Annotated in this window: 55 protein-coding genes and 2 tRNA genes (2 of these 57 cut by a window edge); 14 read left to right on the top strand and 43 right to left on the bottom strand. The window is 47.0% G+C overall.

What is annotated here, in order from left to right; translation table 11 throughout:
• The 3 genes in view from OCV68_RS02760 to OCV68_RS02750 are tightly spaced (at most 18 nt apart) and all read left to right on the top strand, a layout consistent with a single transcriptional unit that may run on beyond the window.
• On the top strand, window positions 1–469 hold the 3' portion of the coding sequence (locus OCV68_RS02760) for a DnaJ domain-containing protein (protein WP_262570532.1). Its footprint begins 254 nt before the window's first position; only the last 469 of its 723 coding nucleotides appear in the window; its start codon lies beyond the left edge, outside the window; it ends in the stop codon at window positions 467–469.
• A gap of 18 nt (window positions 470–487) precedes the next feature.
• Window positions 488–892 (top strand): hypothetical protein, encoded by a 405-nt coding sequence (locus OCV68_RS02755; RefSeq protein WP_262570529.1) that lies wholly within the window; start codon window positions 488–490, stop codon window positions 890–892.
• A gap of 13 nt (window positions 893–905) precedes the next feature.
• The gene (locus OCV68_RS02750; protein WP_262570527.1) at window positions 906–1,685 is read left to right on the top strand and encodes a sulfite exporter TauE/SafE family protein; all 780 of its coding nucleotides are present in this window, start codon (window positions 906–908) and stop codon (window positions 1,683–1,685) included.
• A 59-nt stretch (window positions 1,686–1,744) separates the two neighbouring features.
• Here OCV68_RS02750 and OCV68_RS02745 read toward each other — a convergent pair whose 3' ends face one another.
• The 10 genes from OCV68_RS02745 to OCV68_RS02700 form a co-directional block, all read right to left on the bottom strand.
• Window positions 1,745–2,104 (bottom strand): type II toxin-antitoxin system PemK/MazF family toxin, encoded by a 360-nt coding sequence (locus tag OCV68_RS02745; protein ID WP_022475783.1) that lies wholly within the window; start codon window positions 2,102–2,104, stop codon window positions 1,745–1,747.
• Between the two features lie 252 nt (window positions 2,105–2,356).
• Window positions 2,357–3,439 (bottom strand): CPBP family intramembrane glutamic endopeptidase, encoded by a 1,083-nt coding sequence (locus OCV68_RS02740; protein WP_022475782.1) that lies wholly within the window; start codon window positions 3,437–3,439, stop codon window positions 2,357–2,359.
• Window positions 3,440–3,490: 51 nt separating this feature from the next.
• Complete coding sequence (locus OCV68_RS02735; RefSeq protein ID WP_262570524.1) at window positions 3,491–4,801, bottom strand: thymidine phosphorylase; 1,311 nt, start codon at window positions 4,799–4,801, stop codon at window positions 3,491–3,493.
• Between the two features lie 23 nt (window positions 4,802–4,824).
• Window positions 4,825–6,375 (bottom strand): SpoIID/LytB domain-containing protein, encoded by a 1,551-nt coding sequence (locus OCV68_RS02730; RefSeq protein ID WP_262570523.1) that lies wholly within the window; start codon window positions 6,373–6,375, stop codon window positions 4,825–4,827.
• A 73-nt stretch (window positions 6,376–6,448) separates the two neighbouring features.
• Window positions 6,449–7,486 (bottom strand): class B sortase, encoded by a 1,038-nt coding sequence (locus OCV68_RS02725; RefSeq protein WP_022475779.1) that lies wholly within the window; start codon window positions 7,484–7,486, stop codon window positions 6,449–6,451.
• 33 nt (window positions 7,487–7,519) lie between these two features.
• Window positions 7,520–9,532: a class B sortase gene (locus OCV68_RS02720; protein ID WP_262570520.1), complete on the bottom strand. Its 2,013-nt coding sequence runs from the start codon at window positions 9,530–9,532 to the stop codon at window positions 7,520–7,522.
• A gap of 32 nt (window positions 9,533–9,564) precedes the next feature.
• Window positions 9,565–10,524, bottom strand: coding sequence for a class B sortase (locus OCV68_RS02715; protein WP_262570518.1), 960 nt, complete (start codon window positions 10,522–10,524; stop codon window positions 9,565–9,567).
• Window positions 10,525–10,544: 20 nt separating this feature from the next.
• Window positions 10,545–11,492 (bottom strand): class B sortase, encoded by a 948-nt coding sequence (gene srtB / locus OCV68_RS02710; protein ID WP_262570516.1) that lies wholly within the window; start codon window positions 11,490–11,492, stop codon window positions 10,545–10,547.
• A gap of 252 nt (window positions 11,493–11,744) precedes the next feature.
• Window positions 11,745–12,920: a tRNA uracil 4-sulfurtransferase ThiI gene (gene thiI / locus OCV68_RS02705; RefSeq protein WP_022475774.1), complete on the bottom strand. Its 1,176-nt coding sequence runs from the start codon at window positions 12,918–12,920 to the stop codon at window positions 11,745–11,747.
• 22 nt (window positions 12,921–12,942) lie between these two features.
• Complete coding sequence (locus tag OCV68_RS02700; RefSeq protein ID WP_022475773.1) at window positions 12,943–14,079, bottom strand: cysteine desulfurase family protein; 1,137 nt, start codon at window positions 14,077–14,079, stop codon at window positions 12,943–12,945.
• 327 nt (window positions 14,080–14,406) lie between these two features.
• Between OCV68_RS02700 and OCV68_RS02695 the strand changes: the two genes are divergently transcribed.
• On the top strand, window positions 14,407–15,567 hold the full coding sequence (locus tag OCV68_RS02695) for a CPBP family intramembrane glutamic endopeptidase (protein WP_262570512.1): 1,161 nt from the start codon (window positions 14,407–14,409) through the stop codon (window positions 15,565–15,567).
• Window positions 15,568–15,742: 175 nt separating this feature from the next.
• Here OCV68_RS02695 and OCV68_RS02690 read toward each other — a convergent pair whose 3' ends face one another.
• The 5 genes from OCV68_RS02690 to OCV68_RS02670 all read right to left on the bottom strand — a co-directional run bounded on the left by OCV68_RS02690 (window position 15,743) and on the right by OCV68_RS02670 (window position 24,170).
• Window positions 15,743–16,366 (bottom strand): putative ABC transporter permease, encoded by a 624-nt coding sequence (locus OCV68_RS02690; RefSeq protein WP_262570510.1) that lies wholly within the window; start codon window positions 16,364–16,366, stop codon window positions 15,743–15,745.
• A gap of 358 nt (window positions 16,367–16,724) precedes the next feature.
• Window positions 16,725–18,497, bottom strand: a complete 1,773-nt coding sequence (locus OCV68_RS02685; RefSeq protein WP_262570508.1) for an ABC transporter ATP-binding protein — start codon at window positions 18,495–18,497, stop codon at window positions 16,725–16,727.
• 13 nt (window positions 18,498–18,510) lie between these two features.
• Window positions 18,511–20,256 (bottom strand): ABC transporter ATP-binding protein, encoded by a 1,746-nt coding sequence (locus tag OCV68_RS02680; protein ID WP_262570506.1) that lies wholly within the window; start codon window positions 20,254–20,256, stop codon window positions 18,511–18,513.
• 342 nt (window positions 20,257–20,598) lie between these two features.
• Window positions 20,599–22,698, bottom strand: coding sequence for a polyphosphate kinase 1 (gene ppk1, locus OCV68_RS02675; protein WP_262570504.1), 2,100 nt, complete (start codon window positions 22,696–22,698; stop codon window positions 20,599–20,601).
• A 104-nt stretch (window positions 22,699–22,802) separates the two neighbouring features.
• Window positions 22,803–24,170 carry a family 4 glycosyl hydrolase gene (locus OCV68_RS02670; RefSeq protein WP_262570502.1) on the bottom strand — a complete coding sequence of 456 codons (1,368 nt, stop codon included), beginning with the start codon at window positions 24,168–24,170 and terminating at the stop codon, window positions 22,803–22,805.
• 434 nt (window positions 24,171–24,604) lie between these two features.
• Between OCV68_RS02670 and OCV68_RS02665 the strand changes: the two genes are divergently transcribed.
• From OCV68_RS02665 to OCV68_RS02655, 3 genes are read left to right on the top strand one after another with little or no spacing between them, the layout of a single operon-like run.
• A complete protein-coding gene (locus OCV68_RS02665) occupies window positions 24,605–25,528 on the top strand; it encodes an alpha/beta hydrolase (RefSeq protein WP_262570499.1) in 924 nt (307 codons plus the stop codon).
• 14 nt (window positions 25,529–25,542) lie between these two features.
• On the top strand, window positions 25,543–26,865 hold the full coding sequence (locus tag OCV68_RS02660; protein WP_262570497.1) for a transferase family protein: 1,323 nt from the start codon (window positions 25,543–25,545) through the stop codon (window positions 26,863–26,865).
• The gene (locus OCV68_RS02655) at window positions 26,838–27,497 is read left to right on the top strand and encodes a DUF6320 domain-containing protein (RefSeq protein ID WP_147621459.1); all 660 of its coding nucleotides are present in this window, start codon (window positions 26,838–26,840) and stop codon (window positions 27,495–27,497) included. The genes OCV68_RS02660 and OCV68_RS02655 overlap by 28 nt, the downstream gene beginning before the upstream one ends.
• Before the next feature lie 52 nt (window positions 27,498–27,549).
• Here OCV68_RS02655 and OCV68_RS02650 read toward each other — a convergent pair whose 3' ends face one another.
• The 19 genes from OCV68_RS02650 to speD form a co-directional block, all read right to left on the bottom strand.
• The gene (locus OCV68_RS02650; protein ID WP_262570493.1) at window positions 27,550–29,094 is read right to left on the bottom strand and encodes a DUF4153 domain-containing protein; all 1,545 of its coding nucleotides are present in this window, start codon (window positions 29,092–29,094) and stop codon (window positions 27,550–27,552) included.
• Window positions 29,091–29,342, bottom strand: a complete 252-nt coding sequence (locus OCV68_RS02645) for a helix-turn-helix domain-containing protein (RefSeq protein WP_262570491.1) — start codon at window positions 29,340–29,342, stop codon at window positions 29,091–29,093. The genes OCV68_RS02650 and OCV68_RS02645 overlap by 4 nt, the downstream gene beginning before the upstream one ends.
• Before the next feature lie 14 nt (window positions 29,343–29,356).
• A complete protein-coding gene (locus OCV68_RS02640; RefSeq protein WP_262570490.1) occupies window positions 29,357–29,803 on the bottom strand; it encodes a DUF2975 domain-containing protein in 447 nt (148 codons plus the stop codon).
• A 170-nt stretch (window positions 29,804–29,973) separates the two neighbouring features.
• Window positions 29,974–30,756 carry an MBL fold metallo-hydrolase gene (locus tag OCV68_RS02635; RefSeq protein WP_262570488.1) on the bottom strand — a complete coding sequence of 261 codons (783 nt, stop codon included), beginning with the start codon at window positions 30,754–30,756 and terminating at the stop codon, window positions 29,974–29,976.
• A 20-nt stretch (window positions 30,757–30,776) separates the two neighbouring features.
• A complete protein-coding gene (locus OCV68_RS02630) occupies window positions 30,777–31,586 on the bottom strand; it encodes a hypothetical protein (protein WP_262570486.1) in 810 nt (269 codons plus the stop codon).
• Window positions 31,587–31,596: 10 nt separating this feature from the next.
• A complete protein-coding gene (locus OCV68_RS02625) occupies window positions 31,597–32,844 on the bottom strand; it encodes a glutamate-5-semialdehyde dehydrogenase (protein ID WP_022475757.1) in 1,248 nt (415 codons plus the stop codon).
• 17 nt (window positions 32,845–32,861) lie between these two features.
• Entirely contained in the window at window positions 32,862–33,659 is a 798-nt protein-coding gene (gene proB, locus OCV68_RS02620) for a glutamate 5-kinase (protein ID WP_022475756.1), read from the bottom strand.
• Window positions 33,660–33,677: 18 nt separating this feature from the next.
• Entirely contained in the window at window positions 33,678–34,625 is a 948-nt protein-coding gene (locus OCV68_RS02615; RefSeq protein ID WP_147621465.1) for a D-2-hydroxyacid dehydrogenase, read from the bottom strand.
• 22 nt (window positions 34,626–34,647) lie between these two features.
• Entirely contained in the window at window positions 34,648–35,037 is a 390-nt protein-coding gene (locus OCV68_RS02610) for a hypothetical protein (protein ID WP_262570482.1), read from the bottom strand.
• A gap of 128 nt (window positions 35,038–35,165) precedes the next feature.
• Window positions 35,166–36,293 carry a peptide chain release factor 2 gene (prfB, locus tag OCV68_RS02605; protein ID WP_262570480.1) on the bottom strand — a complete coding sequence of 376 codons (1,128 nt, stop codon included), beginning with the start codon at window positions 36,291–36,293 and terminating at the stop codon, window positions 35,166–35,168.
• Window positions 36,294–36,345: 52 nt separating this feature from the next.
• A complete protein-coding gene (locus OCV68_RS02600) occupies window positions 36,346–36,813 on the bottom strand; it encodes an NUDIX hydrolase (RefSeq protein WP_262570478.1) in 468 nt (155 codons plus the stop codon).
• A gap of 14 nt (window positions 36,814–36,827) precedes the next feature.
• Window positions 36,828–37,370 carry a nitroreductase family protein gene (locus OCV68_RS02595; RefSeq protein WP_262570476.1) on the bottom strand — a complete coding sequence of 181 codons (543 nt, stop codon included), beginning with the start codon at window positions 37,368–37,370 and terminating at the stop codon, window positions 36,828–36,830.
• 5 nt (window positions 37,371–37,375) lie between these two features.
• Window positions 37,376–38,704, bottom strand: a complete 1,329-nt coding sequence (locus OCV68_RS02590) for a chloride channel protein (protein ID WP_262570475.1) — start codon at window positions 38,702–38,704, stop codon at window positions 37,376–37,378.
• Between the two features lie 13 nt (window positions 38,705–38,717).
• On the bottom strand, window positions 38,718–39,587 hold the full coding sequence (gene speB, locus OCV68_RS02585; RefSeq protein WP_262570473.1) for an agmatinase: 870 nt from the start codon (window positions 39,585–39,587) through the stop codon (window positions 38,718–38,720).
• Window positions 39,577–40,425: a polyamine aminopropyltransferase gene (gene speE, locus OCV68_RS02580; RefSeq protein ID WP_147621469.1), complete on the bottom strand. Its 849-nt coding sequence runs from the start codon at window positions 40,423–40,425 to the stop codon at window positions 39,577–39,579. Before speE ends, speB begins: the two co-directional genes overlap by 11 nt.
• An 18-nt stretch (window positions 40,426–40,443) precedes the next feature.
• Window positions 40,444–40,767, bottom strand: a complete 324-nt coding sequence (locus OCV68_RS02575) for a TfoX/Sxy family protein (RefSeq protein WP_022475747.1) — start codon at window positions 40,765–40,767, stop codon at window positions 40,444–40,446.
• A 3-nt stretch (window positions 40,768–40,770) separates the two neighbouring features.
• Entirely contained in the window at window positions 40,771–42,225 is a 1,455-nt protein-coding gene (locus OCV68_RS02570) for an aminotransferase class I/II-fold pyridoxal phosphate-dependent enzyme (RefSeq protein ID WP_147621471.1), read from the bottom strand.
• 3 nt (window positions 42,226–42,228) lie between these two features.
• Window positions 42,229–42,921, bottom strand: a complete 693-nt coding sequence (locus OCV68_RS02565; protein ID WP_262570469.1) for a hypothetical protein — start codon at window positions 42,919–42,921, stop codon at window positions 42,229–42,231.
• Window positions 42,922–42,945: 24 nt separating this feature from the next.
• Window positions 42,946–43,755: an adenosylmethionine decarboxylase gene (gene speD, locus OCV68_RS02560; protein ID WP_178086016.1), complete on the bottom strand. Its 810-nt coding sequence runs from the start codon at window positions 43,753–43,755 to the stop codon at window positions 42,946–42,948.
• Between the two features lie 413 nt (window positions 43,756–44,168).
• Between speD and OCV68_RS02555 the strand changes: the two genes are divergently transcribed.
• Window positions 44,169–46,010, top strand: a complete 1,842-nt coding sequence (locus OCV68_RS02555) for a GH25 family lysozyme (protein WP_147621473.1) — start codon at window positions 44,169–44,171, stop codon at window positions 46,008–46,010.
• Between the two features lie 101 nt (window positions 46,011–46,111).
• Here the strand turns inward: OCV68_RS02555 and OCV68_RS02550 are convergent.
• The 3 genes from OCV68_RS02550 to OCV68_RS02540 all read right to left on the bottom strand — a co-directional run bounded on the left by OCV68_RS02550 (window position 46,112) and on the right by OCV68_RS02540 (window position 47,510).
• Window positions 46,112–46,189 (bottom strand) — tRNA-Pro (locus OCV68_RS02550).
• A gap of 78 nt (window positions 46,190–46,267) precedes the next feature.
• A tRNA-Pro gene (locus OCV68_RS02545) sits at window positions 46,268–46,345 on the bottom strand.
• 223 nt (window positions 46,346–46,568) lie between these two features.
• A complete protein-coding gene (locus OCV68_RS02540; protein WP_262570466.1) occupies window positions 46,569–47,510 on the bottom strand; it encodes a mechanosensitive ion channel family protein in 942 nt (313 codons plus the stop codon).
• 287 nt (window positions 47,511–47,797) lie between these two features.
• Here OCV68_RS02540 and OCV68_RS02535 point away from each other — a divergent pair, with 287 nt between their 5' ends.
• The 4 genes from OCV68_RS02535 to OCV68_RS02520 all read left to right on the top strand — a co-directional run bounded on the left by OCV68_RS02535 (window position 47,798) and on the right by OCV68_RS02520 (window position 50,518).
• Window positions 47,798–48,586, top strand: coding sequence for a transporter substrate-binding domain-containing protein (locus tag OCV68_RS02535; protein WP_022475741.1), 789 nt, complete (start codon window positions 47,798–47,800; stop codon window positions 48,584–48,586).
• A 69-nt stretch (window positions 48,587–48,655) separates the two neighbouring features.
• A complete protein-coding gene (locus OCV68_RS02530) occupies window positions 48,656–49,384 on the top strand; it encodes an amino acid ABC transporter permease (RefSeq protein WP_262570464.1) in 729 nt (242 codons plus the stop codon).
• Window positions 49,371–50,096 carry an amino acid ABC transporter ATP-binding protein gene (locus OCV68_RS02525; RefSeq protein WP_022475739.1) on the top strand — a complete coding sequence of 242 codons (726 nt, stop codon included), beginning with the start codon at window positions 49,371–49,373 and terminating at the stop codon, window positions 50,094–50,096. The genes OCV68_RS02530 and OCV68_RS02525 overlap by 14 nt, the downstream gene beginning before the upstream one ends.
• The gene (locus OCV68_RS02520) at window positions 50,096–50,518 is read left to right on the top strand and encodes a GNAT family N-acetyltransferase (RefSeq protein ID WP_262570462.1); all 423 of its coding nucleotides are present in this window, start codon (window positions 50,096–50,098) and stop codon (window positions 50,516–50,518) included. The genes OCV68_RS02525 and OCV68_RS02520 overlap by 1 nt, the downstream gene beginning before the upstream one ends.
• Before the next feature lie 40 nt (window positions 50,519–50,558).
• On the opposite strand, the gene OCV68_RS02515 is transcribed toward OCV68_RS02520, so the two are convergent.
• The 6 genes from OCV68_RS02515 to OCV68_RS02490 all read right to left on the bottom strand — a co-directional run bounded on the left by OCV68_RS02515 (window position 50,559) and on the right by OCV68_RS02490 (window position 56,567).
• Window positions 50,559–51,002, bottom strand: a complete 444-nt coding sequence (locus OCV68_RS02515) for a hypothetical protein (RefSeq protein ID WP_262570461.1) — start codon at window positions 51,000–51,002, stop codon at window positions 50,559–50,561.
• Between the two features lie 21 nt (window positions 51,003–51,023).
• Complete coding sequence (gene ilvD, locus OCV68_RS02510) at window positions 51,024–52,694, bottom strand: dihydroxy-acid dehydratase (RefSeq protein WP_262570459.1); 1,671 nt, start codon at window positions 52,692–52,694, stop codon at window positions 51,024–51,026.
• A 265-nt stretch (window positions 52,695–52,959) separates the two neighbouring features.
• Window positions 52,960–53,163 carry a hypothetical protein gene (locus OCV68_RS02505; protein WP_262570457.1) on the bottom strand — a complete coding sequence of 68 codons (204 nt, stop codon included), beginning with the start codon at window positions 53,161–53,163 and terminating at the stop codon, window positions 52,960–52,962.
• A gap of 47 nt (window positions 53,164–53,210) precedes the next feature.
• Complete coding sequence (locus OCV68_RS02500) at window positions 53,211–54,164, bottom strand: ROK family protein (RefSeq protein WP_022475734.1); 954 nt, start codon at window positions 54,162–54,164, stop codon at window positions 53,211–53,213.
• A gap of 22 nt (window positions 54,165–54,186) precedes the next feature.
• Window positions 54,187–55,575 (bottom strand): MATE family efflux transporter, encoded by a 1,389-nt coding sequence (locus OCV68_RS02495; protein ID WP_262570455.1) that lies wholly within the window; start codon window positions 55,573–55,575, stop codon window positions 54,187–54,189.
• Between the two features lie 29 nt (window positions 55,576–55,604).
• The gene (locus tag OCV68_RS02490) at window positions 55,605–56,567 is read right to left on the bottom strand and encodes a type I phosphomannose isomerase catalytic subunit (protein WP_147621482.1); all 963 of its coding nucleotides are present in this window, start codon (window positions 56,565–56,567) and stop codon (window positions 55,605–55,607) included.
• Between the two features lie 383 nt (window positions 56,568–56,950).
• Here OCV68_RS02490 and OCV68_RS02485 point away from each other — a divergent pair, with 383 nt between their 5' ends.
• Together OCV68_RS02485 and nusA are read left to right on the top strand one after the other, a co-directional pair.
• A complete protein-coding gene (locus tag OCV68_RS02485) occupies window positions 56,951–57,472 on the top strand; it encodes a ribosome maturation factor RimP (RefSeq protein ID WP_262570452.1) in 522 nt (173 codons plus the stop codon).
• A 30-nt stretch (window positions 57,473–57,502) separates the two neighbouring features.
• A protein-coding gene (gene nusA, locus OCV68_RS02480) for a transcription termination factor NusA (protein ID WP_022475730.1) crosses the window boundary here: on the top strand, window positions 57,503–57,671 show its start. Its footprint extends 875 nt past the window's final position; the window shows 169 of its 1,044 coding nt (coding positions 1–169); its start codon is at window positions 57,503–57,505; its stop codon lies off the right edge, out of view.

Genomic DNA, 57,671 nt, shown 5'->3' with positions numbered 1-57,671 from the left:
AAATTATTATTACCGGTATGCCGATATCAATGATTTTGATGATATCTTTAAGGCGTTTTTCGGCGGATTTGGCTTTAATATGCACACTTCCGATACCATGAGCGCCGAGGAAGCCTTTGAACGTATCGACAACTACCTCAGAAGCGGCGATTATCGGAACGCTGCCGCTGTGCTGAACCGTTTTTCTGTCTCCGCAAGAGATGCCAGGTGGTATTTCTACGCAGCCGAATGCAGCGAAGGCATGGAGAATTTCTCCGATGCGGTGCAGTATGCAGAGCAGGCGGCACGTATGGACAGCACCAACAGGGTGTATGCTGATTATGCGGCACAGCTCAATAAAAAGCATGGCTTTAAGCTGAAGATACACAGGTTTATCCCAAGACTTTTGTCAGGTATTGCAATGGTGCTGGCGATAATGTTTATTGTAAGAATGTTTGGTTTTCTTTTCTTTCCCTTTTTAACTTTTTAATGAAAGGCAGCGTTTAAAATGGACAAGCTCAGGAATAAATTTATAAACTTTATGTATGGCAGAAGCGGCCCAGACAGCCTTTATAAGGCGACTATGATAGCCTGTATCGTGCTGATGATAATCAACCTTTTTGCCCGCTCGATCATACTCAATCTGCTTATATGGGCATTGCTCATATGGGGAATGTTCAGGGCGTTTTCCAAGAATATCTACAAGCGCCAGCAGGAAAATATCAAATTCATGCAGCTTACCGACAAGGCAAAACGCAAATTTAATATGACAAAGACCATGCTGACAGATAAGGAACACTGCTATAAAAAGTGCTCCAAGTGCAAGACAGTTCTGCGGCTCCCCAAGCAAAAGGGTGAGCATACCGTTCAGTGCCCTAAGTGCAGGGAGAGCTTCAAAGTTAAAATAAGGTAAGGGATAATTAAAAATGTCAGGCTGGATAATAACAATAATCGTCTGCTTTCTGGCAGGAATGGGCGCAGGTCTGGGAACAGGCTTTGCGGGAATGAGTGCGGCTGCGGTAATAACCCCAATGCTGGTAACGTTCCTCGGAATGCCCGCATATGAGGCTGTGGGAATTGCCCTTGCCTCAGATGTGCTTGCCAGCGCAGTTTCGGCATATACATACGGCAAAAACAAAAATCTTGACATTAAAAACGGACTTATAATGATGGCTTCCGTGCTGGTATTCACAGTTGTGGGAAGCTATGTTTCAAAGCTTGTGCCAAACTCGGCAATGGGTGGATTTTCCGTCTGCATGACGTTCCTGCTGGGTATCAAGTTCATAGTAAAGCCGGTTATGACCACCAAGGAGAAGATGGAGAGCGTTTCTCCCAGGAAGAGAGTTATCCAGTCTATTGTCTGCGGCGTGCTTATAGGCTTTATCTGCGGATTTATCGGTGCAGGCGGCGGAATGATGATGCTCCTTATCCTTACAAGCGTTCTGGGCTATGAGCTTAAAACAGCCGTTGGAACCAGTGTTTTCATCATGACCTTTACGGCGCTCACCGGTGCTGTTTCGCATATGGTAATGGGCGGAATGCCTGATATCCCCGTGCTTATCCTCTGCGTTGTGTTCACGCTTATCTGGGCGAGAGTCGCTGCAGTGTTTGCTAACAAGGCGTCGCCAAAGACACTTAACCGTGCCACAGGCGTTGTGCTTGCGGTGCTGGGTCTGGGAATAATGATAGTTAATTTTGTAAAATAATGCAAAGCAAAAGGCTGTATCTTTTTTCGTGATACAGCCTTTTATATTATGGCGGAACGTTATGTAGCTCCGCCTGAACCTAATCCGAAGCTGATGGATAAAGCGTTGTCAACACGGTTCATTGACGGCGTATCCAGTTCGCCCATGCGTTCTTTCAGACGCTTTTTGTCAATGGTCCGTATCTGCTCCAGAAGCACAACACTGTCCTTTGAGAGGCCGCATTTATCAGCGTGTACCTCGATATGGGTGGGCAGCTTTGCCTTTTCACGCTGACTTGTGATGGCAGCCGCTATAACAGTGGGACTGTGACGGTTACCCACATCGTTCTGAACGATAAGTACAGGACGTATGCCGCCCTGCTCGGAGCCTACCACGGGGCTGAGATCGGCGTAATATATTTCTCCTCTTTTAACAGACATTTTTGCTATCATCCTTTCCTGATATCGGAATTTATCGTCTGTTTATATTTTTACCGCTTATCTTGAAAATAAACAGCGGCGGAGAAATTTTTCTAAAAAGAAGCGGGGGACGGATAATGATACTAATCCCCAATAAAACTATAGACAAAAAATCATCGCATAATCCATATACGCAAGATTATGCTCGATTTTTTGTATAGTTTTTAATTGGTTCTTAGTATGATATCCGATGCCCCCGTTGATATTATATGTTTATATGCTGATAGTTGTTACAGTGCCGTAAAGCATATAGGCGATTACCACAAGCCATGGTACCGATGTGAAGAAATACTTCCATGTGCGCTGTTTTGAGTAGAGCGATGTGCGGAACAGCTTTCCGCCCGATGAATAAAACCTGATAATGATAACTATTGAAGCGATTATGCAGGCAAGGCGCAGAGCCACATTCAGCAGGGAAGCTATTACCAGCGGCATATATCCCATGATGGTGGCTTGGAGGTTGCTGATGTCTATGCTGCTGTTTTGTATCAGCACCATAAGCACCGCCGACATACTGTTGTTGATTATATGCAGTATCATTGAGGGGACAAGCGAGTTGTATTTTACCGCAATGTACGCCCATACCAGACCCATGCAGACCGCCGGGAGACACTGTGAGAAGTTCTGGTGCATAAGTCCGAACAGCACTGCGGACATTATTATTCCAAATGTGTTGCCGTATTTGCGCAGTCCGTCAAGAAGCACTCCACGGAAGATAAGCTCCTCCATAATAGGCCCCAGCAGGCAGATGTAAAGGTAGATAAGTATTTCAAGCCATAGGGGATTGTTTTGCGGCGCAATGTTAAGTGCGCTGGTGTTGTTTACGGAAAAGTCCGACAGCTTTCCGCTGAGAGCCGCCGCAATGGCTGAAATTATTACATTTATGACCGAGCCGACTGTTACAACTCCGAAAGACAGCGCCGTGAATTTCAGGAAGCTTCCGCCTGTGATACCCTTGACTGTGAATTTCTTCCTGATATCCGTCTTTGTCACCAGCAGACCCACGCCGAAAGCTGCAATATCCGCAATAAACGGGAAGACGTAGGAATATATGGCTTTCATCAGGGGAGTGCTCCTGATGATTTCCTTGCCTGCGTCTATCTGCTCCTTGGAATATCCGCCGCCCAGCATTGCCGCACATAGCTGCAATATCAGTGTGTTAAGTATGCTGAAAACGAATATCAGCGTTACAACTATCCATGCTATCCTGAAATAGTACCGCCGCAGCTGCTTTTTTTCGTCCTTGTCAGGCGGCGGACACATCATATTCGACTGCTGATAAATATATCCGTTCATATTATGTCCTTTCTTTTTTATTGTATAAAAAATGCCCCGAAAAAGGGGCATTTATTCGTTTCTGATAATTTTCAGCACGGCAGTTCTTTCGGGAACAGGCTCGTCGCTGAACGAAAATACATCGTGGAAATCACGCTTTATTTCTTCAAGGTCGCATTCTGAGGAGGTCATCACCGTTCCCAGAACATCGCCCTTATTTACGCAGCTGCCAACATTGCAGCTGAAAATAATGCCTGCGGTGCTGTCAATGTCGCCGCCCTTGACCTTTCGTCCTGCGCCCAGAGCCAGCGATATAAGACCTGTCTTTTCGCAGGATATCTTTGAGATATATCCGCTCCTGTCAGCTCTTACCTCTGCTGTGCGCTTCGGCTTTCCGAAAAGGGAGTAATCGTCAAATGCTCTTACATCTGCGCCCTGCATCTGAGCCATTGTCCTGAATGCTTCAAGTGCCTTGCCCGAATGTACTGCATCTTCCGCCAGCCTGCGACAGCAGTTTTCATCGCCCTTGCCTGCAAGCATGAGCATTTCTGCGGAAAGGGTAATGCTGACTTCATAAAGGTCAGCGGGAGCATTGCCCTTCAGCGCTTCTATTGCTTCAATGACCTCCACTGAATTGCCCACCGCATGACCCAGGGGCTTATCCATATCGGTAAGGACAGCTGTGCATTTTCTGCCTGACAGCTTTCCCACAGATGTCATTGCCGAAGCAAGCTTCATGGCATCATCGTAATTTTTCATGAAAGCACCATCGCCCACCTTTACATCGAGGACGATACCGTCAGCGCCAGTTGCAAGCTTCTTGCTCATAATGCTGGAGCATATGAGGGGAATGCTGTCAACCGTGGCAGTGGCGTTTCTCAGCGCATATATTTTCTTGTCCGCAGGAACCAGCGTGCCTGACTGCCCTGCAATGGAAAAGCCTGTTTTTCTGATTATCTCAATAAACCTTTCATGGCTTATTGAGGTGCTGAAGCCCGGAATTGATTCAAGCTTATCGATCGTTCCGCCTGTATGACCGAGACCACGTCCCGACATCTTTGGAACATAAATCCCACAGGCAGCGCATATAGGCGCAGCGATCAATGTAGTCTTGTCTCCGACTCCGCCTGTGCTGTGCTTGTCGATGCAAATGGCTCCAAGCTCCTCAGACGGGTGGAATGTGTCGCCTGAGTGCATCATTGCCATTGTGAGGGCTGCCGTCTCCTCAGCTGTCATTGACTGAAAGCATATCGCCATCAGCAGTGCCGACATCTGATAATCGGGGATCTCGTCCCTCACATATCCGTTAACAAACCATCTTATCTCATCGTCGGAGAGGATACCTCCACGGCGTTTTTTCATTATGATATCATAAGCGGTCATATAACGGCGTCCTTTCTGTAAGCTTACTCTATTGTGATACCGGGGAAGTAGTAAGCAAGTATCTGATCGTATGTATAACCCTGTTTGCCGAGAATATTTGCACCGTTCTGGCTCATACCTACGCCGTGGCCGTAGCCATATGTAATAAAGGTGAATTCACCGTCAGCATAGCTTACGTCGAAGCACCAGCTCTTGATGCTGTATTTGAGCACCTTCTCACGAAGTCTCATGCCGGAAATTGTGAGCTGATTATCAACATTAAGTCCGCTTACGTAATTTCCGTCAACTCTGGAGGTTACTGTGAGCCAGTTTGCGGGATCCTCGGATAAGGTGATGCCTAAGCTGCTTTCAAGCGCTGTGCGGATCTGATCCTCGGTAAATACGGTGATAACACCATAGTTGGGGTCGGACTGAGCATCAAAGGGAGTGGCAACGCTTGCGAGATAGGGAACATCTGCACCGCCCCATACATTTACGGCAGAAGCTGTAGTGCCTGCGGAGGAAGCTGTGTAAACTGTCTGGGCAACCTTGCCGTTATAGTAGCAGCATTTGCCCCATACAGCGTTTACTGCGTCGGTCACTTCCTGGGGAATATCTCTCTTTACCAGAACGGTAGGTACAAGTCCGTTTACGTTGTGGTATTTAACATATGAATATGCTGCAACAGCCTGAGCCTTGAGAGCTTCGGGGCTGAACGAGGGCGACATTTCAGTGGAAACTATCATTGATACCAGCTGATATGCGTCAAACTGCTGAACGGTTCCGTCAACTCTTGCGGTGAATATCTCGCCTGCTTCGGGGTCGAAGGTGGTAAGAGCTGTATCGGAGGGGGCAGTTTCAGACCATGCGGGAGTAGTCTCAAAATAGTCCGAATAGTCGTAAACGGAGTCATCGGTAGGCTGTGTGGAAGCGTCTATGTCCTCCTGCATCTGCTCCAGTCTGCGCTCGATATCATCGGTGGAGTCGGTGACAGCCTCATCTGTAACAGGAGTTGTTTCTCTGTCCAGCTCGGAAAGCAGGTCTGCCTCGCTTTCGGCAGCGTCTGCAAATGCCTCGGGAGCCTCAACAGTTACCTCCGCAACGATATGGTCGGTGAACTCTTCCTCGGCAGCAGTGGTTTCGGAAGCGGTCGTTTCATCTGCCTCCTCAGGCTGAGCCTCTGTGACTTCCTCCTCGGTCATTGCCTCGGGTACTGCTGTCACAACAGCTTCAGTTTCTGCCTCGGTAACATAAAGGGGAGTTATGACCACCTCGTCGGGAGCTGTGGTCACAGCCTCATATTCGGGGTTAAGGTCAAATCTCTTGTTTACCTGTGCTTCTTCGGCGCTTTCGGGGATATCGGCTTTCTCCTTCAGTACCTTATTATGTGCGGCATCAGAAAAAATATCTATTGATGCTTTTTCTGTCTGAACAGTGTCAGTCTGCTCTGTCTGCTGTGTTTCGGCGGAAGTTTCGTAAAACTTTCCCGAAATACTGTCGGTGTTTACCTCGTCCTTCATGCAGAAGGCAAAGGTGTAGAGACCACCGACAACAGCAAGCGCAGCTATGCCGTTGAGTACAGTTCTCAGTTTCATAATAATATCCTTTCTCGTAGCTTTTATCTCTTTTTTTCAGGGAACAAAGTGCAGAAATTCCCTCTGACGGTCGTTATTCGTCTATATATGTTCCGCCGTTATATTTATAGTAGATGGCGGGCCATTTCGGATTGGGGTTCTTGCTGAATTTTGTGGTGTCGATAGTGTCTGTGGATTCATCAGCTCGAAGCTTTCTTGCCACGATAACATGGCGGGATTCGTCCCACTCGGTGGAGCAGGTGGAAAGTGTGAGGTACTCATCGTCCTCAGTGCAGTCAATACCGGTAATGATAGTGCTGCGCTTTGTTATCTCGTCCATGAACTTGTCATAAGGATAATCGTCATTGAAATCAATATAATTCTGGTAATCGAAAACGGGATTTCCATTGTCATGCTCAGGGAGAGTGTTTATTACAAAGGAAGCGATTATAACATAAACGTCTTCCGAGTAATTGGTGTTAAAATAAACAAAAGGATTTTTCAGCCAGTAAGCGGGATCCCAGCGGTAGTAGTCCAGATTTCCGAACATAGTGCCGTCCTTCTGGTTGTGAGCGTAAAGGATAATGTTGTCCGAGCGCTCATATCCGCCCACCTTGTTGCGGTAATCCGCAAAGCAGGTTCCGCACTGGCGCTGATTGTTGTAGAAGTTGTGCTTGAGGTAATACTCATTGTCCGTGCCCTTGACAACAGGCTCGTCAACGCAGTCAGGGATACGTACATATCCCACTGTGTCGGGGTTGATTGCCAGCAGCTCTTTTGCCGCAGCCAGCTCTTCAAGGGGAGGAAGCTCCTCGGGAGGAGTGTTTTCATCGGTCTCGGCAGGAACGTCATCGGTCTTGTCCTGAGAGGACTGTGACTGCTGGAGCTGCGCCTGCTGATAGATGACTTTCAGAGTATTGTGGTTCTGCTTTGCCTCATACATCTGGTAAAAGTAATCGCCCAGAAGAACGGCGCAGACTATCAGGACAACAATGGAGATAAGTACGATTATCTTATTGATGATCTCTGATGAAGAGTCGCCCTTCTGCGGAAAAAAGGATTGCGCAAAGGTTTTCTTGGGACCTTTTTTCGCAGGCTTTCTTTCAAATCTTACTTCATCGCTCATGGACATAGCAAAAACCTCGTAAACTTCAGAATATCAATATTATTTCTTGGATTTTCTTGTGGTCGTGACCTGTGTTGCAAGAGAAGGAGCAGTGTTGCGGGAGCTTGACTGTTCAGTCTCGGATTCGGGTACGGTGGTCTCCTCTCCGTCGGAAACATCGGAATCGGGAACTTCCGTTTCGCTTTCAGGCTCGCTGTAAACAGAAGCGGTGGTTCCATTCTCAATTTTCGGAGCAAGGCTCAGCTTTGAAACAACAGCATCGCTCTGCCTGGTCTTGACGGTGGTGGTCACGGTGGTAGGTTCTGTCGTTACCGTTGTGGTCATTTCGGGAGGTGCGGTTATGATCGAAGTAGTGATAGCAGTCTCGGAAGTGGTGGTTTCCGTTGTGGTCTCCTCAGAGGTGCTGTTCCTTGAAAGGATAGCGTCCCAGTCGATCTGCTTTGCGTTGGGATTGAGCCTTGCGGTGGAGAAATCAAAGCTGTCAGCAGTTTCTCCCTCTCTCAGCTTTCGTGCCAGCACAACAAATCTGGAGTCCGAATACTCAGTGCTGCAGGTGGAAAGCAGCATGAGCTTGTCGCCGAAAGCAACGTCAACAGGGGAGATTATCTGATTTCTCTTGCCTATCTCACCCATGTACCAGTTAAAGGTAGCTTCGTCATTCAGCGTTTCGATATAATCGTGATAGTGGAAAACCTCGCCGTTGGAATCCTGCTTCTCGTACACATTTGTAACAAAGTAGCCGTAAATAACATAATCGCCTACTTCGTAATCGGTGTTGAACGAGAATATGGGATTTTCACGGTAAAACTCCACGTTGTTTTTGTAAAGCTTCAGGTTTCCGAACATGGTGCCGTCTTCCTGATTGTGACCGTAAAGCACCACATTGGGAGAAGTGTAATCCTCCGAAACGGTGCAGCGGTAGTCAATGAAAATGGAGCCTGCCTTGTTTTTCCTGTCGTCATAGGTGTGGGTCAGATAATAGATGTTATCATCGCCCTGAACAACGGGAGCATATATGTCGCAGGCAGGGATCTCAAGGAAGCCCTTAACATTGTCGGAGATATTCACAAAGTCGTTCATAACGCTCTCGGCGTGGGACTCACGTTCTTCCTGAGAGGGGAGAATGGTAACGACCTCGCCGTCATCAAGAATAGAAGTGGCAACAGTGGTAGTTACCTTTTCCTCTATTTCCTTTGCGTCCTCGACCATTTCACGGGACTGTATGAGCGTGCTGATGAGCATTATGGCAGCTGCCACAAAAACGCCTGTTGAAGCTATAAATACTATCTTTCTTATAACCTCGCCTGCGCTGTCGCCCTTCCATGGGATTATCCCCTGGATAAAAGGCTTTTTCCCGGCAGGTGCGCTTTCCTCAGGCTTTTCTTCCTGAGGGCTGTCCTCATCGGAAATATTGCTGTCGGGAGAAAAGTTATCCTCAATGATAATGCTGTTTTCATCATTGTCATTGTCCTTTTCGTCCGACTGAACGATCCGGTCAAGCTGATCTCCGCCGTCAGCGGAAATATTTATCTCGTCGCTTTCTACCTTGTTTTCCGTAATGTTGCTGTCCTTTTCGGAGCTTGCTTCATCGGAAACAGCGGTGGACGCAGTAGCGTCAATGCCTGCTTCCTCATCGAAAATGACTATCATGCCGTTTTCGTCGGTGACAGGCTCGGTTATCTTAGCCTTGCCGTCAGCATTGCTTTCAGGCTCGGGCTTATCTGTAACAGGGGAGAAGCTTACGGTCTTTGCCTCGGAAACATCAGCCATATCCGATATTTTCTCAGCCTCGGGAGCTTCCACGCCTGCGGGTTCGCTTTCAGTATCTGCAGTATTGTCTATGGTGCTTTCAAATCCGCTGCCCGAAGCGGCTGCGTCATTGAAGAACTTGGAAAAATCACGCATAGTTCTGGGCGGATCATTTTCCTTCGTAGGAGTGCTGCTCTCCGAAGGATCGCCCGACTGTTCAGCAGTGAAATCTTCTATCAGACTGTCGAAGAAACCGTCAACGTCTTTCTTTTCACCGCCTGAGGTCTTATTTTCATCTGACATAGTAATAACATTCCTTTTTGTTTTTAGCCTGATTATCTGCTGTAGATGTAATTCCAGTCAGGCTCCTTTGCGTCGGGATTGAGCTTTGCGAGAGATGTGTCCACCTCCGGGCTTTCGCCGTCACGGACACGTCTGCCGATAACGACAAAGCGTGAAGGCTCAAATTCGTTGCTGCAGGTGGAAAGGGTCATAAACTTGTCCCCCTCCTGAACATCAACGCCCGTGATTATTTCGGAGCGCTCCTCCACATTGGAAATGAACTCTTCATAAGTCCTTTCCTTTGAGCCGAAGCGTATGTAGTTGTGATAATCAAACACATTGCCGTCTGTTGTCTGCTCAGGCTCGACCTCGCAGACAAAAAGGGCGATTATCTTATATGTGTATTCCTCGTAAAGGTTTGAGAATGTGAATGTGGGGTGCTGGAGATAGAAGTCAAACTTCTTTGTGTTCTGCTTGGTTATCTTGTATTTCTGGAGAGTTCCGAACATAGCGCCGTTTGCCTGATTATGGCCGTACAGCACGATGTTGTCGCTCTGGTTGAAATCGTAATCATTTACCACGCAGCGGAAATCGGCAAACACGGTTCCCGGCTGGGAATAGTTGCCGTAAAAGTCATGGTCAAGGTAATACTCATTGTTATCGGTCTGCATAACAACGTTGTCGATGGTTGTGCCGCCAACGGTTATCCAGCCTGCAGTGTCTGCGTTGTCATTTACAAAGCTCTGCATGGAATCGAGCATAACAAGAGGCTCGGGAGCAGGAGTTGTGGCTTCTGTGGTAGCTTCGGTAGTCGCCTCAGTCTCGGCTGTGGTAGTCTCCTGAGTGATTATCACCGTTTCCGAGTGGCGCTTTGCCAGCTCGTCCTCAAGCTTTGCCGCTTTCTGTTCCTGAATAATATAATATGCAAGATATGCAAGTGATAATGCCAGTATTACTGACGCTATCACCACAATTATTTTTCTTGGAGAGAATGTTTTTTTATTGCTGCTCATCTTTTAACCATCTTTCCGGATTATTTGAATATCACTTTCCAGTCAGGCTCTTTTGCCTGGGGGTTAAGGTATGCTGCCGACGTATCCACCTCGGTATCCTCGCCCTTTCGTGTCTTTCGTGCAAATATTACGAACCTTGATGGCTCAAACTCGTTGCTGCACGTTGAAAGTGTGAGAAACTCATCGCCGTACCTTACATCTACCGATGTTACGATCTGGGAACGCTCGTTTATGTTCGAGATAAAGTCCTCATAGACCGCCTTGTCGGAAAGGTCAAGGTAATTGTGATAGTCGAAAACATATCCGTCCGAAGTCTGATAAGGCTCGACCTCGGTAACGAAGTAAGCGAAAATTTTGTAAACATCGCTCTGATAGTTTGAGTTGAATGTAATTGTCGGGTGAGCCTTGTAATGCTCAAGATTTTTCTTGTAGTCCTTAAGGCTGCCGAACATTGAACGGTCCTTCTGGTTGTGACCGTAAAGGACAAGATTGTCCGACCTTTTATTTGATGTGAGTACGTCACGGTAATCAAGAAATACCGTACCTGCCTTGTTGCTGCTACCGTCGAATGCTTTTTTCAGATAAGTGGAGTTATCTGTAGTCTGAACCACAGGGAAATCCACCTCTGTGCCTTCGATGCTGACATATCCCACAGTATCGGGATTTATTTTCAGCAGCTGAGCAGCTCCGGGGAGAACATCTCCTCCCGAATCGTGAGCTATATATGACTGATAAAGGCTTTTCAGCGAATCGTTCAGCTGACGGGCGCTGAATGAAAGTCGGAATTCATTTGCAAGGATAACTCCGCAGCCTATGAGCACCAGCACGGCAAACTGAGTGAAGAGCTTTGAAAAGACTTCCTTCACGCTGTCGCCCTTTTGTATAAGCAGCCAGTGACCTCGCTTGGCTTTCTTCTTAGCCTTTACCGCTTTTTTGTACGCCCTTTCGGCGCTTTTTGACATTGCCATTTAATTTGACCGCCTTCTCTGAGAGCTTATTTCATTTCAATTTCAGGCTTTTCTCTCTTTGTGGTGTCATAATTAAAATATAGATAAACCCCATTTGGCGACACCTATATAACTTAATAATACACTCAAAACGCCCAAAAGTCAATAAAACAGATCAAAGTTTGTGAGATATATCAAATACAGCAGAACTATTTCTACAAAAGACGGGCTTATTTCACCTTGACAACACAAAACTGCCATTCAGGCATCAAGTCAGCAGATATTAAATCTCTTGACCTCGGTCTCTTCCACAGCCTTTTGGATAAGCGGCTCGAAATCGAAGGAGTTCTGTGCTGCGATGACCTCTTCAAGTATGGGCTTTGTCTTGGGGTGCTTGGGAGTGAACACGGTGCAGCAGTCCTCGTAAGGCTCGATGGATATATCAAATGTATCTATCTTTCGTGCTATTTCAACTATCTCGCTCTTGTCCATGCCGATAACGGGACGGAATACCGGCATACGGCAGGCATTGTCGGTGCATACGATAGCACCCATGGTCTGGCTTGCAACCTGACCAACGCTCTCTCCTGTAATGAGGGCGGTTATGCCGTTTTTCTCGCAAATTCTCTGGGCAATTTCCATCATAAGGCGGCGCATGATGATGGTGAACAGCTCTTCGGGGCAGTTGTCTCTCAGAGCTTCCTGTATCTCGGTAAAGGGAACGCAGTAGAATGTGGTATCGCCGCACCATGGAGTTATCTTCTCGCAAAGGCGCTCTACCTTCATTCTTGCTCTGTCAGAGGTGTATGGAGGAGAAACGTAGTGGATAGCGGAAATGTCTATTCCACGCTTTGCCATCATATAGCCTGCAACGGGGCTGTCGATACCGCCCGAAAGCAGCAGCATAGCTCTGCCTGAGGTGCCTACGGGGATTCCTCCCGCAGCGGGGCGGTTGCCTGTGTGGATATATGCGTTGGTGTCTCTTATTTCAACGTTTACGGTAACATCGGGGTTCTTTACATCAACATCAAGCTTGGGGAACTTTTCAAGGATACGTCCGCCCAGCTCAGCGCAGATCTCGGGAGACTTCATAGGAAAACGCTTGTCGGAGCGCTTTGCCTGAACCTTGAATGTGCGTGCGCAGGAAAGCTCCTCGCCGCAGTATTCCAGTGCGTCACGGCAGATAGTCTCAAAATCCTTTTCGGTTATCATCGCACGGCATATGGCAGCAGCGCCGAAAACTCTCGATGCCCTGAGAACAGCCTCGTCCATGTCGATAGTGTCCTCCAGAGGCTCGCAGTAGATCATGGACTGGGAACGGGTGTAGTCAAACTTGCCCAGAGGCTTCAGGCGGTGTCTCAGGTTCTTGATGAATGATTCTTCAAAAGTTCTCTTGTTAAGACCCTTGAGAGCGATCTCGCCCTCTTTGAGCAGGATAATTTCTTTCATATTATAATTCCTTTCAGATTTCTTATCTCTTGGCAAGGCTCATGTAGCCTTCCTGCAATGCAGTCGCCAGTGCTTCTACCTCTCCGCATGATGACATTCTGGAGAATGATACTCTTATGGCAGAATCAGCCACCTTGTCGGGAATGCCCATAGCAGTAAGCACACTGCTGTGACCGCCCTTTGAGCAGGCAGAACCGCTGGAAACGTAAATATTCTTGCTTTCAAGGAAGTGGAGCATTATCTCGGAACGTATGCCCTTTACGGAGAAATTCAGTATAAATGGGCACTGATCCTCAGCGTTGGAGTTTATGGTGATGTAGTCAAGAGCCGCAAGCTTCTTTCTCAGCCTGTTGTTAAGCTCTTCAGCATTTGACCATGCAGTGGGGATTGTCTGGAGCTGTGCCCTTACCGCAGCGCCGAATGCGCTTATAAGTGGAACTGACTCTGTTCCCGAGCGCATACCCTTTTCCTGACCGCCGCCCAGCATTCTGGGATTTACCCTGATGCCCTTTTTGATGTACATAGCGCCTACGCCCTTGGGAGCGTGTACCTTGTGACCGCTTACGGTGATAAGGTCAGCGTTAAGGTCTGCTGTCTTGATGGGTATTTTCAGGAAGCCCTGAACAGCGTCGCAGTGAGTGATGCAGTCGGGATAGGAGCGTTTTATCTGTGTAAATATCTTCTTTACGGGCATTATAGCTCCCGTTTCGTTGTTTACCAGCATGCAGGAGGCAAGCACGGTGTTATAATCAACGGCAGCGATGAACTCGTCAGCGTCGATCTCGCCTGTTTTCTGGGGCTTTATCCTTACGACCTCAAAGCCGTTCTTTTCCAGATACTTCATGCTTTCCTCAACGGATGGGTGCTCAATGGCGGAAACGACTATCTTTTTTTTGCGTTTGCCGTAATGCTCGGCAGCGCCTATGATAAGCGTGTTGTTGGATTCGGTAGCGCCCGATGTGAATGTGATGCACTCAGGCAGGCAGACAAGAGCAGCGGCAATGGACTTGCGGGCTTCCGTAACGGCAAGCTCGGCGTTCAGACCCACTCTGTGGAGAGAGGAGGGATTGCCGTAATTGTCGGTCATAGCGGCGAGAGCGGCAGCAACGGCTTCCTCGCAGGGCTTTGTGGTAGCGGCATTATCGAGATATGCAGGCATATATGACCTTTCCTTTCTATTCATATAATACTAATCTTCAATCAACCTAATGAACGATTAAAGACTGGTATAACATCTAAAAATGCTTTATTTTCACATACTTATTTTCATTATACTACATTCCAATAAAGATTTCCAGTACAAATATAAAAAAATGTGTATATTGTTACGATGCACAAAACAAGAGGAAAATCATTGCCGTAAATGGTAAATCAGCCAAAACTCTTGGTCTGCTTGACTTTTTGTCATTTAACTGATATAATAATCCCATACCAAGCAGTTTAATAAAGCAGCTCAGTAAAGCATATTACAAAAGGAGATATGAAAATGTCCGACAATATCAACAAGAACGGGGAATTTGATATTCCCGAAACAGCACAGCCCGCTCAGTACAGCTGGAATAATACCCCTCAGCCAGAAAGCTCAAATGAAGAAAGCCCCGTAATGATACGCCGCAGAGTTAAAAGCGGATATAACTGGGCTGGTTCCCTTATCCTTTGGCAGCAGCTTTTTGCCATGATAGGCATGGTTATTTTCCAGATGATATATTCAGCAATGGTGATGCCCTCAATAATTGCCGATAACCCGGAGCTTACCGCAGAAACGATTACGGCAGAGCTTACTGCACGCATGTCGGAAGGCTCGGCAATGATACTGATGAACTCGGTATGTATGCTTGCGGCAAATATTCTTGCAATCATAATAGTATATTTTGCTTCAAAGAAGTTCAAATTCAATGAGATGTTCTCAAAGTCTGACTTTCCTTCATCGGGTATCGTTCTGGCGGCGCTGGGCATTTTCGGAATACAGGGCTTTTCCATTTTGGTTCAGACCCTTGTTACAACCCTGACAGGCTATACAGGCATGAGCGAGACCACGTCCTCCGCCCTCAGCTTCACTGACAATATTGTGACAAATATCGTGCTTCTGCTGTATGTGGTGGTGGCAGCCCCCATTCTGGAAGAGATAATGTTCAGAGGTCTTGCCATGAATCTGCTTGCACCTGTCAACAGAACATTTGCCCTTATCGCTTCTTCACTGCTTTTCGGACTTATGCACGCAAACTTCAACCAGATATTCAACGGCTTCCTGCTGGGAATGCTGCTGGGATATATCGCCCTTAAAAGCGGCTCAATAATCTCGTCCATGATATGCCACGTAGTTGCAAATGCCAATGCAATGCTCCTGTCCTACATTTTTGAGCATAAGCTTGCCGACACTATCGGCGACAAGGCATATACATATGAGTTCATTGCTTTTGCAGCCGAGCTTGTGATAGGCGGCGTTGCACTGTTCTTTATGCTGAAAAAGTACGGCAAGGTAAATCAGTCGGATATCATCACTACCTCCTACACATACGAGTTTGAGCAGGCAGAGGAGAAAAAGCTCACATGGAGCGCACTTCTTAAATCGCCCACATTCTGGGTATCGGCAGTTATCTGCCTCGGAAGCGCCTGCCTGATGCTCACACAGGTTACGGTTTCATAAATCACACAAATTAAATTGTACAGCGCTCGGAAAGGCATTTCTTACCGAGCGCTGTTTTTATGTATTTGCCTAGTGTTTTTTCAGTTCATTGGCAGGTGAGCAAACAAAAAAAGCGGCAGCCTCCTGAAAGGAAAGCTGCCGTAAAATATATCAGCCGCACATGATGCTGTAAGCGTCATGTTGTTTTGAGGTGACTGCGGCGGGTCTGTATCTGCCACTTTGTGTTGAGACTTCTTGTTCTGTGCATCTTTGAGAAGCTTGCAACAAGGTCGGTGGACATTATCAGCATAAGGATAATGCTGGCGGATTTTGCTTCCTGTGCGGGTATCATTGTGATAACGCTCATTATGGGGTCGAAGCAGGCGCCCATAAAGGAAGTGATGATGGCTGCAAAGCCGATGCTTGTGGGTATTGATGTGTATTGTGTGATATGCAAGGGGATCCAGTTGTAGTTCCAGTACTGAATGCCGCATATCTTTTCCATCAGATGACCCAGAATAAGTTCTCCCACGGTGACAACTGCGAAAGCGCAGAGGAAATATACAAAGAATTTTTCGCCCTTTGATCTGTCAACGGGAACCATCTCTGCGAGTGCCATATTTTCAGGCGTGCCCAGCAGCAGGTACATTCCAACGACCAGCAGACCGTATCCCATAAGGAACGGCGCATTCATATTGCGGTTGTCAATGAACCCCTTTGTCAGTGATAGCCACAGATTTTCCAGTGAAAATCCGAGGAATGAGATGACAGCTACCATTATACCCAGTGAATAAATGTCATACTTCATAATCATAATCATGACCGTCCTTTCGTTTTATATTTATCGGTGTGTTCCGATATTTCTTTCAACAATACCAATATAATATAGTTTCCGCAACTGAATCTCAACTAAACCTCAACTACAGTTGAGATTTGACTGTTGGTCATTCTTTTCTGCTTTTTGAATAATTTTTACATATATTGACTGTATATTTTGTTGAATATTTTGGGCAAAATCGGCGAATATATTTAAAATATTAAGGCAGTATTGATAAAAATAAAGTGAAGATGCGCAGAAAAATAATATCATTTCGGAATTTGCAAGATGAAATTGAGCTTATTTTTCTCCCAAAAAATAAAAAACCACAGCCGGATAAAATACCCGACTGTGGTCATATTCATATCGCCTGAGCCATGCAGAGCTTGTAATAAAGCCCCTTCTTAGCCATAAGCTCATCGTGTGTACCCGACTCGGCAATGCCCTTGTCGGAGATGTACATTATCTTGTCGCAGCTCTTGATGGTGGAAAGACGGTGGGCAATGATGAACGATGTTCTGCCCTTCAGCAGATGGTCAATGCCGTGCTGGATATACCGCTCTGTCTTTGCGTCAATGGAGGAGGTAGCCTCGTCAAGCACAAGTATCTTGGGGTCTGCAAGAATAGTTCTTGCAAAGGCTATCATCTGCCGTTGACCCTGAGAAAGGGAAGAGCCTCTTTCCTTAACAAAGGTGTCGTATCCGTCGGGCATCTCGTTTATAAACTCGTCCGCTCCCACGACCTTGCAGGCAGCTTCTATCTCTTCATTGGTGGCATCGAGTCTGCCGTATCTGATATTGTCACGAATGCTGCCGCTGAAAATAACGCTGTCCTGGAGCATTATGCCCATTTGTGAGCGAAGTGATTTCAGCGTAACATCGGAGATGTCAATGCCGTCAATAAGCAGCCGTCCGCCGTTCAGATTGTAAAATCTTGAAATAAGATTTACTATAGTGGTCTTTCCCGCTCCCGTAGGGCCTACCAGCGCAATGCTCTGACCTGCCTTTACAGCAAAGCTCAGGTTTTCAAGGATATTGATGCCCTCTTCATAGCCGAATGTAACATGGTCAAAGGTAACATCGCCCTTTATCTCGGGCATTTCTGTGGCATTTTCCTTGTCGGTGACGGTAACGGGTTCGTCCATTGTCTCGAAAATTCTTTCAAGGTATGCAATGGTGTTGATGAAGGTGTTGTACAGATTGGAAAGGTTCATGATAGGCTGCCAGAATCTGCCTGAGTAGCCTGTCATAGCAACGATAGTTCCCACCGTGATTCCTGCCTTGGGACCAAGCACCAGCAGACCTACCAGATATATCGCACCTGTTACCCAGATGGAAATGTTATCAGCCACTGGCCATACCGCATTTGAGAAGTATATAGCTTTCATCCAGCTCTTGCGGTATTCCTTGGAAAGGCGGTCGAATATCTGCTCATTTTCCTCTTCACGGGTAAAGCTCTGGGTGATGCTTACGCCTACCAGACCCTCGTGAAGATATGCGTTAAGGTTGGAAGACTTGTTTGAAACGCTCTGCCAAGCCCTTCTTTGCATTTTTTTGATAGCGAACATAAAGAACAGGAACAGGGGAAGTCCCGCCAGAACTACCAGAGCCAGCTGCCAGCTTACCACGAACATGAACACGATGATGAAAATGATATTGAACATTTCCAGCACAAAAGTGATAAGTCCGTTGGTGAGCAGGTCGGAAACGCTGTTTACGTAGTTGATAACTCTTGTAAGTATCTTTCCGTGAGGTCTTGTGTCGTAGTATTCAAAGGGAAGCTTCTGCAAATGTTCGTACAGGTCTTTTCTGATGTCGTATATCATGTCCTGACCTGCAACAGTCATTATCTTTGCACGTATTGTGGAAAAGATAACGCTTATAACAATGGTGAGCAGCAGCAGAACTGCAAGTATAATAAGCTCGGCCTTATTTTCTTCGGGAATGGTAATGTCCAGCGCCCTTTGTGTGATAAGGGGAGCCAGCAGTGAGATGACCGCTGCCGCAACGCTCAGCAGCATTGATATGATGACCTGTTTTTTGTATTTTCCCACATAAACCAGCGCACGCTTGAAATGCCGTATGTCAAAAGGGGTCTCAAGCTGTTCGTCAACGTCGTATTTGTTTCTTGCCATAATATATCACCCCTTAGTTGGTCTGAAGGTCGTAAACTTCTCTGTAATAGCCGTGCTTTGCGATAAGCTCCTCATGTGTTCCGATATCTTCAATGGAACCGTTGTTGAGTATGATTATCTTATCAGCATTCTTAGTAGAAGATATTCTCTGGGCTATTATTATCTTTGTGCATTCAAAGTCAAGATTTTTCAGGCTGTTCTGAATGTACTTTTCAGTTTCCATATCCACGGCGGAGGTGGTATCGTCAAGGATAAGGACTGAGGGCTTTACTGCCAGCGCACGGGCAAGGGATATTCTCTGCTTCTGACCGCCCGAAAGTCCCACGCCTCTTTCGCCGATGATGGTGTCATATCCGTCAGAGGTCTTTCTGATGAAATCGTCTGCGGCGGCCAGAGTTGCGTACTTGTAAACCTCTTCCTCGGGCATATCGCTTCTGCCGAAAGCAATGTTTCCGTCAATGGTGTCGGAGAAAAGAAGCACGTCCTGAGAAGCCACGCCGATGTTCTTTCTCAGCTGTTCAAGCTTCAGCATCTTCACGTTCACTCCGTCCACGCTTACCTTGCCCGATGTGGTGTCATACATACGGGAGATAAGGTTGATAAGAGTGGTCTTTCCCGAACCTGTGGGGCCCATGATAGCAACTGTCTCGCCCGGTTCTATCTTAAAGGAGATGTCGTGGAGAACATCATTTTTCTTGTTGTATGCAAAGGAAACATGGTCAAATTCAACGGAACCCTTGAACTTGTCTGGCTTGTCAACAGCGTCCGCACGGTCAACGATAAGGGGACGGGAATAATAAACTTCGATTATCTTGTTGAGTGAAGCCACAAACCTCTGGAGATCGTTTATGATGTTTCCGAGCATTCTCATGGGGTTGGTCATTGTCCAGATAAGACCCGAAAATGCAGTGTATTCGCCCACGGTTATTCTGCCGTTCATAACGAACAGACCGCCTGCAAGGATCTGTACCACAGCAAGTCCCTGAGCTGTTATTTCGATAGAGGGGAAGTATTTGAGCCATACCAGCGATGCGCTTTTGTTTGCGGCGGAGTAATTCTTGTTGAGCTTGTCAAACTTCTCTGCCTCGTAATCCTCACGGGCGAAAGCCTTTACAACACGGTTGCCTGAGATGTTTTCCTCAGCACCCGTGTTCATTGCGGAAAGACGGTCACGCAGATCAACGTATCTGGGACCGATGACCTTCCTGAATGCAAGAGTGATTGCAAAAATAACAGGTGTAAGGGCTATCATGCACAGAGCCATGAGCCAGTCTATGGAGAAGAAGAAAATTACCGATGCGCTGTAGAGGACAATACATTCAAGTATTGACTTGATTATCCATGCAATGGAGTGACGCACCATGTCAAGGTCGCCGCTGAGACGTGTCATAAGGTCACCTGTGCTGTTTTTGTCAAAAAAGTCCGAGTCCTGTCTCTGAACATTTGCGAAAAGGTAATTTCTTACCTTGTAGATGATGCCCTGCGAAGCCTTTTCGTAGCATATGCCCGATGTGTATGTAATGCAGGTTCGCAGGAACGTAAAGCCTATCATTATAAGTACCAGACTTACCAGCCTCTGGGGAGCGGCGGCAAGATTGGCAGCAGCATTTTCCCCGTAGATGAATTCATCTACTATCTGCTGGCTGTAGTGGGGCGTGATGATGTACATTGACTGGCAGATGACTGTCATACAAAGTGCAACGATATATACCGCCCGATACCCCTTTAGGTTTTCCCATAACCATTTGATCTGGAACATATCAGTTCCTCCTTTCGCACCAAGCCTTCCCTGTAGGGCTTGGTTCAAGACATTAAGTGTTATTTTACACTATTTACCATGCTTTTCAATCGGATATTTCATAATAAATTATGAAGTTTTTAGCGTGCCACAGTCGGATTGAAATTTCCTACAAAGTATAGCACTTTGGTTTCACGAATAATATAATATATATATTTTAAAGTTGTAAAAAAATATCAAGCGGACATATAAGCATACATAAAACAAATGCCGCCCATAACGGACGGCATTTACAGCCGCTTTATTATACTATAGTTTTTAATACTGGGCCTGGGTGAAGTGTTAAAGCTCTGAATTGTAATTTTATCTTATTCTTCTTACCTTGACCTTTATGGGCTTGCGGACAGCTGCTGCATTTGCATTTTCTGCGGCTTCCTTGATAAAGTATTCCTGAGCATTGATAAGCTCTTCGCCCTCAGCGGGAATAACCTTTGAATAGGTTCCGTCGGGGTTCTGGATACGTGCCTTAACATTGTCCCTGAGCATGATATCGAAAATGTGGAGTATCCTGCTGCGTATCTTGGGAGAATTTATGGGAGCGGCAACTTCTATTCGTCTGATAGTATTTCTTGTCATAAAGTCAGCGGAGGAGATATATACCTTCCGGCGTTCACCCTTGCCGAAAATATAAATTCTGGAGTGTTCAAGATATCTGCCCACAATGCTGCGGATAGTGATGTTCTCGGTCTTGTCCTTGACACCTGCCACCAGACAGCTTATTCCTCTGATGACCATTTCGATCTTGACACCTGCGCAGCTTGCTTCGATGAGCTTATCCATAAGCACCTTGTCGGTAAGGGAGTTGAGCTTCAATCCGATGTAGGCTTCCTCTCCGCATTCTGCAGCGGCTATCTCCCTGTCGATAAGCTCGATTATCTTGTTCTGGAGCGAAAGGGGGGCTACCAGCAGATAAGAGGAATTTTCCACCAGATTGCCGATAGAAAGAGCATTGAACACTGTTCCTGCCTCCGCACCGATGTCGGAATCGGCAGTCATAAGGGAAAGGTCGGTGTAAAGCTCGGATGTCTTTTCGTTGTAGTTTCCTGTACCTATCTGAGTGATGTACTGCACCTCGCTGCCGTTTTTTCTTGTGATAAGCAGCAGCTTTGAGTGTACCTTCAGATTTTCGGGACCGTACATTACCTTGCAGCCTGCCTTTTCAAGGCGCTTTGACCACTCAATGTTGTTTTCCTCGTCAAATCTTGCACGAAGCTCTACCAGAACAAAGACGTCCTTGCCGTTCTCGGCAGCGTTTATGAGGGCTTCAACTATCTTTGAGTTGGAAGCCACACGGTAAAGGGTTATTTTGATGGAAACAACGTCAGGGTCATTTCCTGCCTCGTTCAGCAGTGTGATAAACGGACGAATGCTCTCATATGGGTACGAAAGCAGAATGTCTCTGCGGAGTATCTGGGGGATCATGGGCGCACCGTGTATTACCTCGGCAGGGCGCTGTGGAGATACGGGGGTGTAGAACATTTCGGGGTGAGCCTTTTCTATCCTGTTTCTCAGCGAGAATACAAAGGACATATCAAGGGGAGCCTTGCAGCGGGATATCTGATGCTCGTGCAGCTCCAGATTGTGGCACAGGAATTTCTCCGCTTCGTTATTGAGGCAGCCGTAAATTTCCAGCCTTACAGGGGAGAGCTTCTTACGCTTTTTCAGCAGCTCCTCCATTACCTGACGAAGATCAACATCATGGTCATAAAGAGCCTCTTCCATATTGATGTCGGCATTTCTGGTTATTCTTATAAGCGCCTTGTCGATAATGCGGTAATTTTCAAAAACGCTGTTGCAGTAGCGCAGGATAACTTCCTCCGCAAGAACAAATCTGAGGCGCTCCTTGTCGGGGAGGATTATCATTCTGGGGAAGCTTCCGTTTGCGGGGATAATGCCCAGCTTAACGGAGTTTTTGGACTCCAGATGAGTGATAGCATAGATATCCTTGTTTTTAAGGAATGGGAACGGGTGACGCTTATCCACCACCTGCGGGGAGATTATGGGGCGGATCTCGGAATTGAAGAACGCCCTGAGATAGTTTTCTTCCTCAGGCTTGAGAGATGACATCTTAACGTGCTCCACGCCGATAGCGGAAAGGGCACGCATGGTGTTGAAGTAAGCGGCATCTTTCAGGGGAACAAGCTCTGCCACCTTGTGATAAATGGCGTTCAGCTGATCCTTTGGGGTCATGCCTGTCTTGTTGTCGGCTTCGTTATCCTCAACAAGAGTTCTGTCGTAAAGGGAGCCGACTCTTATCATAAAGAATTCGTCCAGATTGGACTGGAATATCTGTGAAAAAAGCAGCCTTTCGCAAAGGGGAACATTGTCGTCCGTTGCCTCTTCAAGAACACGTACATTGAATTTAAGCCAGCTGAGTTCACGATTGTCATAGCAGTTATTCATAACAGCAACCTCGCTCTATGTAATTGTATTATTTTTATTATACCCTGTCACTTAAATAAATCAAGAAGAAAAATTTGCAGCTTCGGTAAAATGCAGGTAAAGGCTCAGTCCTCACAGTAATATATAAGGTGCTTGCGTACTTCCGAAAGCATATCACGGTAAAGCTCCGTAGCGTCGTTCAGACCGCAGGTCATTTCGGGGTCATTCAGGAAGCCGTTGAAAGCAACATCAAGGTCCTTTGTTTCATACGCCCTTACCACCTGAGCCTGATTGCCGCAGTGGCGGAGTGTGAGACAAAGTATGTCCTCGGGAAGAGCGCCTGCCGCAACGGGGCGGACAGCTCCACGGCTGATAAGTGCATTTGTCTGCACAGCCGTGCCCTCAGGCAGATTTTCCACCTGACCGTGGTTTGGCATGATAACAGGGCAGATAAAGTTTCCGCCGCCTGCCAGCGCACGCACCATAGCCGCAACCTCAGTGGTTCCTGCCGACTTCGGCAGAGGCTCGCCGTTCATGTATCTTTTCACACGGGAAGCCTTGTCGGAGACTATTTTCTTTTTGTACGCCGCAGTGATGGGGGAGAACTTCCAAGAGTTCATTTCCTTCACATTTCCCGTGTACCATGGGGGACAGAAGCCTGCGGTAATCCTGTCGTTCTGGGCAGGGATAAGACCGTACCGCAGGAACAGGTCAAACTTTACCTTGTGAGCGTCCGCATCGGGATTATTCTTGTATTCATTGGCCCTGAACTCGTAGCCGTTTGATACGTATTTCTCCGCATATTCCGTAAACATGGGGAAAAGATCCTCACCGCAGAATGTGATCTCGTCAAACCATGAATAGCCGTCGATGCCCAGCAGATTTGTCTTGATATCACGCCGCCTTACGCCTGTGATGCCTTTGCTTTCGCAGACAATGGTCGCCAGCATATCACGGCAGGAGTGAGTGGAGCAGTCAGCTCCCACAAGCTTCATTTTCGGGAACACCATTTTCATTACCGAGATACATTCCGCCATAGGAGTGCACAGGCTTATGACCCAGGCATTGGGGCAAAGCTCACTTATTTTTCTTGCATATTCAGCGCATACAGGCATTATTTTAAGCGCCCTTATAACGCTTCCCGGCCCGGAGTTTTCCACAGACGGCTGGAAAATGCCGTAGGTCTCGGGGAGATGAAGCTCAGTCACAAGCTCTTCAAGGCTTCCGGGGTCAAAGGACAATATGACAAAATCAGCGTCCCTGAGGGCTTCCTCCGCTTCATCACAGGCAAGATAGACCACATCGCCCTTAACTCCGCCACGGTCATGTATCCCGTTGCCTATTACCTCGTTTGCCAGAGCACGGGACTTGTCCGTATCGTAAAGCCTTACCATAGCGCAGATATCCTCACCCGAAAGCTCGGGGATAAGCTTCCAGCCGAAGTTATCCGAACCGCCGCCTATGTAAGCGATATTCAGCCGTTCACTGTTCATTGTCATTGTCCTTTCAAGCTAATTTTACTATTATATATTATGCAATAAAAGCGTGATTTTGTCAAGAGAGATAAAAATAAATGAGATATAATTTAATGATGTGGCATTAAGTGCAGTATGTAAGTTAATAAGTCAAGGTGTGCGGATTATTCCTATACCTATTAAGTTATATCTGATTTAGAACCTGTCTTCATAAGAAATGTGTGCGGATTTTCGAGCATAATTTTGTTGCAGAGTAGGCAAAAATCCGCAGGCGGGCTTTCGCCCGGCAAGGATTTTTAACGCAGTCTGCGGCAAAATTTGCCGAAAAGACGTGTGCATATGCTTGTGAAGACGGGTTCTTATTCGAGAGCAGCTGCTCTCCGCTTGACCTGCAGGCTAAAATGGTGTATAATAAAACTACAGCAAATATGATGATAAAACGGAGGTAATGTATGCCGTCACTTGTTAAGAAATTGATAAGCAGCTTCAACCCGCCCGATATCCGCAAATTTTATAAGATTCACCGTGAAATAGTACATTTCATGGTGCGCAGCGCCGTTAAAGTCAATGACGGGCATTTTGATAAATATGTGACCGCTCCCGACGGACATAATATCCGTGTGAGGATATACCCGCCCAGAACCATAGGAAACAGCACAAGACTGCTGGTGTTCTACCATGGCGGCGGCTGGGTCATCGACGATATCGACAGATACCACAAGGTCTGCCGACAGCTGGCGGAAATGACGGGAAGCTATGTGCTTTCGGTGGATTACCGCCTTGCTCCCGAGCATAAATATCCCGCAGGTCTGGACGATTGCTACGAGGTAACGAGACAGGTGTTCGCAAACGCCGCAAGATACGGCATCAAAAAGCGCAATATCATTCTTATCGGCGACAGCGCAGGCGGAAACCTCGCCGCTGCCGTTTCTCTCAGAGCAAGAGACAGGCACGAGTTCCGTGTAAGGCGTCAGATACTTATCTATCCCGCCACAGCCTGTGAGTTCGGCGACGATTCACCGTACCTCTCCATGAGGCAGAACGGAAAGGGCTGCCTGCTCACCGCAGAGCGCATGAGGGGCTATCTTGACCTGTACCTTGATGATATCTCTCAGAAGGACGACCCATATGTATCGCCCATAAAGGCGGCGTCTCTCAAGGGCCTGCCCGAAACGCTTATCATTACTGCCGAGAATGATCCTCTCCGTGACGAGGGCGAGGCTTTCGGAAAGCGGCTTTACAATGCGGGAGGCAATGTGAGAGCATTCCGTATCAAAAATGCCTATCACGGATTTTTCGGTACAGACCTGCTCCGTCACCCTCACGCCAAGGAAGCTGTGAGCATCATAATGTATTTTCTCCGTTTAACGGATTGACCGAGGTGTTTTATATGCGCAGAGAAAGCAGTGCGCCGTGGAGCCGCCTTGATAATGCGGCTAAAATTTTCCCATCTACAGTTGAGGGCGCCGATACCCGTGTGTTCAGATTTTCCTGCGAGCTTACCGACGATATTGACCCTTATGTGCTGCAAAGGGCTGCCGAGAATGCGGCTGTCAGCTATCCCAATTTCAACGTGATAATGAAAAAGGGGCTTTTCTGGTACTATCTTGAAAGCTGCGACTTAAAACCGCAGGTTAGCGAGGAATCCCTGCCCGTCTGTGCCGCAATATATGAAGATGATGTCCGCAGCCTGCTTTACAGGATAACTTATTACGGCAAGCGGATAAATCTCGAGGTGTTCCACGTCCTTGCGGACGGCACGGGAGCGCTGATGTTCCTTAAAACCATCGTTTACCGATACATCATTTACAGATATCCCGAGCTGTTCGGCGACTGCCCGCCTGTGCTTGACGATGACGCTTCCTTTTCCCAGAAAAGTGATGACAGCTTTCGAAAGTATTATGACAAGAGTGTCAAAAAGCGCAGCGTTAAGATGATAAAAGCCTTCAGGCTGAAAAGCGAGCGGCTTGAAAACAACAAGCTCCTTGCGATAGAGGGCTTTGCATCGGTAAAAAGCGTTATCGCAGCGGCTCATAAGTATGAAACTTCCCTCACTGTGTTCCTGACGGCGCTGTATATAAAGGCACTGAGCATGGAAATGCCTCTCCAGAGCAGGAACCGCCCCATTGTTATAAATATCCCCGTAAACCTCAGAAGATATTTTCCCTCCGAGACCGCAAAGAATTTCTTTGGAATGATATCGGTGCAGTACAACTTCACCGAAAGAAGCGGCGAGATGGAGGATATCATTGCCGTGGTGAACGAGGAGTTCAAAAAGCAGCTTACGAAAGATAATCTTGCCATACGCATGAACAGCCTTGCGGCGCTGGAGCACAATCCCTTTGTAAAGATCGCCCCTCTGCCGTTTAAAAATGAGGTGCTGAGGATCGCAAGAAAAATAGGCGTAAAGGGCGAGACCTCCGTTATCTCCAACGTGGGAAAGGTTGATATGCCCAAGGAGTTTGACGGGCTTATAAAGCGTTTTTCGGTATTTGTAAGCACCCAGAATATCCAGCTGAATATATGTTCGTATAAAGATGAGCTGCAAATGGGCTTTACATCAAGCTATGCGGCAACGGACGTTCAGCGGAACTTTTTCAGGTCGCTTACCGAGCTTGGCATAGATGTTACCGTGAGAAGTAATGATTCTTACGCTGAAAAGCCTTTGGAAGGAGATGATACATCATGCAGCAGTGCAGAAAATGCAGAGTAAATGTCGATGGTGATAAGGGCAGGTGTCCTCTCTGTCAGGGCGAGCTTACAGGCGAAAGGGAGCGGGATATGTTCCCACGCATTGCCGAGCCGAGGTTTGGCAGCGAATTTCTCATAAAGCTTATTTCTTTCATTGCCATATCGGCGATAGTCATTTGCGCCGCAACGGATTATCTTCTCAGCGGCAGGCTGTCGTGGTCGGTCATATGTATAGCAGGCGTTATCTGCGCATGGCTCACCACATCTGTTGGCATCGCCTACCGCAAAAGGATACTGAAAAACATCACCTGGGAGCTGTTCCTGATAACAGCGCTGTCGGTGCTGTGGGACAGGTTCACAGGCTGGCGTGGCTGGTCACTGGACTTCGTTCTTCCGTGTGCCTGCGTGTGTGCAACAGTGTCCATTTTCATAATCGCAAAGGTGCTGAAAATGAAGTCGGGCGAATATATCCTCTACCTTATCATAGGCGGATTTTACGGGCTTCTGCCGCTGATATGTTTGTTTGCGGGACTGGTTAAGATAAACTACCCATCAGTCATATGCGCCGTGATAAGCGTTATCTTTATGGCGGCACTTTTCCTTTTCAGAGGAAGATCCACCACGGCAGAGATAGAAAGAAGATTTCACTTATAAAATAAACGATAAGCCTCTTCCGCTTGATATGCGGAGGAGGCTTATCGTTTATTTATTCGGCATTTGCGGAATTTCTGAGGATAATATCATAGACCGTCAATGTTCTTCCGTCACAGTCGTTTTCCATTTGGTCAAGTATCTTGTCAAGTACACGCACTTCATTTTTGTCTGTGCAGGTATCTCTGTATCGGATAATTTCGGGAGCGGCGCCCGATGAAAGGTCGCTCATCATGCTAAAGCTGAAGTAGGGGAGATTTCCCTTGCTGTATTCGTTCAGGTCATATTTTGCGATAACTCCGTCAATGTTGCAGAAGCTGAGGGCGGCAAACATTATCACAAATGCCGTGACAGTCACCTTTGAGAGATTGACTTTTTTTGTTATGACTGACAGAATGACCGATGTGAAAAGCACGAACAGAAGCAGCATAAACCAAGATGTGTAAACTCTCAGCTGGGTAAGACCGTAAACCCTTATATACATGAACATTTTGCTTACAGCGGTGGATATGAGCAGAAGTGTGAATACGCTGAGTATGCAGGTCATTGCCTTGACCGCTGCGGGACGCTCTTCCTTGTTGTTATCCTTGCAGAAAAGGTTAAGGGTAAGAATAATCGCCAGATTTATGACAGATACAAAGCACAGCTCAAAAAATCCACGGCGGGCATATTCGGAGTAGATAGTATCATTTGAGGGAAGCTTATCCATAAATGCGGAGAGAAAATAGCTGAGCTGGGAGAAGAAAAAGATAACATAAAGTACGCAAACGGGGAGTGCGGAGAAAACGCCCGCAACAGGTGAAAGAAAACGTACCGAGCGGAGATCCTTCTCGTAGTTCTCATCTTTCAGCAGCTCCTTTGAAAGCTGCTTTTCCGATGCACGGCAGCCGGAAAAGATGTAGAACGCAACAGGCAGTCCTATAAGCAGTTGAACGATGAATATTATGACTTTGGTAAAGCCGTCGTTCATGATAGATGAGATTATGCGGCTGAAATTATCATCAGCGCTCATAAGCAGTCCGCATACGACAAGTGTGGCAGGCACGGCGATGATAAGACCCAGCAGAGCGCTTTTGATGTTCTTTCCCGAGGAGCTTTTCTCGGCGGGAGCTTTCAGTGCCGCTGCACCTGCACCGTATTCGGCAAAGGGTATTATCATAAGCGAGCCGAACATATCCGCAGGGAAGAATTTTCTTATGGTGCGGAAGCGTTCATCGGAGTCCGCAAGCTTATCATACGCCAGCACCAGCAGTACAAATATCAGGTCAAGAAACTGTATCAGCAGGTTCGGATTTATAAAAATATTAACTGAAAATGAAATGCACAGGGCAATGCGCAGCGCTTTTCTAAACGTAAATTTAGTGCGGCTCACAGGATATATGAGGCAGTAAACCGTAAGCAGAAGAGCAAATATCATTGCTCCCAGACCCATTCTGCCCTCTGTGAACAGAGAAGCAGCAAAAAGCTTTACCGATAAGTAGCCGAGAACGGTTGCGATATAGGCAAATATCGTCTCACGGGCGGAAAAGGTATATTTCTTTATTACCTCAGGGTGATATTCCTGATATGCAGGTGTGTTATTTACAGGCATTTCATTCATGGCTGACCGTTCCTTTCGTCACTTTCGTTATTTTCAGGCTCAGGGTCGGGGGCATATTCCAGAATATCACCCGGCTGGCAGTTAAGGACCTTGCACAGCTTTTCAAGGGTAGAAAAGCGCACAGCCTTTGCCTTTCCTGTTTTTAGGATAGAGAGGTTTGCCTGAGTGATGCCTATTTTTTCGGCAAGCTCACCCGAACCTATCTTCCTTTTTGCCATTACCACATCAAGGTTTACAATAATTCCCACAGTGCAAAACCTCCTTAAATTGTAAAGTCATTTTCTTCACGGAGACGTATTGCTTCTGTGAAGCAGTTCTTGATAACACGGAGGATAAGTCCGATAAAAGCGGCTGCAAAGGTGATAACAAAAACAAGTATCCTGAATCTTGCAAATATCAGGGTAACTACGGCTATTGCAAAGCAGCAGTATGAAAGTATTTTCAGCAGCTTTACGTTCTCGTCAATGAACACCTTTTCGCTGCCGATGTTCTTTATAAGCTTGTTGAGCACGAACAGTATAACAAATCCGAATGCGGCGCACACATAAAAGGTTATCAGCAGAGGGACTGTTACGTTATCTCGCTGGAACGATATCTGCTCATACATTTTTGCGGCATATGGCATAAGGAACAGCGCCGCTGCGCAGAGGACAATGGCTATCTTGATAAGTACCGATGTTATTGCTATTGAACGTTTTTCTTTTGTCATTTTTCAAAGCACCCTTTCAGATGATATTATGATCGATGTGTACACGTTTCATTACATATATAATATCACACCGAAATGCGTTTGTCAATACCTTTTTACTGAAAAACAATAATTTTTATTTGATATGCAAAAAAGCAGCCGATAACATCAGCTGCTTTGTAAAATAAATATCAGAATGAAATAAATCCGCCGCCTGTTTCAACGGGAGCGCAGGACAGGATATAATCGCTGTTGCGCTGAAGTCCGTTTTGTGCGATTATGGATTCAACGGTGTATTCTGCCGTTGCGGGCGTGTTGTTTTCCTGCGACAGATGCCCGAGGATAAGCCTTGTTGTGCCGCTTTTTATAAGCTCCGCTCCGAAATTTCCGCTGTCATCATTTGAAAGATGACCGTGGTCTGAGCGGATACGCTCCTTTAAATAAACGGGATAAGGCCCGTTCCTCAGCATATTCACATCGTAGTTTGCTTCCAGCAGCACTGCGGAAGAGCCTGTGACCGCATTTCTGACAGTATCGCTCACGTAACCCAGATCTGTGCATACGCAGCAGCTTTTGCCATCGGAAAAATCCACACGGTAGCCGCATGACTGAGGCGTATCGTGGGAAGTCTCAAAGCAGCTTACCGCCATATTTCCTATGCAGACCTCGCCCGACATATCATAGCTGTGGGAATTTATATATCCGCCGTCAAAAAGAGTATCCATGGTCATGCTCTGAGCATAAACGGGAATGCCTGTCTTTTTGGTGAAATTTTTCAGCCCGCTGATGTGGTCGGAGTGCTCATGGGTGATGAAAATTGCTTTCACCGCCGATGTGCTGAGACCGTTCAGCTCCAGCGCATTGCATATTTTCCTGCATGATGCGCCGCAGTCAATGAGAACGCCGCTTTCGGGTGTTCCTATGTAGGTGCAGTTTCCCTTGCTTGATGAAAATAAGGGGTATATCCTTGGCATTTTATCCTCCGTAAAACAGCTTACAATCCTGAGTCATGCCCTGCGGGAGGCGCCTTGTCCGATGCCTTTATGGCAACGATGGTATAGCCTGTGGTTTTCTTCTGAACAACGTAGTCAACGTATTTTTCAGGCAGGGGAGTGTCGTCCGATGTGAGCGTGAGCCATGCGGGCGTAGGGGAGACATATCCGACTGTAAGTGTGTAGCTGTCGCCCGACTTCTGTATCTCCTCGATATAAGGGGAGTAGGTGAAGAACTTGGGATTTTCGGGTATTCTGTATGAGCTTAGCTCTTCGTCATAATAGAATGAGATATCCGCTGCCGCAATGGTCATATGGGTCAGATTAAGACCCGAGCCGAAAAGCTTAGCGGCGTGCTGTTCAACATCGACTTCGGGTACGATTATGTAGTCAAAGTCCATGGTGTACTTGCTTTTATCCTCGTACAGGATAATATCCCATATGGCGGCGGAGATTATTGTTTCGTTTTTGAGCTTTGTGGTCTGGTCAAAGGCGGGAGGGTCGCAGATGACTACGGGGTAGATGAACTTTGCAAACTCGTTCTTCTGCTCCGTGTTGTCCATAATGCTGTGTACCTTGTCGGAGATAAATCCGACAGTGGATATTATGCCTATGACCGACATTATGATAACAAAAACGCCTACAATGAAATTAAATACCTTTGGTTTTGTCGAATTTGCGTCCGAGGGCTGGTCGCCCTCTTCCATTTCAGTCATTTCGCTTATTTCGGAAATGTCCTCATCAAAGGCGGAGTCAAGCATTTCAATGAGATCGCCGTTTTTCTTTTCAGCGGGCTTCTTTTTTTTAGACATAGCCGTTTCCTTATCGTACCTGACCGTTTCCGTCAATCAGATATTTATTTGTGGTTATCTCGTAAAGTCCCATAGGGCCTCTTGCGTGGAGCTTCTGGGTGGAGATGCCTATTTCGGCGCCGAAGCCGAACATGCCGCCGTCGGTAAATCTGGTGGAAGCATTTACATAAACGCAGGCGGAATCTACCTCGCTCTTGAACTTATTAGCGTTTGAAAGGTCGTTTGTAACGATGCACTCGGAGTGACCTGTGGAATATTCCGCAATGTGTTCTATTGCCTGGGAAATGTCGTCAACCACTCTTACAGCGATGATGTAGTCGCCAAACTCGGTGGCATAATCCTCCTCGGTGGCGGGAACAACGCAGTCGCCAAGGATTCGCTTTGTCTCGGCGCAGCCCCTTATCTCTACATTATGCTCGTCAAGCTTTTTCTTAACAGCGGGAAGAAATTTTTCTGCAATGTTTTTGTGTACAAGCAGTGTTTCGATAGCGTTGCAAACGGAGGGGCGCTGGGTCTTGGCATTATCGGTAATGTTCACAGCCATTTCAATGTCAGCGCTTTCATCAACGTACAGATGGCAGTTGCCTGTGCCTGTTTCGATAACGGGGACGGTTGCGTTCTTGGTTACAGCCTTGATAAGACCTGCACCGCCTCTGGGGATAAGCAGATCAAGGTACTTGTCGCACTTCATAAGCTCGGTGGTGACTTCACGGGTGGTATCATCAACAAACTGAATGATATCCTTGGGGAAGCCTGCCTTTTCCACGGCATCTCTCATTATCTCGCAGATGCACTTGTTGGAGTTGTAAGCCTCCTTGCCGCCTCTGAGAATAACTGCATTGCCAGTTTTAAGGCAGAGTGTGGCAGCGTCAGCGGTAACATTGGGGCGAGATTCATATATCATTCCGATAACGCCCATAGGAACACGGATTTTGGTAATTCTCATGCCGTTGGGGCGAACAGAGCCGTTATCCACTTTGCCGATAGGGTCTTCCAGCTTGATAAGCTCGTCAACAGCGGAAGCAATGCCCTTTATCCTGTCCTCGTTGAGCATAAGTCTGTCCTGCATGGAAACGGACATTCCGTTTTCTTTTGCAGCAGTAAGGTCTTTTTGATTTGCTTCGATTATCTTATCCGAATTTTCAATAAGCGCACGGGATATTTCAGCCAGAGCCGAATTTTTCTTTCCTGTATCGGCAACTGCCAGTATCTTTTTTACCTTTACGGCATTGGAGCCGAGAGTTTCAATATAGGTCATCTCATTACCGCCTTTCATTATTCGTGTTCATTTGCAAGAAAAATAGTTCCTACCTGCTTGCCGTCAAAGAAATCGTAAAGCACCTCGGGATTTCTGCCGTTGAGGATAGCCATGTCAAAGCCTGCTTTTGTGGCGATCTCCGCAGCGTTTACCTTTGTTATCATGCCGCCTGTGCCAAGACCTGTTCCCGCACCGCCTGCAAGGTTTCTTATCCTGTCGTCTATCTTTGTGATAACGGGGATAAGCTTTGCATCGGGGTTGCTTCTGGGGTCGCCGTCGAAAAATCCGTCAATGTCGGAGAGGATTATGAGCATATCGGCGTGGCAGAAGATGCCGACATGAGCCGCCAGAGAGTCGTTCTCACCAAATTCAAGCTCCAGCTCATCAATAGCAACGGTGTCGTTTTCATTTACGATGGGGATAACATTGTGGTCGATAAGCTTCTGGAAAGCGTTCTCAACGTTGTTTTTTCTTGGGGATTCAAGAACGTACTTTGTAAGAAGTATCTGAGCCACATTGACGTTATATTCGCCGAAAAGCTTGTCATATATGTACATCAGTTCGCACTGACCCACAGCTGCGCAGGCTTGCTTCATTGGAGTATCGGAGGGGCGTGATTCAAGACCGAGCTTTGCCATTCCGAGACCGATAGCTCCCGATGATACCAGGATTATCTCGTAACCGCTGTTCTGGATATCCGCAAGAGTTTTTACAAAGCGCTCCATTCTGCGGATATTGAGCCTGCCTGTTTTATGGGTAAGTGTGGAGGTCCCTACCTTTATAACTATTCTTTTCTTCTGATTTATATCAAACATATAAGCATCTCCCAAGTTTTAGTTGACTGTATTCTGAGGTGTTCCGTCAATGAATTTTTTCAGGTTGTCTGAGGCGATCTTCAAAAGCCTTGTCCTTGTCTGAACAGGCGCCCACGCCACATGAGGGGTGATAACGCAGTTTTTGGCTGTAAGCAGAGGATTATCCGCCTGCATTGGCTCGACTGCGACCACATCTACTCCCGCACCTGCAATAACGCCGCTGTTAAGAGCCTCCGCCAGGTCATGCTCATTTACTATAGGGCCTCTTGCGGTGTTTATAACAATAGCATTTTGCTTGCACAAAGCCAGTCTTTCGGAGTTTACAAGGTCTTTGGTCTTGTCGGTAAGGGGGCAGTGAACAGATATAAAGTCTGCCCGTGAAAATACCTCGTCTATGGAGACAAATTCAGTCTCGCTGTCAGTCTGAGGTGTTCTTGTGGCTGCGATGACCTTCATTCCGAAAGCTCTCGCTATCCTTGCAACAGCCTTTCCAATGCTTCCGTAGCCGATTATTCCCATAGTAAGACCGTCCAGCTCGTAGGTGGGAATGGTAAAGTATGAAAATGTGTCCGACCTTACCCAGCCGCCGTTATGAACGTCTGCATTGTAGTCAGCCGTGCGGCTGGCGAAGTACAGCACATATGAGAATGCCTGCTGTGCAACGGCAGAGGTGGAATATGCGGGGACGTTGCATACGGTTATGCCAAGGTCATTTGCTGCGGCAATATCCACATTGTTGTAGCCTGTGGCGCAAAGTCCGATATATCTGAGCTTAGGGCATTTTTCCATAAGCTCACGGGTAAAAACAGTCTTGTTGATGATGACCGCTTCCGCATCTCCCACACGCTCAGCCACCTTATCCTGTGGGGTAAGTGGGTAGCCTGTAACATCGCCCAGCGAATAGAAGCAGTCAAGGGAGATATCTCCCTGCGTTACCGTTTTTTCTTCAAGCAGAACTATCTTCATTCGGAAAATCCTTTCGTATGGGTCATTCTGCGGAGTCGTCCTTGTTTTCTTCCGTGCTGTCGGCTGTATCCTCTGCGATGTCGGCATTGTCTGATTTTTCATTGACCGTTTCATCATCCGCTTCCGATTTTGCTTCAAGACGAGCCTTTTCCTCAGCCTGAGCCTTTTTCGATACCTTTACCATATCCACAACTGTCATGATAAACAGGATTATCTCTTCAAGTCCCAGAATGTAGAAAAACGGCTTTGCTTCCGAAACGTAGATGAGCATTGTTGATGCCACACCGATGAGCATATACAGCTCATATGCGTTCTTTTTCTTTTTATAGCAGAGTATCAGCATGATAACGCTGAAAATAACAAACCCAACGTGAATGTTGAATGGCAGCGGAAATCTTATAGAGTGTTCCATTTGTTTTGCAGTTCCTTTCAATATGGTTAAATATTTAATCAAATCATTATATCATATATTTGTTAAATTTTCAACACACTTTGCAAACTCCCCATACAGCGTGTTCTTCGCCGTATGGGGAGTGATGATTACTGTAGATCGCCGTGAGAAAGGGCGGTAAGGTATGCGTTGATAAAGCCGTCAAGATCTCCGTCCATGACAGCGTTGATATTGCCGTTTTCAAAGCCTGTGCGTGTGTCCTTTGCAAGGGTGTAGGGCATGAATACATAGGAACGTATCTGAGCGCCCCATGCGATCTCCTTCTTAACGCCCTTGATGTCCTCGATCTTGTCAAGGTGTTCTCTTTCCTTTATCTCGGCAAGCTTGGATACCAGCATCTTCATGGCATAATCCTTGTTCTGGTACTGGCTACGCTGAGTCTGGCAGGATACAACTATTCCTGTGGGCTTATGTGTAAGACGTACAGCGGAGCTTGTTTTGTTGACCTTCTGTCCGCCTGCGCCGCTGGCACGGTAGAAGTCAATCTCCAGATCCTCGGGGCGTATCTCGATGTTAAGGTTAGCGCCGTCCATTTCGGGCATAACTTCCAGGGAAGCAAATGATGTCTGGCGGCGTCCGGATGAATCAAAGGGGGAGATACGTACAAGTCTGTGAACACCGTTTTCGGACTTTAAGAAGCCGTAAGCATTAAGGCCCTCAACAAGAATGGAAGCAGACTTTATTCCCGCTTCATCGCCGTCAAGGTAATCAAGTGTGGTTACCTTGAAGTTGTGGCGCTCAGCCCAGCGGTTGTACATTCTGAACAGCATCTCTGCCCAGTCCTGAGCCTCAGTTCCGCCTGCGCCTGCGTGGAATGTAAGGATAGCGTTCTTGCTGTCATATTCGCCTGTGAGCAGAGTGGTGAGCTTGGTGGTCTCCAGCTCAGCCTTGAACTTTTCAGCTTCTGCCTTAAGCTCTGCAACAGTAGCTTCGTCCTCGTCTTTGCCCTCTTCAACGGTAAGCTCTATCATTGTAAGAGTGTCTTCGAGCATTTCGTTGAGCTTCTTGTAGTTTTCTATGGTAGCCTCATTCTGCTTTATGGTCTGCATAACCTTCTGGGAGTTCTCCAGATCGTCCCAGAAGCCGTCGGCAGCGGACTGCTCCTGAAGCTTTGCGTTATCTTCTTTGAGCTTGTCAATGTTAAGAATATTGTAAAGGTCAGCCATATCCTTGCGGTAGCCTTCCAGTTCCAGTCTGAGTTCGTCAAGTAAAAGCATATATCAAATTCCTTTCAGTTAATAAGTATTTTGTTGTGACAGATAAGCTGCGTCAGAAAATTGCGTCCCTGTGTCTGTATTCGATGTATTTCTTGATAGGTTCCCTCACAGGCGGGCAGATATCCTCGGGGATACAGTCAATATCGAAGAATTTCAGCTCCGTGACCTCTTCGGGCTGCATTTTCATTTTGCCCGAATATTTGCGGCAGATATACACAATGTCAATGGTGCTTACCTCGTCCCCGTTGGGGTAGGTGTAGTGCTGTTCCTCGCCGGAAAATACGCCGAACAGTTCAAGGCTTTCGGCAGTAAGTCCCGTTTCTTCAAGAAGCTCTCTTGCCGCAGTGTCCTCTACCTTTTCAAAAAGCTCCACAGCACCGCCGCAGTATGACCATGTGCCGTTGTCGGCACGCTTCTGCAAAAGTATCTGTCCCTGGGAATTTTCAACTATAACGCTTGCAGCAGCATGGATTATGGGACGGTGCCCAACATATTTTCTTATCTCGGATACATATCCCATAGTCACAGCTCCTTTCAGAAATATCTTGAAATTTCCTCTGCCGATTTTTTGTTGGGACAGTTAGGCTCCTCGGCAGGATAGCCCAGTGCGATAACAGCCGCAACTCTTTCGGTATCGGGAAGAGAAAGTATCTCGGAAAGCTTTTCGCCGTCAACGATACCCATTATAACGCAGCCGATGCCCATATCATGTGCAGCAAGGCAGAATGTCTGAGCTGCAATGCCTGCGTCATACATTTCCCAGCTGTCGCCAAGAGGAGTGGTGAAGCTTCCGTCACGCTCATATCCGCATCTGCCCTTTACTATGCTCTGAACGGCGATGCAGCCGCAGTTTCTGATAATGTCATGGTTGTGGGCAAAGCCATATACAGCCTCATCAGCGATCTTTTCAATGAGAGCCTTGTCGGTGACAATGTTCCATCTGGTGGTCTGAGTGTTTTTCCACGAGGGAGCATAGGCAGCCGCACTGATTATCTCGTTGATAGTTTCCTTTGAAACAGGCTTGTCGGTGAATTTTCTCACTGTGCGCCTTGTCTTTATTCCTGTGATAAGCTCCATATATATCAATCCTTTCCGTTATTTGCGGCAGAGTCAGCCTTTATCTCCTTATAGGTCTTGAGGTGGCGGAATCTGCGGTGAATGAATTTATTATCGTAGAATTTCTGAGCGCTGTAAAGACCAGTATAGCCCGAAAGCATATACGATATGCCGATGACCAGCGCATAATAGGGGAGACCGTCCGCTCCGAAAAGCTCTATGGTCAGCAGGAGCGTTGCAAAGGGGCAGTTGGTAACGCCGCAGAAAACCGCAGCCAGTCCCACAGCAGCTCCGAATGAGTGGGAAAGCCCCAGCAGACCGCCGAAAAAGCAGCCGAAAGTAGCGCCTATGTAAAGTGAGGGCACTATCTCTCCGCCCTTGAAGCCGCAGCCCAGGGTAAGAGCTGTCAGCAGCATTTTCAGAATGAATGCCTCGGGTCGGCTCTGCCCGATAAAAGCTTTTTTGATTATATCAGTTCCTGCACCGTTGTAGTCAAAGCTGCCTGTCAGCGCATATATCAGCATGGATATCGCCGCAACTATCGCTCCGCCTGCAAGGATACGCAGGTATGGGTTCTTGATGTATTTTTTGTAAAGCTCCGCTGTTTTGCTCATTATCTTGCAGAAAACAATGCTCACTATCGCACCTGCTATACCCATAATTATAGTTCGTGCCAGCATGAAATATGAGTCGGCATGGAACTCGGGGATATAGCGGACGAGAAATGATGTGGGCTTTACGTGGAACCAGTCCGCCACCATTGCCGCAGTCAGTGAGGACAGCAGGCAGGGGACTATTGCCGAGTAATGGGCAATGCCCACCACAGTTACTTCAATGGCAAACACTGCCGCAGCGGCAGGAGTACCGAACAGTGCGGAAAAGCCCGCAGCCATGCCGCACATTATGAGCATGGAGTAATCGTTCCTGTTGAGTTTAAGTGGCTTTCTCAGCGGAGAGATAAGGCTTCCGCCCAGCTGGAGCGCCGCACCCTCTCTGCCTGCCGAACCGCCCAGCAGATGGGTTATCAGCGTGGCTATGAAAATAAGGGGCGCAGTTTTTATAGATACCTTTTCTTCTCCTCTTGCACCCTTGATGATGCCGTTGGTGCCGTGGTCGTTGTCCATTCCGCAGAGCTTGTAGAGCCACACGATAACAACGCCGCCCAGAGGGAGAAGCATTACAAGAAACGGATTTGCAGTGCGTATCTGGGTCACTTTGTCAAGAGCCATATGGAAAAACGAGCATACAACTCCTATGAAAATTCCCGAGCATACGGCTATGCACAGCCATTTCAGGAAAACGGCGTATTGGTATAAGACATTTTCCCTGTCGGAGAATATCCCTTTGAATCTCACAATATCCCTCCGATTATTTTGCAAGTGCAAGGAGCAGCTCTCTTAAAAGCTTGCAGGCAATGGCAGTCGATGCGCCGCTCTGATCGTAATGGGGCGAAAGCTCGTTCATGTCAGCGCCTACGATGTTCAGTTCTTCACCAATGAGAATGATGGCTTCAAGCAGCTGATTGAAAGAAGCTCCCCCTGCTTCGGGAGTGCCTGTTCCGCAGAAATATGCAGGGTCAAGCACATCAAGGTCAATGGTGAGATACACGTTCTTGCCTTTAAGACGGCTCACAACATCGGGGAGACCTCTGAAAGAAACTCCGCCTATGTCGGTCTTGTGCATTTCGGTGTGCTCCGCCGCAAACCTGAACTCGTCCCTGTCGCCGCTTCTTATGCCGAACTGGAAAATCCTGCCGTCGCCTATGATGTCATGGCAGCGGTGGATAACGCAGGCATGGGAAAGCTGCTGACCCAGATAGTCGTCACGCAGGTCTGCATGAGCGTCAAAGTGAAGTATATAAACATCATTGTCATATTTCTTTGCCACTGCACGGAAAATTCCCAGTGTGACAAGATGCTCGCCGCCAAGCATTATGGGCAGCTTGCCTGCATCAAGTATCTCCTTTGTCCGTGCCTCGATATCGTCAAGGGCGGATTCGGGAGAGCCGAAGCGCAGCTCAAGGTCGCCTGAGTCAAAGACCTTCAGGTCAAGCAGGTCTTTGTCCTGATATGGCGAATATGTCTCTATCCCGAAGCTTTCGGAGCGCATTGCAGCGGGGCCGAAGCGTGTTCCTGGACGGAACGATGTGGTGCTGTCAAACGGTGCGCCGAAAATGACCGTATCTGCTTCCTCAAAGGGAACATCGCAGCCGATAAAGCATTTAATCTCAGGTTGCATTATCCAGAAGCTCCTTTACATAGTTTGGTATTGCGAAACAGCCCTTATGCAGGTCTGTGTTGTAGTATCTTGTCTTTATTCCGAGAGCGTTCCACCTGTCAGCGTCAAATTTAAGGGGGTCAACAGTCTTGGAGGCAAAGCCGAAAAGCCAGTGTCCCGAGGGATATGTGGGGATATGTGCCTGATATACACGGCAGATATCGAAGAATTCCTTTATGCGCTTGTGCGCTCTCTGCATTGCCTTTGCGTCATCGTCATAATAGGGGCTTTCGTGCTGATTTACCAGAATGCCGTTTTCGGTAAGGGCATTATAGCAGTTGCCGTAAAATTCGCTGGTGAAAAGACCTTCTCCCGGGCCAAAGGGGTCGGTGCTGTCAACGATTATAAGGTCGTAGCAGTTTTCCTTTGTGCGCACGTATCGCAGGCCGTCCTCAAAGTGGAGATGCACCCTTGGGTCATCAAGCTTGCAGGCAGTCTGAGGAATATACTTGCGGCAAACATTCACCACTTCCTCATCTATCTCCACCATGTCGATGTGTTCGATAGTGTCATAGCGTGTAAGCTCACGGACAGTTCCGCCGTCACCTGCGCCTATAACGAGCACCTTTTTTATATCAGGGTTGGAAGCCATTGCAACGTGGGTTATCATTTCGTGATAGATGAACTCGTCCTTTTCGGTGAGCATCATTATGCCGTCAAGGGTAAGAAATCTGCCGAACTCGGGGCTTTCAAAAACGTCAATTCTCTGAAATTCGCTCTGTCCGCTGTAATACTGCTTGTCAATTCTGATAGACATTTTAGCGTCCTTTGAATGATATTCGCTGAACCATAATTCCATGAAAATCAGCCGCCTTTCTTAATTCTTTTTCTTCCGCTGCTTTGGTGCGGGAAGCTCGCTGTAAAGGGTATCGAACAGCTGTGATATAAAAGTCCTGTCCTCTGCATTTTCCACAAGGAGCATCGGCTTTGCCCCCTCATAGGGAAGCTCTCTGGGAGCATCTGGCATAAGCCTTTGGGCTGAGGAAAAATCCTTTACAAGAAATTTGTTGTCATATATGCCTCCCACAAGCTTGCTGCGGAAATATATCATGTATTCGCCCATCATTTTGCGTGTGGTTATCTCATCAAGCCCCGACAGGCAGTCGAGAATATAGTCAAGATATTCTTTTGATGAAGCCATATATCATTCCTTTATTACCCTTATCTTCTCGATGTTCATATCCTCGGTACCTGTCATAAAGCAGCCACGCTTTTTGCTGTAGTCGATATTTTCAAGTATCTCTGGAGTGAGAAGCTCGCCGGGGGCGATAATGGGTATTCCGGGAGGGTAGCACATAACAAACTCGCAGGATATCCGTCCCGCACTTTCCATAATTGGCAGGACTTCCTGCTCGCCGTAGAAAGCAGCCTTTGGGGAGAGCATTATCTTGGGGTTTATGTACTCATGATCCACATGGCCTGCGCTTTCCTTGCCGAAGCGCCTTTTTATCTCGGACAGTGCTGAAACAAGGCGCTCGATATCCTTCCAGCGGTCGCCGGGAGACATGATTGCAAGCACATTTCCAATATCGCCAAGCTCCATCTGGATATCGTAGGAGTCCCTGAGAATGTCATATACTTCAATTCCCGCAAGACCGATATCTCTTGTATATATGGACAGCTTTGTCTTGTCAAAGGCGAAGATATCATCGCCGTTCACAAGCTCGTCGGAATAAGCGTAATATCCGCCTATCTTGTTTATCTCCGTGCGGGCGTATTCTGCGGACTTTACTACCTGAGCGCAAAGCTCCCTGCCCTGAGTAGCATAGTATTTTCTTGCAATATCAAGGGAGGACAGCAGCAGATATGAGCCGCTTGTGGTTTGTGTAAGGTTGATTATCGCACGCACATGACCCTCGGATATCCCTGCATTCTTCCCCACCAGCAGAAAGCTACTCTGGGTAAGGGAGCCGCCTGTTTTGTGCATTGAAACAGCCGCCATATCAGCTCCTGCCGTCATGGCGTTAACGGGCATATTCTCGCCAAAATAAAGGTGAGTGCCGTGAGCCTCATCGACCAGCACCTTCATGCCGTGAGCGTGAGCGATCTCTGTTATCTTCCTGAGATTGGAGCAAATTCCGTAGTATGTGGGGTTGTTAACAAAAACCGCCTTTGCGTCGGGATTATCAATGATAGCCTGCTCAACGTCCTTTACGCTCATGCCCAAAGGAATACCAAGCTTGTGGTTAACTCCCGGATTTACATAAACGGGTACAACGCCGCTTACTATCATAGCGTTGATGGCGCTGCGGTGTACGTTTCTGGGGATAATTATTTTATCCCCTTCCTTACAGACGGAAAGTATCATGGATTGAACGGAGGAAGTGGTTCCGTTTACCATAAAAAAGCAGTGACCTGCCCCGAAAGCTTCGGCGGCAAGTCGCTCTGCGTCCCGAATAACGGAAACGGGGTGACAAAGGTTGTCCAGTGGCTTCATGGAGTTAACGTCCACGGACATACAGGTCTGACCGAGAAATTCGGTGAGCAGGGGATTGCCCTTTCCGTGCTTGTGACCGGGCACGTCAAAGGGTACTACTCTTGCTTCGTTATATTTCATCAGCGCCTCGTAAATAGGCGCATTGTTCTGAGTGTACTGCATTGCTTAATTTTCCCCCTCGCTGGCAGGCAAGCGGCTTATGGATACTCCCCATACAACAGCGTCAGCGATCACGCCGACTGCGCACATAAGAATTGCGTTTGCCATATGAAATAACTCATCAAGCCCGCTGAAGTATATAGCGGTAGTCCGCCAGAAAAACAGAATATAGGCGGTGTAGCCCGCACATAAAACATAGATCACAATGGATAGAATAAACTGAAACTGAAGTCTGTCCGCAGCGATGCCGAAATATTTAAGTCCCTTGGCGTTTAAAAGCGTTACGATAAGAGCGGAAACAGTAAATATCACAGGCCATACAAGATTATCAAGCATATCGCTTTTGGCAAGAGATTCTGCTATCGGGTCTCTCCAGCCGTCAACCTGATAAATATAATAGTTGTCTCCTACGGCATACTTATCGCTTTCAAATTCATAGACAGTGAATTCGTCGGTGTGATACTGACCGTACAGATCCTTATATTCATAGGCAGCATTGGCAACAGTGTATTTTTCTTTGCCGCCGCTTTTATAAAAGTTGCTGTTTTCGGTGCTGAACTCGGAAATATCGGTTATCTGTGCAGTTATCCTGTGATATTTTGTATTTTCCTTTATTCCCCACGCCAGCCACAGCAGGGAAACTGTAAGCACGGTGAAAGCGCATATAAAACAGGCAGTCTTTTTCAGATTTTTTGTCACAGTATCAGCTCATTTCAAGGTGTATCAGAATATGTTCATTCCGCTGAATATCTCTATCATCTCACGTCTCAAAAGGTCGTTTATCTCAAGTCGCCTTTTGGGGGCAAGCTCGTAGGTGTCGGTATTGAAAAGATAATTCTGGAGGAATATCTCCTTTATCATCATTTTGGTGTGGAAAATATTTGCCTGATATACGTTGATGTCGATAGCGTCATACTTTTCAAGGGTGTCCTTGGCGATATAGTCCTGAATGGAGGTGATATCGTGGTCGATGAAAAGCTTTTTGCCCTTTTCGTCACGGGTAAAGCCTCTTACTCGGTAATCAATGGTAATGATATCGGAATCAAAGCTGCCGATAAGATAATCAAGTGATTTAAGAGGAGTTATCTCGCCGCAGGTGGAAACGTCAATATCAACACGGAATGTTGTGATGGCGTTGTCGGGGTGAAACTCGGGATAGGTGTGAACAGTTAAATGGCTCTTGTCAAGATGCCCTGCAATATCCCTTTTCTGGGGAACTCCACGCATATTGCAGGACTCGTCAATATCGTCCCTGTCAAGGTGTTCCTCGGAAATAAGCAGCGTGACCGACGCACCCTGAGGCTCGTAGTCCTGCTTTGAAATGTTCAGTACGTGTGCACCGATAGCATCGGTAACGTCGCAGAGGATCTTGGTAAGTCTATCGGAGTTATACTGTTCGTCGATATACTTAATATAGTCCTGCTGCTCCCTGGGACTCTTTGCATAGCAAATATCATAGATATTGAAGCTTAGAGTTTTGGTGAGATTATTAAACCCGTAAAGCTTGAGCTTATCGTTCAACCCTAACATCACGTTCCTTTCGGATCATATTTTAACAGAGCTTTTGCCGAAAGCAAAGTGCTCCGATGTAATACTAATCTCTAATCAACCTACAAACAAATTCTCGGCTTTGCCTATAGAACGATCAGAGTTTAGCATAAGCATATTTATACATTATTACACATTATATATAATAACCGCAATCCACCCAAAAGTCAAGGGAATTGCCAAAAATAAAAATTATTTTTGCTGTAACCGATTACGCTCGAAAACAAAATTCGGTAACTGATTTTTTTCCGTGATGCACATGATAAGCCTTGCAGGGCGCTTTCTTATAATGTGACAAATTGGTTACATTTATAATAATTATTGACATAAGTTGCAAAATACGGTAAAATTAAATAAGTGTTGAACAAACAAAGAAAAATACTGAAAGGATCTCGAAAATGAAGCGTTATACCAGAAGAGCTTTGGCGCTTGTGTCGGCTGCGGTAATGGTCATGTGCGGCGGAGCGTCCGCATTTGCAGATTTTACCGACCCCGCTTACGCTTATGCCGATTTCAGCAGGAACAAAACGGACAGCAGCGATACTGCGTCAGGCGGCGATAATACGGACACTACTGACGAAGATACCGTCACCGATGATACAGATAACACGGACGACGGCGCCGACGAGGTAACTGACGATACCGAAACAGGGCAGACCACCGAGGAAGTGGATACCTCTGACGGCGTTGTTACCAAGCCCGCAAAGGAAGTTACCATTTACAGCTATAAATCCACAGTCTATGCAGGGGATACCTTTAAAATAGGCTGCCGCCTGAAGCCGTCAAATTCGGACGATGTGCTGACCTATTCCAGCTCCGGCAAAAAGGTGGCAACGGTTGATTCCAAGGGAAATGTCACCGCAGTGGCAAAGGGCACGGCGATAATCACAGTAAAGGCATCATCGGGCGTAAAGGACAGATTTGCCCTTACCGTCAAGGCAGCTCCCGTTGAGGAGGATACCTCTTCCGATGATATTATCGAGGATACAGGCGATAACGGTGATAACAGCGGAAGCGACAGCAAAACACCTGCTTCTTCTTCCGATAAAGCTAAGTCCATTGAGCTTAAACACAGCTCCGTGACTATATACGAGGGCGATACATATAAGATAATCTACGAGCTGGCTCCCTCCGACTGCACCGATACTGTTTCATTCCGCTCGCTCAATAAGGCAGTGGCTTCCGTAAGCAGTGACGGCGTTGTCACCGCAAGGGGAGCAGGCAACACAAGGATCGTCTGCAAAACAGGCAGCGGAAAAAGCATAAAGCTCAACGTCAATGTTGTTTCCGTTATGAGCCAGGAAGAGCAGGATAAGTCATATGAGGAAAAGATAACCAAGGAATATGACGCAAACGGCGATCTTGTTCCTTCAATGGTAAAATTTGCCGAGGAATCCGCAGGCGTTCAGGTAGGTCAGAAAGTCCTGCTTGATGCAAGGATATATCCCGCAGGCGCAAAATATACGTACACCATCGAGTCGGATAATCCTTCTGTGGTAAAGGTCAATCGCAAGGGCGAGATAACAGGCATCAAGGAAGGCAACGCTGTCATCACTCTTTCCACCGACAACGGCAAGACAGACAGCGTGTATGTCACCGTTTACGGCAGCAGGATAGCAGGAATTGACGTTTCCAAGTGGAACGGAGATATAAACTGGAAGCGTGTCAAGAGCAGCGGCAAGGCTCAGTTTGCAATGATAAGAGCCTCCTACGGCTATGAGGACACCGACCCAATGCTTGCAAAGAATGTGGCAGGCTGCGAAAAGTATGATATTCCCTACGGATTTTATCATTATATGTATGCACGCAACGTTTCCGAGGCAAGAAAGGAAGCTGCATATTTCCTGAATGCCATCAGCGACTATTCGCCCGAATATCCCGTGGTGCTGGATATTGAGGAAGATTTCTACAAGTCAATGCCAAGGCGTGATGTTACCGATATCGTCACCACGTTTATGGAAGCACTTGAAAATTCCGGCTATTACGCAATGATATACAGCTATGCCAAGTTCTTTGACGATAATCTTATAATGGATAAGATAGAAAAGTACGATATCTGGGTTGCCTGCTGGGGCGATGAAGTAAAGCTTGCTGAAAACTACAGCTACCACTACGGAATGTGGCAGTACAGCGAGGTCGGCAGGATATCGGGAATAGATGAATATGTTGATCTCAACTACTCATTCAAGAATTATCGTGACACTATAAGAAAGTACGGACTTAACAATCTGAAAAGATAACGATACAGCAAATCTCCTCTGCTTTTGGCAGGGGAGATTTTTTATAGAAATTGTTATCAGTATAAAACAAAAAGTCCTTACAGAAAACTGTAAGGACTTCATGGTCGGAGTGACGGGACTTGAACCCACGGCCTCTACCACCCCAAGGTAGCGCTCTAGCCAAACTGAGCTACACCCCGACATTTTAAAGGGGATAAACAAGTAAGAAGAATAAAAAGACTTGTTTGCAACATTATATTGAAACAAGTCTTTTTATCTGGTCGGAGTGACGGGACTTGAACCCACGGCCTCTACCACCCCAAGGTAGCGCTCTAGCCAAACTGAGCTACACCCCGACAAAACAGAAGTTACTCTTGTTTTGCTTGTTATCGTTTCTGACGACTTTTATATTATATCATAACGGAATACGTTTGTCAAGCTTTTTTTGAAATTTTCCCTTTTAAGGCTTATTTGTCGGAAAATGGTTTAAATGCGTGATTTTTGGCAGCTATGCCTTAGACGTCACACTTTATTTACAAAATTATCCGCAGTATGATTAAGCATACTGCGGATAAAATTTTATGCGTTGTTCTTGATGTTAACGTCCAGCTTGGAGTAGGGGATCTCGATGCCGTTCTTGTCAAATGCAGTCTTGACGTTCTCGATCATATCATGATAAACTGTCCAGTAATCGGAGGTCTTTGTCCATACTCTCATGGTGATATCCACCGAGCTTGCGCCAAGGTTCGATACTCTTGCGAAAGGTGCAAATGCGCCCGCTTCCTTTACTGTCAGGGGGTGAGCGCTGATAACGCCGTTGATGATGTCAATAGCCTTGCGGAAATCCTGCTCGTAGGAAATGCTGAACACCAGATCAACACGGCGTTTGTCCTCACGGCTGAAATTGGTGATAGTACCGCTGGATACCATGCCGTTCGGGATATATACTATTTTATTGTCAAGAGTAACAAGCTTTGTTGAAAGGATCCTGATGTCGTCAACAACGCCTTCTATGCCGTTTGTGATAACGTAGTCACCCTTGCAGAACGGCTTTGTGAAGAGAATGATGAAGCCCCCTGCGATGTTTGAAAGGCTGTTCTGGAGAGCAAGACCGATGGCAACGCCTGCCGCACCTATTACCGTGATGATAGATGTCATGGGTATTCCCAGAACGGAAAGGGCGATTACAATGACAAATGCCGACAGTATGATGTTTGTAAGGGATTTGAGGAAGCCCTGTGCAGTCTCATCAATGTGAGACCTGCCCATGCACCTGTCAACGAATTTCATAATGAGTTTTGTTATGAATTTTCCCACCAGGAAGATCACTATTGCGATTATAACTGTGGGAAGGTAGGCGATTATTGACTCGCCGAATTTTTTGAGCATATCGCCTGTAACGCTGCCCTTGGCAACTGCGTCCATAACGACCTCTGCCTCGCTGACTATCTCGGGAGCTGTAGTCTCGGCGACTGTCTCAGCAACCTCGCTGATAGCTTCTGTTACTGCTGTTTCTTCCAAAATATCATATCCTTTCGTGAGTTGGTTATTATTATAATTATAATATTATCCGCCTGTCATTTGATGTATTTTGTTTTGCATATAAGTTAATATCTGATTTAATTTGCATAATAATCATCGCAATAAAGTGATATCACAGCATTGTAGAAAAATCTGAAATAAAATTTGTTATAATGTAAAATTATATATTAAATTTGAAAAGATGCTTGAATTTCCTTATAAACTATATTATAATAGGTGTAAATATGATTCCATAACTGGGGTTTATGAAAGGAAGTTCATTTAGTATGAAATTAAAGAAGTTAATATCTGTAGCAGCTGCAGCAGTTCTCTCCGCTGCAATGTTCACAGGCTGCGGAAGCAAGGCTCCCGAAAATACCGTTTTCTCCATTGATGACCTTAACGGCAAGAAGATAGGCGTTCAGCTTGGTACAGTTGGCGATACCTATGCTTCCGATGTTGAGGGCGCTACCGTTGAGCGTTACAACAAGGGCGCTGATGCAGTTCAGGCTCTCAAGCAGGGCAAGATCGACGCAGTTATCATCGACCTCCAGCCCGCTACCGTATTTGTAAGCCAGAACAGTGATTCCCTTACTATTCTTGATGACAAGTATCCCGATGAGAACTACGCTATCGCTATCAAGAAGGATAACGACGAGCTTACCCAGCAGATAAATGACGCTCTTGCACAGCTCGAGTCTAACGGCACTCTTGAGCAGATCAAGTCCAACTGGATCGGCGACGAGGCAGGTCAGCACCCCTACACCTCTCCCGAGGGCATTCAGTATGACGGCACTATCGTAATGGCAACCAACGCCGAGTTCCCTCCTTACGAGAGCATGAGCGGCGAGGACGTTGTAGGCTTTGACGCTGATATGATGAAGGCTGTCTGCGATATTCTCGGCAAGGACCTTAAGATCGACAACATGGAGTTCGATTCCATCATTGCCGCTGTTCAGACAGGCAAGGCTGACGTTGGCGTTGCAGGTATGACCGTTACCGAGGACAGACTTGAAAACGTAAACTTCTCTGATCCCTATACTACAGCAACACAGGTAATTATTGTAAGAAAGTAAACCATTTAAATTTTGCGGCTGTCAGCAGTCATGCGGGCAGCCGCATTCAGTTTGGAAGTGATGCTATTTATGATTCAGGATATTATAACGATGATTCAGGATTTTATAACGAATTTTGCTGATAAGTTCTATAAGACCTTTATCGTGGACGATCGCTGGAAATACCTTACAAACGGCCTTAAAAACACGATAGTTATTACGCTTTTTGCCGTAATGCTGGGCATCGTTCTGGGATTTCTCATTGCAATAGTCCGTTCCACCCACGACAAGACAGGAAAGCTCAAATTCCTGAATGTTCTGGCAAAGATATACCTTACAGTCATCAGAGGTACGCCTGTTGTAGTTCAGCTGCTTATAATTTACTTTGTTATTTTCGCATCGGTTTCCGTTGATAAGATATTTGCGGCGGTGCTGGCGTTCGGTCTGAACTCTGCTGCATATGTTGCCGAGATAGTCCGTTCGGGCATAATGTCCGTTGATAACGGTCAGTTTGAGGCAGGCTCAAGCCTTGGCCTCAACTATGCTCAGACAATGATGTACATTATTATCCCGCAGGCGTTCAAGAATGTTCTGCCCTCTCTTGCAAACGAGTGCATCGTTTTGCTGAAAGAGACTTCTGTTGCAGGATATATTGCCGTGCAGGATCTTACCAAGGGCGGCGATACTATCCGTTCCGCAACATATGAGCCGTTTATGCCCCTTATTGCCGTAGCGATCATCTATCTTGTGATCGTTATGGTGCTTACTCACTTTGTTACAAAGCTCGAAAGGAGGCTGGCGGCTAATGATAAGCGTTGAAAATCTCTGTAAATCCTTTGGTGATCTGGAAATACTCAAAGGCATCACCGAGAACATCGAAAAGGGCGAGAAGGTCGTTATCATAGGCCCCTCAGGCTCAGGAAAAAGTACATTTCTGCGCTGCCTCAATCTTCTTGAAAAGCCCACTTCCGGCAGTATCATTTTCGAGGGAACGGACATCACCCATTCAAGCGAAAAAGAGCTTAATCTCATGCGCCAGAAGATGGGAATGGTGTTCCAGCACTTCAACCTGTTTGCTAACCTGAGTATAATAAATAACATCACTCTTGCTCCCGTAAAGCTGAAGCTCATGACCAAGGAAGAGGCAGAGGCTAAGGCAGAGGAGCTGCTGAAAAAAGTAGGACTTCTTGATAAGGCTTATAATTATCCCTCGCAGCTTTCTGGCGGTCAAAAGCAGAGAATCGCCATTGCCCGTTCACTGGCAATGAATCCCGATGTAATGCTTTTTGATGAGCCTACATCAGCCCTTGACCCCGAAATGGTTGGCGAAGTCCTGAACATCATGACCGAGCTTGCCGATGACGGCATGACCATGGTCGTGGTAACTCATGAAATGGGCTTTGCCCGTGAGGTTGCATCAAGGGTAATGTTCATGGCTGACGGAGTTATCATGGAGCAGAATCCTCCCAAGGAGTTCTTTGAAAACCCGCATAACCCCAGACTGAAAGAATTTCTCTCAAAGGTGCTTTGATGATGGAAAGCAGGATAGTTATGGGGCTGGAAAATGCTCCAGAAGCAAAGCTTATCCGACAGACTGTGTTTGTTGATGAGCAGGGTTTCAAAAACGAGTTTGATGATACGGACAATAAAGCCTACCACGGCATTCTCACAGATAACGGAGAGCCTGTGTCAACGGGTCGGCTCTTTACCGAAAACGGCGATTATCATATCGGCAGGATAGCCGTTATGAAGCCGTACAGAGGAAAGGGCCTCGGCCGTGAGATAGTTTCTCTTCTCGAAAGCAAGATATCCGAGCTTGGCGGGGGAACGGCAGTTCTCTCAGCTCAGACAAGGGTAAAGGGCTTTTACGAGTCTATGGGCTACACCGCCTACGGCGATGAATATTTCGATGAATATTGTCCCCATATATCAATGAAAAAGATCATAAAATAAAAAAATCAGCTCCGAGCATATGTTCGGAGCTGATTTTTTATTATTCCGCACTAATTATCTTCCACTTGCCGCCTTCAAATTTCAGCGTGAATGTTATATCCTGTGAAATGCTCATGCCCTGCGAGAAGTAATCTGCCTTGGTCATACATTCCCATTGGGTAAAGTCTGCGGTTTTTTTGTGGTACTTTACATCAACATCGGAGCTGATAACATCGGTGTCCTCAAGCTCTTCAAACTGGGGGAGAGACCTGAAATGATCCTTCTGCTGATGTTTGAAGCTCTTGTCGTCAGTCTGATCGGAATAAATATCCGTCACCTTGTTCATTGATTTAAGGTCGCCTGACGCAAACGCCGCACAGTATTTTTCGATAGCCTTTGTCTGACCGCCGATAAACCATGTTACGGCTATGACACCCAGCAGGAGTATCAGGATTATCAGTGACACTATTTTTCCTATAGTCTTAGATGCGCTGTTTTTACTCATATTACCGCTCCGATTGTGTGATTATTCATTCTTGAGGATAGCACCCTGTGCGCCGGATGTAACAAGGGCAGCATATCTCTTGAGGTAGCCCTTAAGCTCCTTCTTCTTGGGAGTGAAGTTAGCCATACGGCGTGCGATCTCTTCATCGTCAACGTTGAGGCTGAGGGTGTAGTTAGGGATATCAACGGTTATCATATCGCCGTCCTGAACGATTCCGATAATGCCGCCAACAGCTGCTTCGGGAGAAACGTGACCGATAGCCGCACCTCTTGATGCGCCTGAGAAACGACCGTCGGTGATAAGAGCAACATCGCTGCCGAGACCCATGCCCATGATAGCGGAGGTGGGGTTGAGCATCTCTCTCATGCCGGGGCCGCCCTTGGGGCCTTCGTAACGGATAACCACAACATCGCCCTTGACGATCTTTCCGCCGAGGATAGCTGCCTGAGCGTCCTCTTCGCAGTCGAATACCTTTGCGGGGCCTGTGTGCTTGAGCATTTCAGGAGCTACCGCACTGCGCTTAACAACACAGCCGTCCTTAGCAAGGTTTCCTCTGAGGACTGCGATTCCGCCTGTTTCGCTGTAGGGATCGTCAATAGGACGGATAATATCGTGATTTTTGTTTACGCAGCCTGCGATATTTTCGGCAACAGTTTTGCCTGTGCAGGTCATAACGTCGGTGTTGAGCAGATTTTTCTTGTTAAGCTCGTTCATAACTGCGTAAACTCCGCCTGCTTCGTTAAGATCCTCCATATAAGCGTGACCTGCGGGAGCAAGGTGGCAGAGGTTAGGAGTCTTTGCGCTTATCTCATTTGCGATATCGAGATTTATTTCAATTCCGCACTCGTGAGCGATAGCGGGGAGGTGGAGCATACTGTTGGTGGAGCAGCCCAGAGCCATATCAACGGTAAGTGCATTGTGAAATGCCTTTTCGGTCATGATATCAAGTGGTCTGATGTTCTTTCTGTAAAGCTCCATTACCTGCATACCTGCGTGCTTTGCAAGGCGCAGTCTTTCGGAATAAACAGCGGGGATAGTACCGTTGCCCTTGAGGCCCATGCCCAGAACTTCGGTAAGGCAGTTCATGGAGTTTGCGGTGTACATACCCGAGCAGCTTCCGCAGGTGGGACAAGCCTTGTTCTCAAACTCTTCAAACTCTTCCTCGTTTATTCTGCCTGCGGTGTATGCGCCTACAGCCTCGAACATACTGGAAAGTGAAGTCTTGCTGCCCTTAACGTGGCCTGCAAGCATGGGGCCGCCTGATACGAAAATTGTGGGTACGTTTACACGGGCAGCAGCCATAAGCAGACCGGGAACATTCTTGTCGCAGTTGGGTATCATTACCAGAGCGTCAAAGTGATGAGCAAGAGCCATGCACTCGGTGGAATCTGCAATAAGGTCACGGGTAACGAGAGAATACTTCATTCCCTGATGACCCATTGCAATACCGTCGCAAACTGCGATAGCGGGGAATACAACAGGTGTACCGCCTGCCATAGCAACGCCCATCTTTACGGCTTCAACGATCTTGTCGATGTTCATGTGACCGGGAACGATCTCATTGTAGGAAGAAACGATACCTACCAGAGGTCTTTCCATTTCCTCATTGGTCATTCCGAGAGCGTTGAAAAGTGAACGCTGGGGAGCCTTGTCGGCACCCTCACAGAAAAAGTTACAATCTTTGCAAGACATTTTTTATTACCTCTTTTGTTATAAAATGGTTTCCTTGTATGTAGCTGCCGCTTCATCAACGGCAGCTATGAGCTTTGCCTTGAAGTATATCCTGTCATTTGGCAGGTTTACCTTTGTTATGCTGCGTCTGCAATGCCTTTTTTATAATTGCAGATGATGTTGTGTATCTCACTTTCGGCAACGTTTGTCATAATGAATACGGGCTGTGAGCTGTCGCCCTCTTCATAATCGGAGTTGCTTTCGGGGGCATATACTGCGCAGTAATCTATCTCAGCTGCACCCGAGCAATATCTGCATTGTTATTATCGCTGTCACAGAATGTAAAAGTTACGTTGCGTGGCGGCTTTGCGGGACTTACCGCAGCTGATGCCTGCGGAGCAGCCTGTGTCACTGTCTGTGCAGCGGAACGTGCATACTGAGCTGCGTTTTTTATTGACTGTCTGACCGACCTTTTCGGTGATTTTGTCAAGCTCGCCGCTTTCAACGAATGATCATATTTTGTCTGGAAATCCCATCTCAGCTCTCCAGTCCGAGGAATGCGGCGCCGATGATTCCTGCGTCGTTTCCGAGCTTTGCAATGACTATCTCGGTGTTCTGAGAAAGCATTCTTGTGTAAACTTCCTTTTTGACAAGCTCCTTGACGGGGAGAAGAAGAGGATCGCCCTCGTTGCATACGCCGCCGCCTATGCAGAGAATGTCAGGCTGGAAGATGTTGATGGTGTTGGTGATGCCTGCAGCAAGGTACTTGCAGTACTTTTCAACCACCTCTGTACCTGCCTTGTCGCCATCTCTCATAGCCATGAAAGCGTGACGTGCGGAGAACTTGCCGTCCTCTGCCAGATACTTGTTGAGTATGGAGGAGCTGTCAGCCTCGGCAGCTTCCTTAGTCATGCGGATAAGACCTGTTGCGGAGGAGAATACCTCGAAGCAGCCCTTTCTTCCACAGGTACACTGAGGGCCATCGACCTCGATGACCATATGGCCAAGCTCTGCGCCTGCAAGGTTGGAGCCTGTGAGAATCTTGCCGTCAACGATGATTCCTGCGCCAACGCCTGTTCCCAGAGTGATGCAGACAGCGTTCTTTGCGCCCTTTGCAGCACCTGCAACAAATTCGCCGTATGCAGCTGCATTGGCATCGTTAGCAACATAAACAGGCTTGTTGATATGAGCCTGAATGTACTTTCTTACGGGTACATCGTGGAAATCAAGGTTGTTGGAATAGGGGATAGTGCCGTTGATATTATCAGCGATACCGGGAGTTCCCACGCCTATCCATTCAACATCGTCAACGGAAATGCCAGCCAGCTTACATGCTTCAATGGACACCTTAGCCATGTCATCGCAGATATCCTTTGCGGGACGGGGGCAGAGAGTTTTTGTGGAAGCCTTTGCGATTATCTCAAACTTCTCATTTACAACTCCGGCTTTGATATTTGTTCCGCCCAAGTCAATGCCAATGTAATATTTCATTTGTTTGACCGCCTTTCATATATTAAGACGCAGATACGATATTCCGCAGCCATACGCCTTTTTTTATCAGAATAAAGCCTATTGTTACCTTTAATATATCCACTGCCTGGCAGCAGAAGTATATTTTAAGAATATCAAAATCGGTGAAATTTACCAGAAGAAGTGCCGTTGGTATAGTGACAGCCCATACATATACGCTGTCGAAAAGGAAAGTGATGAACGTTCTTCCGCCCGAACGAAGGGTGAAATATGCGGCGTGCATAAATGAGGTCAGGGGAGTGAACATTCCCGAGATGACTATAAGGCTGCCTGCAAGCGACCTTACACTGTCATCTGTGTTGTAAAGTTCAGGGAATACCTTGGAGAGTGCAGCCATCATGATTCCAGTGAAAATGCCTGCCGCAACGGTGAATGCGATAAGCCTTGTGTCGGTCTCCCGTGCCTTTTTCATATCTCCCGAGCCGAGTATCTGTCCCACGATTATTCCAACGGAATTGCCCAGGGCAATAAAGATGACCGAGAACAGGTTGAAGATAGTGGAGGAGATATTGGTAGCCGCAACCACTTCCAGCCCTCTCATTGAGTAGCATCGGTTCAGCAGAGCCATTCCCGATGACCACAGTCCCTCATTTACAGCCAGAGGCAGACCGTGTATGATTATCTGCTTCACAAGGTCGGAGGGTATCTTGAGACTGCTGTATGCGCCATTGATAAAAGCATTTTTGCCGCTGTTGGCATGAGTCCATATCACAACGATGATGCACTCGGCAAATCGTGCGATAACAGTGGCAAGAGCCGCTCCCTTTACGCCCATTTTCGGCATGCCAAGGTTTCCGAAGATAAGCACCCAGTCCAGCACAAGGTTCATGAGCACGGCGGTAAGTCCCGCAAACATGGGAACAAGTGTCTGATTGGTCTCTCTCAGCGTGGAGGCATATATCTGCGTTACCGTAAATGGGATAAGCCCTATCACCATTACACTCAGGTAGTCAAGTCCCGACTGCAATATCAGCGCCTTGTTGCTTTCCTCGCCGTTTCCCGTAAGATACGAGCTTATAAGCTCGGTGTCAAACAGTGAGAGGATCGCTCCGCCTGCCAGCAGAACCAGAAGCCCTGCATAAAGCTTGAAGCGGAAAGTATTGCGCACACCCTCGCTGCTGCCCTTGCCGAAAAACTGCGCACCGTATATCCCGGGGCCTGCAAGAATTCCGAAAATGCAGAGATTGAATACGAACAGAAGCTGATTTATCACCGCCGTACCCGACATCTGAGCTGTGCCTAGCTGACCTACCATTATGTTGTCCAGAAGAGCAACAAAATTCGTAATGCCGTTTTGTATCATTATGGGAACGGCTATTGTGAAAACCTTTTTGTAAAAGCTCCTGTCACCTATAAATGTACGGATATCCATGCAAAACTCCCTGAAATACTATTATAATATCAATCAATATGGGTCATAACAGCGGAGCACTTGCCTGTAAGCTCAAATTTGCCCAGACCTGCGGGAATGAACACGCTGTCGCCCTTTTTAAGCTCAACTGCATCGTTGCCCTCGGAGGAAAGCACACAGCCGCCGTCAAGAACAAGAATGTTTACGAAAGAGGACTTGTCTGCCTCGAGAGCAGCGGAGGTATCAACATTGATAACGTCAACGGTAAAATATTCGCACTTTGCAAGACGCTTCTTTGTCCAGCCGCCCATGTCAACAGGTTCGGACTGAGGATAAGGCTTTGCGGGGCAGAGGTTTGTAACGTCAACAGCCTTGTCGATGTGGAGCTGTCTGGGCTTGCCGTCTGCGCCTACTCTGCCGTAATCGTAGATACGGTAGGTGGTGTTGGAATTCTGCTGTATCTCAGCGATAAGGATACCCTTGCCTATGGCGTGGAGAGTTCCTGCCTCGATGAAGAAAACGTCGCCCTTCTTTACGGGAACGGAGTTTGTAACTTCAAGCAGAGTATTGTTTTCTATTCTCTCACGGAATTCTTCCTTTGTGATATTATGCTTGAAGCCGTAGAGCAGGGAAGCGCCCTCGTCGCAGTCAACAACATACCACATCTCGGTCTTGCCGTATTCGCCCTCAACTCTCTGAGCATACTCATTGTTGGGGTGAACCTGAACGGAAAGGTTGTCCTTAGCGTCGATAAGCTTTATAAGAATAGGGAAGTTCTCGAACTTCTCGCAGTTTGTTCCGAGTACGGACTTGCCTTCCTTTTCAATATACTGAGCCAGTGTGAGACCTGCAAATTCGCCGTCAGCCACAACGGAGTTGCCGTCCTTATGGCAGGAAAGCTCCCAGCTTTCAGCGATCTTGTCAAAATCGCAGTCCTTGCCGAAATCGTCTCTGAGTCTTGTGCCGCCCCAGAGGTAGTCTTTAAAAGCAGGCTTAAGCTTGATTGGATACATAATTTTGTGCTCCTTTTCATGAATGTATGAGCTTATATGCTGATTTCATATCGTTCTATAGGGTGATGTGAAATCAGCATTGCAAAAAAGCTCTGATATTTAAATCATAACACAATAAGACGGATTTGTCAATTACGGAAATGAAGGATTTGGCAGGTAATCGAATACACTATTTAATATGTATTCTGACCTTAAAGCGGATCACTGTTAAAAATCAGTGAGGTATCGGCAGAAAAGAGGCAAAAATTGGCTGTAAAAAGCATAAAAATCAAAAAAACACTTGCAATTTCAAAATGAGTGTGGTATAATAATCAAAGTACACCAATAGTAAAGGACAAAGACTGGAGCAATCCGGTCTTTCTTGTTTGATGGAGGTATTGTTTATGGCAGGAAAAAAAGGGGGCAAGGGCGGCAGCACCGTTTCAAGGGTGTTCGATATCGCCAAGCCCATCGCCGATGAGCTTGGTCTTACCATCTGGGACGTGACCTTCGACAAGGAAGGCTCTATGCGCTATCTCAGAGTGCTTATCGAAAAGCCCGACGGCTACGTTGATATGGACGACTGCGAGGCTATGACACGTCCGCTTTCAAAGGCGCTGGACGATGAGGACCCTATAGATGAGCAGTATATGCTTGAGGTCGGTTCCCCCGGACTGGGCAGAGAGCTTAAAAGAGAGGAACATTTCCTTGAGTATCTCGAGTGCCCGCTGCGCATAAGATATATCCGTGAAAAAGACGGCGTCAAGGAATTTATCGCTGTTCTGACTGCGTATAATAAAGACGACGGCAGCATTACAGTTGAGACCGAGGACGGCACCAAAAAGGTTATTATTTCCGATACTGCGTTCATCAAGCTCTACGATGACGAGGAGCTTCCCGATGAATTCTGTGAAGACGGCGATTAACATTATTAACTCAGGAGGAATTTCAAAAAGATGAACAAGGAATTTTTTGAAGCACTTGAATGTCTCGCACATGAAAACTCTATCCCGCTGGAGGCTCTTGTTGAGAAGATCCAGCAGGGCATTATGAAGGCAGTCAGAAAGGAATATCCCGACTGTGACGATTTCCTGGTGGATATTGACCCTGCCAGAAACGTATTTG

Source organism: Huintestinicola butyrica, from assembly GCF_025567215.1.
Lineage (GTDB): Bacteria > Bacillota > Clostridia > Oscillospirales > Ruminococcaceae > Huintestinicola > Huintestinicola butyrica.
The sequence above is the reverse complement of the archived record's forward strand: the minus strand, read 5'-3'. Positions and strand labels throughout refer to the sequence as shown.

Bases quoted from the DNA above. Each gene is read 5' to 3' on its own strand.
- OCV68_RS02525 (WP_022475739.1), top strand. From the start codon at position 49,371: ATGATAAGCGTTGAAAATCTCTGTAAATCCTTTGGTGATCTGGAAATA.
- OCV68_RS02610 (WP_262570482.1), bottom strand. From the start codon at position 35,037: ATGGAACACTCTATAAGATTTCCGCTGCCATTCAACATTCACGTTGGG.
- OCV68_RS02595 (WP_262570476.1), bottom strand. From the start codon at position 37,370: ATGGAGCTTATCACAGGAATAAAGACAAGGCGCACAGTGAGAAAATTC.
- OCV68_RS02530 (WP_262570464.1), top strand. From the start codon at position 48,656: ATGATTCAGGATATTATAACGATGATTCAGGATTTTATAACGAATTTT.
- OCV68_RS02495 (WP_262570455.1), bottom strand. From the start codon at position 55,575: ATGGATATCCGTACATTTATAGGTGACAGGAGCTTTTACAAAAAGGTT.
- OCV68_RS02750 (WP_262570527.1), top strand. From the start codon at position 906: ATGTCAGGCTGGATAATAACAATAATCGTCTGCTTTCTGGCAGGAATG.
- ppk1 (WP_262570504.1), bottom strand. From the start codon at position 22,698: ATGAATAACTGCTATGACAATCGTGAACTCAGCTGGCTTAAATTCAAT.
- thiI (WP_022475774.1), bottom strand. From the start codon at position 12,920: ATGAAAGAAATTATCCTGCTCAAAGAGGGCGAGATCGCTCTCAAGGGT.
- OCV68_RS02555 (WP_147621473.1), top strand. From the start codon at position 44,169: ATGAAGCGTTATACCAGAAGAGCTTTGGCGCTTGTGTCGGCTGCGGTA.
- OCV68_RS02745 (WP_022475783.1), bottom strand. From the start codon at position 2,104: ATGTCTGTTAAAAGAGGAGAAATATATTACGCCGATCTCAGCCCCGTG.
- OCV68_RS02485 (WP_262570452.1), top strand. From the start codon at position 56,951: ATGGCAGGAAAAAAAGGGGGCAAGGGCGGCAGCACCGTTTCAAGGGTG.
- OCV68_RS02600 (WP_262570478.1), bottom strand. From the start codon at position 36,813: ATGGGATATGTATCCGAGATAAGAAAATATGTTGGGCACCGTCCCATA.
- OCV68_RS02520 (WP_262570462.1), top strand. From the start codon at position 50,096: ATGATGGAAAGCAGGATAGTTATGGGGCTGGAAAATGCTCCAGAAGCA.
- ilvD (WP_262570459.1), bottom strand. From the start codon at position 52,694: ATGTCTTGCAAAGATTGTAACTTTTTCTGTGAGGGTGCCGACAAGGCT.
- OCV68_RS02615 (WP_147621465.1), bottom strand. From the start codon at position 34,625: ATGAAGATAGTTCTGCTTGAAGAAAAAACGGTAACGCAGGGAGATATC.
- OCV68_RS02755 (WP_262570529.1), top strand. From the start codon at position 488: ATGGACAAGCTCAGGAATAAATTTATAAACTTTATGTATGGCAGAAGC.
- OCV68_RS02490 (WP_147621482.1), bottom strand. From the start codon at position 56,567: ATGTATCCAATCAAGCTTAAGCCTGCTTTTAAAGACTACCTCTGGGGC.
- OCV68_RS02570 (WP_147621471.1), bottom strand. From the start codon at position 42,225: ATGCAGTACACTCAGAACAATGCGCCTATTTACGAGGCGCTGATGAAA.
- OCV68_RS02720 (WP_262570520.1), bottom strand. From the start codon at position 9,532: ATGTCAGATGAAAATAAGACCTCAGGCGGTGAAAAGAAAGACGTTGAC.
- OCV68_RS02650 (WP_262570493.1), bottom strand. From the start codon at position 29,094: ATGAATGAAATGCCTGTAAATAACACACCTGCATATCAGGAATATCAC.
- OCV68_RS02680 (WP_262570506.1), bottom strand. From the start codon at position 20,256: ATGTTCCAGATCAAATGGTTATGGGAAAACCTAAAGGGGTATCGGGCG.
- OCV68_RS02670 (WP_262570502.1), bottom strand. From the start codon at position 24,170: ATGAACAGTGAACGGCTGAATATCGCTTACATAGGCGGCGGTTCGGAT.
- OCV68_RS02740 (WP_022475782.1), bottom strand. From the start codon at position 3,439: ATGAACGGATATATTTATCAGCAGTCGAATATGATGTGTCCGCCGCCT.
- OCV68_RS02695 (WP_262570512.1), top strand. From the start codon at position 14,407: ATGTCCGACAATATCAACAAGAACGGGGAATTTGATATTCCCGAAACA.
- OCV68_RS02575 (WP_022475747.1), bottom strand. From the start codon at position 40,767: ATGGCTTCATCAAAAGAATATCTTGACTATATTCTCGACTGCCTGTCG.
- OCV68_RS02730 (WP_262570523.1), bottom strand. From the start codon at position 6,375: ATGAAACTGAGAACTGTACTCAACGGCATAGCTGCGCTTGCTGTTGTC.
- proB (WP_022475756.1), bottom strand. From the start codon at position 33,659: ATGTTTGATATAAATCAGAAGAAAAGAATAGTTATAAAGGTAGGGACC.
- OCV68_RS02535 (WP_022475741.1), top strand. From the start codon at position 47,798: ATGAAATTAAAGAAGTTAATATCTGTAGCAGCTGCAGCAGTTCTCTCC.
- prfB (WP_262570480.1), bottom strand. From the start codon at position 36,293: ATGCTTTTACTTGACGAACTCAGACTGGAACTGGAAGGCTACCGCAAG.
- OCV68_RS02665 (WP_262570499.1), top strand. From the start codon at position 24,605: ATGCCGTCACTTGTTAAGAAATTGATAAGCAGCTTCAACCCGCCCGAT.
- OCV68_RS02640 (WP_262570490.1), bottom strand. From the start codon at position 29,803: ATGACAAAAGAAAAACGTTCAATAGCAATAACATCGGTACTTATCAAG.
- OCV68_RS02655 (WP_147621459.1), top strand. From the start codon at position 26,838: ATGCAGCAGTGCAGAAAATGCAGAGTAAATGTCGATGGTGATAAGGGC.
- OCV68_RS02660 (WP_262570497.1), top strand. From the start codon at position 25,543: ATGCGCAGAGAAAGCAGTGCGCCGTGGAGCCGCCTTGATAATGCGGCT.
- speE (WP_147621469.1), bottom strand. From the start codon at position 40,425: ATGGAATTATGGTTCAGCGAATATCATTCAAAGGACGCTAAAATGTCT.
- srtB (WP_262570516.1), bottom strand. From the start codon at position 11,492: ATGGCAATGTCAAAAAGCGCCGAAAGGGCGTACAAAAAAGCGGTAAAG.
- OCV68_RS02735 (WP_262570524.1), bottom strand. From the start codon at position 4,801: ATGACCGCTTATGATATCATAATGAAAAAACGCCGTGGAGGTATCCTC.
- OCV68_RS02630 (WP_262570486.1), bottom strand. From the start codon at position 31,586: ATGTCTAAAAAAAAGAAGCCCGCTGAAAAGAAAAACGGCGATCTCATT.
- OCV68_RS02690 (WP_262570510.1), bottom strand. From the start codon at position 16,366: ATGATTATGATTATGAAGTATGACATTTATTCACTGGGTATAATGGTA.
- OCV68_RS02715 (WP_262570518.1), bottom strand. From the start codon at position 10,524: ATGAGCAGCAATAAAAAAACATTCTCTCCAAGAAAAATAATTGTGGTG.
- speB (WP_262570473.1), bottom strand. From the start codon at position 39,587: ATGCAACCTGAGATTAAATGCTTTATCGGCTGCGATGTTCCCTTTGAG.
- OCV68_RS02625 (WP_022475757.1), bottom strand. From the start codon at position 32,844: ATGACCTATATTGAAACTCTCGGCTCCAATGCCGTAAAGGTAAAAAAG.
- OCV68_RS02635 (WP_262570488.1), bottom strand. From the start codon at position 30,756: ATGCCAAGGATATACCCCTTATTTTCATCAAGCAAGGGAAACTGCACC.
- OCV68_RS02500 (WP_022475734.1), bottom strand. From the start codon at position 54,164: ATGAAATATTACATTGGCATTGACTTGGGCGGAACAAATATCAAAGCC.
- OCV68_RS02700 (WP_022475773.1), bottom strand. From the start codon at position 14,079: ATGCCTGCATATCTCGATAATGCCGCTACCACAAAGCCCTGCGAGGAA.
- OCV68_RS02515 (WP_262570461.1), bottom strand. From the start codon at position 51,002: ATGAGTAAAAACAGCGCATCTAAGACTATAGGAAAAATAGTGTCACTG.
- OCV68_RS02685 (WP_262570508.1), bottom strand. From the start codon at position 18,497: ATGGCAAGAAACAAATACGACGTTGACGAACAGCTTGAGACCCCTTTT.
- OCV68_RS02725 (WP_022475779.1), bottom strand. From the start codon at position 7,486: ATGTCCATGAGCGATGAAGTAAGATTTGAAAGAAAGCCTGCGAAAAAA.